Origin of the sequence: Bacillus sp. FDAARGOS_1420 (assembly GCF_019344915.1) — a bacterium.
Lineage (GTDB): Bacteria > Bacillota > Bacilli > Bacillales > Bacillaceae_G > Bacillus_A > Bacillus_A mycoides.
This window is the reverse complement of sequence record NZ_JAHWJB010000002.1, coordinates 922,745-980,415: the sequence shown is the minus strand read 5'-3', so window position 1 is coordinate 980,415 and position 57,671 is coordinate 922,745. Positions and strand designations below refer to the sequence as shown.

The window sequence follows — 57,671 nt, the reverse complement described above, 5'->3', positions numbered from 1 at the left end:
CACTTTCACTCATAATGTCTAAAATCTCTTTTTCCTTTTTCTCATCACGATTAAAAACAGATGGCTGCCCATCCTCTTCTAACGGATTAATCACGACGTTTCCATAATGAAATTCGAGACCTGCTAACAAACGATTTTTCACTCGATCTAAATACAATTTTGCTTTTAGCGAAGGCGTTTCAACACGATCTGATATTACTTCATCAATTCGCACAGTACCAAGCTTCATTAACCCTGGTACAACTTTTGCTACAAAGTGTTCCATCTTATCTGCTGGAATATACAATTGGTTACTACTAGAACGATTCATCATTTTTTGTAATTCGATAAGCCGCTTACAATCCTCAGCGTTCAACTGATACAGTTTCCCTCCAAATAGAGCATAACTATACGTATCCATTACTTCTACTTGTTGTAAGCCGTCAATATAAAGTGTAAACCCACCGTTACTCCCTTTATTAAACTCAAAATGTAAAGGAAGTAGCCCTTTTGAAATTTGTAAACCGTGAAAAGATTTTCCATCTTGATTAAGTCCCACAAACTCAACTTTAGAAAGTAAAGAAAGCATATCCTTCCATGAAGCTGGCGGTATTAAAATCATACTATCATCTTGTTTTGCATGTACTTCCAGTGTATCCTCATACATTTTTTCATTATGATAAATTTTAATGAGCTGCTGAATAATCGCATCCGTTTCTTGCTTAAAGCTATGTACATCCGGTGTATATGTAAATTCATTCGAACAATTATAGGACTCTCTTTTCTCCACATTGGAAAGAAATTCTCTAATATGATTTACAAAATACATCTTGGCGAGTTTAAACTGAATACCTAGCAGTGCCCCACCATTTTTCGTAACTACTGGCGTACATATAAATTCAACATGAAGTATTTCACGTGTATCAAAACGGTGTTGTTTACTTTTTGGTCTTAATGATTTTTCTGCAAATAAATGAAACATCCCGCTTGTTAATTGATCATTTCCACTCATATTCCCGCTACTAATAGGCACCATTCCACCGGTTTGCTGATTATAATTTATTTGTATCAATACTGCCGCAACATGTTGACAGTATGTTTGAAAAGATGCTAACGAAGGACAACTACATTTCGCAACAACATCACCTTTTTTAGCTTTTTCTACTGTAACATGAAAATCTTCGTTCCCTTTTACCGTCGCTTCGCAAATTTCTTTATTTTCATCATAATGATTTATTATTACTTTATTTGATTTATAATAAGCTTCGCCTCTTTTATATGAGGTTTCTCCGCATACTTCTTTAATAATCGATTTATTTAATGTAAAACCCATTGTTTTGACACTTCCTTACTTTAAAACCAGTTTCTCTTAACTAACATTTTACATGCTCCAAGAGAAAATATAAAATGTAGATTTAATAAAAAAAGATGCTTGTATATAAGCACCTTTTTTCACTCTATCTCCATCAACCGTTTCGCCTCAAAATACAACACTTGAATAAATTTCTTCGTATTAATTCGTATATGGCCAGAAGTTGCTACTTCATCCTTTGTCATTTCTGTCATTCGTTTTCTAACTACAGTGAAATCAAAAAATTTCGGAGCATAGCTTTCAAATTTCGGATTTGAAAAGTCTGTTAATCCAAGGGAAGCTAAGTGATTTAACGATTGATAAATCGCTCTACGTACCCTTTGTTCAGATGCTTTTCTCTCCTTATCTATATCTGCATCTGAAGCTATATTCTCTAATTTTCTTATAGTTATATGGTGAAAGATATCTTTTAGCGCAGGAAATCCAAATTCAAACGTTTGCTCTTTTTCTTGTCCATATAAATATTCCAACATACTAAGTAAATCTTTACTTCCATTCTCTCCCGCAATACCGAGTTCTGATAATAAATAGCGCCCTAAATCTGCTATTCTTTTTCCTTCTTGCATTGGCTCATTTCGAACTTGCGGCTGTTCCCACTTAAAAACGTTATTCAATGATTTTTGAATATCATGTATAGAGCGCTCTAAACGAATACGTTCCATTACTTTACGTACAACAGACATAACCTCAATTTTATTCAATGGTTTTGTAATATAATATTCAACACCAAGTGTATACGCCTCACCAATAAGCTGTTTCGATTCAACTTGAGAAATCATAATGATTTTCCCTGTAAAGGAGGACGCAATATGGCGAACTGTTTCAATCCCATCTCGCATTGGCATTAATAAATCAATAAATAAAATATCTACTTTTTTAAAATTTAGTTGATCTGCTTCAATAAAAGCTCCATCTTCCGACTCTCCAATTACTTCCCCAAGATCGCCATCTTCAATAATTTGTGAAAGCATGGAGCGGAAAACTTCATCATCATCTACGATATAATAAAACAACTTCATTCTCCTTCCCGCTTTAAACTGCACTCCGGTAAACAAACGATAAACTTACACCCTCCGCCAGTTTCTCGGTCTTCTAATCTCACTTCTCCACCTAGCTCTGTTACCATTTCGTTTATGTAAGAAAGTCCAATACCTGTTGAAGGTGTTCCCGTTTGATCATACTTTGAAGTAAATCCTGGCTTAAATACTAATTTTTTATACTTCTGTGCAATACCAGGACCATCGTCAATTACTTCAAAGAATATATGTTTATCTCGTTTATATAGCTTAATAATAATGAGACCTCTACCCTCAATTGCTTCAACTGCATTTGCAACTAAGTTATTAAAAATCGATAAGACCGTGTACACATGATATTCTGCATGCTCACCTTCTATATGTTCCGAAAAACGTATATCTTTTTCTAACATTTCAGCGTACTTCTCATTAATTCTTACAATCATTTCCGCTAATTCATGTCCTTCTACATACTCAGCCACATTTTTATCTAATAACAGTTTAGATAGTCCTGCAAAAATTCTTTGATTATCCTTTTTGATTTCGTGCACTTCTCCTGCTATTTTTAATGCTGTTTTGCTATTTAAATCATCGTTCGCTTGTAAGTTTCGATATAGTTGATATGCTTCTTGTGTAATTAACTCGGCATTTTGTAACGTTTTTTTCAAATGGACAGATTCCACATATAAATTAGAGAGGTACATTAACATATTTTCATTTTCTTTTCGAACTTGTGATTCTTTCAATTTTGTTTCATATAAATTCATCATATTTAAAAAACCAAGTGCAAAGAAACTACGGAAAATAGCAATAATAATTAGTTTATTCACTTCAGAAACTGTTATCGTTGTCCCCAGTACTAACATATGATAAAACGCAAGTTCAGACATACTTGCGATAATTTCAATTGTAATTCCAAGACATCCTATCACAATTGGCTTCTGATGAAACTTATTCACCCTACAAAGCGAAAAAAGACTTCCATAAATAAAATAATAAAAGAACACAGGATAACGCAAATAAAATGATTCTGTCATATGAAATGACCCTTGCAATACCCAGTCAAGACATACACGAAATAAGACTACAGATATACCTACAAGAATACCTGCAGCTGCTGCTGGCACTCTTCTTAAAAATAGTAATAAAAAGAAGAAAAGCGGTGTCCCGAAACTAACGCGAAACATATCATTAAAAGGATGAAAATTCAGCTCTCCAGCAATCGGAACAACAACCATTAATATAATTAAAAGATACATATCTTTCTTCCATAATTGATTCCAATTCAAAGGTGCCACTTCCTATGCTTTTTTTCAATTGTAAAAGTGAAAGCCCGCTTATAATTATAAACGGGCTTTATTTCTATATTTTAACCTTTTCTACCGCTTTTATTTGACGATACTCAGGCTTCCACATTGATTCTTTTACTGCAATCTTAATATCGTCATCACTTAAGTTCTCTCTAGCAACACCTTCTGCAACTGCAACTTTCGCTACTTCAATCGCAACCAGTTCAGAGATATTACGTAACTCTTCAACTTCTGGCAAAATAGGCGCTCCTGGCTGACTTGTATCTACCATACTTGCAACTGCTTCTGCTGCTGCTGCGAACATTCCATCCGTCATGACGCTTGCACGAACAACAATTGTACCAAGACCTAGTCCTGGGAAAATAAGTGCGTTATTTGACTGTCCAATCACATACGTTACACCGTTATATGTAACCGGTTCAAACGGACTTCCTGTTGCAACTAATGCTTTTCCTTCTGTCCACTCGATTAAATCTGCTGGTTTCGCTTCAGCAAGTGGCGTTGGATTCGACATTGGTAAAATGATTGGTCTTTCTACGTGAGAAGCCATTTCTTTAATAATTCCCTCTTTAAATGCGCCTGCAACAGTAGATGTACCAATTAAAATTGTCGGTTTTACATGTTTCACAACTTCAGCAAGTCCGATAGCATCATTTTGTTTCCAATCACTTACTTCAGCTTCTTTTCTTGCATATGGAATTTGGAAATCAAGAAGATCTTCCATATTATCTGTAACCAACCCATTACGGTCAATACACCAGAAACGATTATGTGATTCTTCGTCTGATAAGCCGACACGAACCATTGCATCTCTTACTTGATCTGCGATACCGATTCCAGCCGTACCAGCGCCAAACACAACTACTCGGTGTTCACTTAACGGTACACCAGAAGCTTTTACTGCCGATAATACAGCAGCAAGTGAAACTGCCCCTGTACCTTGAATATCATCATTAAATGTACAAACGTCATGACGATATTTATCTAAAATTTTTCGTGCATTTCGAGAACTGAAGTCTTCCCAATGTAGAAGCACTTTCGGGAATTGTTTATTTACCGCTTGAACAAACGTATCAATAAATTCATCGTAAGCTTCACCTATTATACGAGGGTGACGATTTCCAATATAAAATGGATTGTTTAATAATCCCTCACGATTTGTACCTACATCTAAAATTACCGGTAATACACGGCTAGGATCGATTCCAACTGCGGCCGTATATACAGCTAATTTCCCGATTGCGATGTTAATTCCACCAACACCCCAATCACCAATTCCTAATATACCTTCTCCATCCGTTACAACGACTAAATCAATATTTTCAGCTGTTGCACCGATATTTGCAAATGCATCTTCAATACCTGATGGATCGTTAATTGATAAATAAATGCCACGTGGTTTACGGTATTCATGACTATATCTTTGAATTGCTACACCAACAGTAGGTGTATATACAATCGGTAACATTTCACGTAAATGCTCTGTTAAAATACGATAAAATAACACTTCATTTCGATCATGTAACGCTGTTAAGTATACATTCTTTAATAAATCATCCGGCTGAGAACTAAATTGTTCATACGCTCGGCGTGCTTGTTCTTCTAACGTTAAAACCGCTGGCGGTAATAACCCTTTTAAACCTAACTCTTCTCTTTCCTCTTGTGTGAAAGCTACCCCTTTATTTAAAAGTGGTGTTGATAATACTTCTGCTCCTCTTAATGTTGTTTCTAATGCACCATTAGAAGCCACTGTAAACTTACTCATAACATCCCTACCTCTATTCATATATAGCATTTCTATATTGTAAACAAAAAAGAGGGGATTGTCCCCCTCTTCTTTTAATTTTTCTTTAAAAGAGTTGCTCCTGCAATCCCTGGGTGTGTCATTTCGAATGGATCTAGAATTAACTCTAATTCTTCTTGTGACAATACACCATTTTTCACACATAGTTCTCGAACGGATTGCCCTGTCGCAATTGCTTCTTTCGCAACGCGAGCTGCTGCTTCATAGCCGATATGAGGGTTCACGGCTGTAATAATTCCTACACTCTTCTCAACGTACTCTTTTAAGCGATCTTCATTCGCTTCAATTCCTTTTAGGCAATTATCTGTAAAGGCACGGAAACCGTTATTCATAATGCTAATAGATTGAAGTAAGTTGAAAACAAGTACTGGTTCCATAACATTTAATTCTAATTGTCCTGCTTCTGAAGCAAGGCAAATTGTATGGTCGTTACCAATTACTTGGAACGCAATTTGATTAATTACTTCTGGCATAACAGGGTTTACTTTACCTGGCATAATAGATGAACCTGGTTGACGAGCTGGTAGCATAATTTCCGCTAATCCAACGCGTGGACCTGATGCCATTAGACGAAGGTCGTTCGCAATTTTAGACATGTTCATCATACATACTTTAAGTGCTGCAGATACTTCAGTGTACGCATCCGTATTTTGCGTTGCATCTACTAAATCTTCTGCACCAACAAGTGGTAGTTCACTAATTGTAGCTAAATGTTTTACAACTGCTTCAATATATTCTGGATCTGCATTTAAGCCTGTACCAACTGCAGTTGCTCCCATATTTACTTCATATAAATGTTGACGTGATTGCTTGATACGTTTCATGTCACGTTCAAGTACGCGGGAGTATGCTTTAAATTCTTGTCCAAGACGAATTGGCACAGCATCTTGTAAATGTGTACGACCCATTTTAATAACATGATCGAACTGTTCTGCTTTTAATTCAAATACATCATGCATATAACCCATTGTTTGTAATAAGCCTTCTAATGCATTTAATGTTGCAATATGAATCGCTGTTGGGAATGCATCGTTTGTTGATTGTGCCATATTTACATGACTGTTTGGACTAATATAATCATAGTCTCCCTTTTCCATTCCTAATAATTCAAGAGCACGATTGGCAATGACTTCATTTGCGTTCATATTCATTGAAGTTCCTGCACCACCTTGAATTGGATCAACGATGAAATGATCATGCCATTTCCCCTCAAGGATTTCTTGTGATGCTTCTGCGATAGCACCACCCTTTTTCAATTCCAATCTTCCTACATCTGCATTAGCAAGTGCTGCCGCTTTTTTTACAATTGCTAACGCTTTAATTAAACCTTCATGGACTTTGTATCCTGTAATCGGGAAATTCTCCACTGCACGCATTGTTTGTACACCGTAGTACGCATAATTTGGTACTTCTTTTTCACCTAAAAAATCTTTTTCAATTCGTACTCCATTTTTAACTTCAGTTAATGTTGCCATGATTACTCACTCCTTAACAATCTCTTACGCTGCTTTTGTTTGTTTGACCGTTTCTACATATTGTTTTGCTTTCTCATCATCGAATTCGCCTTCCCACTTCGACATAACAATGGCAGCTAATGCATTTCCTAATACATTGACAGCTGAGCGAATCATATCTAAAATGCGGTCAATTCCCGCAATTAATGCGATGCCTTCTAGCGGTAAGCCCATTGATCCTAACGTCGCTAATACAACAACGAATGATGCACCCGGAACTCCCGCCATACCTTTGGATGTTAACATGAGAACGAATAATAGCATTATTTGCTCCGTCAGTGACATGTGTACACCGTACATTTGTGCAACAAACAATGCCGCTAACGCTTGATAAATAGCCGATCCAGTCAAGTTAAATGTATAACCTGTCGGAATTACGAAAGAGGCAACTGCCTTTGGACAACCGAACTCTTCCATTTTTCTCATTATATTAGGTAAAACAGCTTCTGAACTTGCTGTCGTAAATGAAAGAATAAGTTCTTCTTTTAAAATTTTCATTAATGTAAAAATGTTTACTCCAACCATTCGTGCATTAATACCTAATACAATCACAACGAATAGTATAACAGTTACGTATACAGCTAGCACTAGTTTTCCTAAAGGAAGTAGTGTTGCTACACCAAATTTCGCAACCGTAACAGCAATTAATGCGAACACACCAAATGGTGCGAATTTCATCACTTGATTTGTAACCCAAAACATCGCTTCGAGTACACCTTCAAAAAAGTTAAAAACAGGCTTTCCCTTTTCACCGATTGCTGCAACTCCTAAACCGAATAGTACTGAGAAGAATATAATCGGTAATAAGTCACCTTGTGTAATAGACTCAAATATATTTTTCGGTACAATATGAACAATCGTTTCTGCAAAGCCTTTCTTCTCTGTTGCATCTGCTGTTTGTTTATAAGAAGAAATATCACTTTGCTGTAAATTACTCATATCAACGCCAGTACCTGGTTGGAATATATTCGCTGCAAGTAATCCCATTAAAATAGCAATCGTCGTAATAATTTCGAAATAAAGAATTGTCTTACCGCCCAGTTTCCCAAGCTTTTTCATATCGCCTACACCAGCTACCGCAACAATTAATGCTGAAATAACAATTGGTACTACAATCATCTTAATTAAGTGAATAAATATATCCCCAATTGGTGTGATATAAGAAATCGCCGTTTTATTGCCATAAAAGACTGCCCCTACTACAATCCCTAAAACAAGCGCGACAAAAATTTGTGTTGCCAATCCGAATTTTTTCATTTATGTTCATCCCCTTCATGCGAACGCTTTCAATTTGAATTTATAAAAGCTACTCACACATCATATAATCGAACCTACAAAATCATACAAAAACCTACAAGTTCGTCACAAAAAATTCAAATTTATTTCTTATAATATTCATTGACACTTTTTTATAAAAAAGAAATAAAATAACCTTGATAAAACATCAGATTATTTCGTATAATCTAAAAGATATACGTATTCTAAATAAATGGGGATGAAAAGGAGTGGATGTTATGAAAAATCACGTGAAGAAGTTCATCATATCTATTTCTTTTCTATTTCATTTTCTTACGAAGGAACAAAGGCATTCGCCTTTGTTCCTTTTTTATTGCAATCTATATAGGGGGAATTGTTATGAAACCATATAAACGCGTCTTAATTAAACTAAGTGGCGGCGCACTTGCTGATCAATCTGGAAATAGCTTTAACTCCAAACGATTAGAACATATCGCGAACGAAATAATATCCATTATTGACCTAGATATCGAAGTATCCATTGTCATCGGCGGCGGTAACATTTTCAGAGGTCATCTAGCTGAAGAATGGGGAATTGATCGTGTAGAAGCTGATAATATCGGTACGCTAGGTACGATTATTAACAGCTTAATGCTTCGCGGCGTTTTAACAAGTAAAACAGATAGAGAAGTACGCGTTATGACTTCCATCCCTTTTAATGCAGTAGCTGAACCATATATTCGCCTACGTGCAGTACATCATTTAGATAATGGTTATGTTGTCATATTCGGTGGTGGTAACGGGCAACCATTCGTTACAACAGATTACCAAAGTGTACAAAGAGCCATTGAAATGAATAGCGACGCCATTTTAGTCGCAAAACAAGGAGTAGACGGTGTCTTTACAAGTGATCCGAAACATAACAAATCAGCGAAAATGTACAGTAAACTGAACTATAACGATATTGTTAGGCAAAACATACAAGTAATGGATCAAGCCGCTTTATTACTTGCTCGAGATTATAATTTACCGGCACACGTCTTTAACTTTGATGAGCCTGGCGTTATGAAAAGAATTTGTTTAGGTGAACATGTTGGGACGTTGATTAATGATGATGTTTCGATGCTTGTGCATGAAAAATAATTTTCTCGTTACAAAAAGAACTTTTATAGGCCCCTCCTTTCGCGAAGTGCTTTGAGTCACTATTATGTTGATAAAACACACTTAAATAAAGTGAAACTTTAATCAGTGGAGGCTTTGTCCATCCCCACTGATTATTAGCCTAGACCAATCGGGCTTTTACGAGCAGTTGATCTCCCACCTAACTTCTTTGGTTCAGCCGAATTTTGTGGTGGGAATTTTACTGCTCGTTAATGCTGGATTAGTAGTCCCCTACTTTGTATAACAAGGGGACTTAAGTTTTTATCGTAAACTTATCAGGGCCATTTATAATTTTAGAATTTATTTACATGAGCTCTTCTGAATCCCACACTTCAATAAATTCAAAACCTTTTAAATCACTTTGTTCAATAAGAACCTTCAATTCATCTGAAATAAAAACAGCCGTGGGATGAATTTTCCCATTTATATAAACCTTAAAAATCATTTCATTTTGAACAGTATTATTATCAAATGCAAATTTTTCGCATCCTATTATTAAACCTGTAATCAGTTTTTTTAAAGTTGCTTTATCACTATCAATCGCATCTAGTACATTCAATACATGAACTAAATAATATATCTCACTATTTGAGTTACGTATAAGGGGTAAGAATTCCACATCAGCACCTACTATAGATTCTAATAATTCCTTTGCCTTTTCACTGACCATTAGGGCACCAATTTCTCCCCAGAAATGTGGAAAGTCACTGGCCTTTCCTTCCTCTAAACATTCAACAGGTAACTTTCTCCATGAATCTACTAGTTTTATTATAGAGTTAAACTTCCCTTCAAAAAAATTTTTATCCTCTTTAAAATTTAATAATTGAAAAGACTCATAGTTATCTAACCCACTCTTTAACTCCCATATTTTCATACTTATTCTCCTTAACTATTTCTTTTATCTTCTAAAGTAAATAGATTATTACGTAACAAAAAATCGTTTACTTCTATTTACTTTGTAATCCTAAAATATATATTGAATATTAATTACCATCCCTTTCTACACTTATTCATAATAAAAAGCTTATACAAATGCATAAGCTTTTTATTTTTTACTCTCTTAGATATGGGGTTCCATCAATAATCTAATTAAATTAGATTTCTTTACGCATCCTTTACTGAATCCCACACTTCAATAAATTCAAAACCTTTTAAATCACTTTGTTCAATTAAAACCTTCAATTCATCCGAAATAAAAACAGCCGTAGGATGAATTTTTCCATTTATGTAAACCTTAAATATCATTTCATTTTGAACTATATTAAAATCAAATGCGAACTTTTCACAACCTACTATAAGGCCTGTAATCAGTTTTTTAAAGATTGCTTTATCTCCATCAATCGCATCTAGTACATTCAACACATGGACCAAGTAATATACCTCACTAGTTGAATTGCGTAAAATTGGTAAGAATTCAACATTATCGCCTATTAAAGGTTCAAGTACTTGCTTGGCTTTTTCACTAATCATTGGTGCACCAGTTCCTCCCCAAAATTTAGGGAAATCACTATAATTATCTCCTTCAATACACTCTATATATATATTGCCCCATGAATTTGCTAAATGAGTTATCGAATTTATTTTTCCATCAATATATTTTTTGTGGTCTTCTTCAAAATTTAATAACTGGAAAGACTCATAGTTATTAAACTTACTTTTTAATTGCCAAATCTTCATATTTTCCCTCCTACATGCTCTGTTACTTACTCAAGTTTCATTACTTTGGTTGATTTAGTTTTATACTGCCATCTAATAATCCTTCTCTGATTGTCTGGAGTGCTGCAACAGCATCAGCTTGAGTACCACCAAACTCTTTAATCTCTGTCAGTGTATCATATACTAATTCTATATACTCTGGTCCATGATTACCTATATGCATTGCCTCCGTAGTTACATATTTACTATCTATTGCTCGATATCCAGGTAAAAATACTCCGTTAACAGCAGAGTTAGGGTCTATTTCAAACTCTTTCATTAATTTTTGTATTTCCACAGCCCTACCATCGTTCCACGGTACAATATGATGTGCTGCATTATGGTATGGAGGCGGATCAATCCCAGCGTCTTTTAGTTCTTCACGTAACACTCGGGATGCCGTATAAGAATCAGGATATTCCTTTTCTACAGTTACCCTATCAAGTACTTTATCTGCATAATCCTTAATTACCTCTTGTACATCCTTAACTCTACTTTTTCTACCAGTCGTAGAAAACATAAATGTTTCACGAGCTTTTTGTAAAACTTCAAAAGTTTTTATTTGATTGCTTCCAAATCCACTTGCACCTGCAAATGCCAACCGATCCGTCAGTGGCAATTCATTTGCGAAAGAAGACATTCCTGTAGAGAATTTTGCACCTTTTGCTAATGTAGTGACTTTACTTATCCCCTTATCACCAATAAGTCCAAGTCCAATTTGTGTAAAAGCATAACTTCCCCACTTAGCACGACTTTCAGCGTCTCCATTTATTACATCATTAATAAACGAATCTGACAATGTGTTCCACATAGCAGGTAAGGTTTCATCTAAATGAGTAACAACGTACCCCATGTTCTCCCACGTTTCCCATTTACCAAGTGCCACAACACCATCTATTGTATCTTCAACAGCTTGACCCGTACCTTCTAAAATACCATCTATAATTTTTTCGGATGTAGATTTTTCGGGAGGTTTCTTGCACACCGCTCCCTCTTCCATTGATCTCTCCTTTAAAAGATTATCAACTTGACGTTTTCTTTCATCAGCAATTTCTTGAATCGAAACGGTCCAATCCATATTTAATCCTTGTGTACTAAACGTACCACTTACAGGACTAAATCCTTTCCCGCTTTGAACTTCAGCAAGGCCGGCAGTAATGCTAGCCACTAGTTGAAGAGCTGTGTTGTAGTTATTACTAGACGTATAGTTAAATTCATATAGATGTTCTAATTTTTCTTGCAGTTTTTTTCTCATCTCCACTAAAACAATAACCATAGCATCTATTCCAGGCAATACTGTAGCAATACTAATAGCTTCTATACTTGCGACCATTCGATTAATTTCTTGAATTTGCTCTCTTATTTCTTGTTCGATGACATCTGTGGAAGCAACTTGTGATTGAAAATCGCTTGGGAATGCATCATTTTGACGAATTAATTCTTCACATAAATAAATGATACCTTGCGCTAAAGGACGAAAGGTTTGAACAAAAAACATTTTTGCACTACTATATGTTTGTCCTTGCAAAACCGTATCAGTTGCAAAAGCATCAATTGATTGAATCGTTTGTTCCATACCTTGAATGGTAGCAACACATACAGCATTCATGCTCTGAGCCTGATTTTGCACTTCCCCTACATACATATTTAAACTCATGCTTCGTCCTCCCCTTTTAATTGTTGCCGCTGATAGGTAAGGTTGTTTTCTAAATCACTAAGATCGCGTCTTTCTTTAAATAATTTTTCTTTTTGATTTTCCAATTCAAATATTAATTTGCGCTCAATATGTTGCGATTCTTGAAGCTTATTTATAAAAAAATTAGAAACTTCTTTATCACCATGCCATGTTTCTAAAACTCTATTAAATAAACGGTTATTTCGACTTCTCAATTCATAAAAGTCCATTTCTGTTTGTCTCTGGATTTGAATCGTAGCTTGATTTCGATCTTGTTTCTCGAATACTATCCGTAATTCTTGATTTAATTGATCTACTTGCTTTTCAATGTCTTGACTCATCTTATTTTCCCTACCCTTCTCCCTTTACCGTAGGTTGCCGCATTAGCGAAATGTCTTTTGTAGTTCGTTATCCATTCTTTCAAAATCCTTAGCTGCTAAATGAATATTATCAACTGCTTGTTGAAAGGCCCCACAAAATTGTCTAGTCAAATCTAGCATTTGTTGATTCGCTTCTTGCGCCTGGGCATTTACAGATAGTGTAGTACGGCTCGCCTTTGTTATAGAACGATTTGTCGCACTTTGAATTGTATCCGATGCATTTTTCATTTGTGTAGCAATTTGTGTAGCCGTTTGAAAATTACTTTGAAAGTTCCCCATCATTTAAACCCCTTCTAGTTTCAAAATTATTAATAAAATTATATCACGTTAATCATTTTGATTTACCGGAAATTTCAGTTATAAAACTACAGTTTTTTTAAGCATTCAACTAGAACTCACTTAGAACCCTTAATCAAAATAGAGACATTAGCTTAACTTTATTTTAACTACATATTGAATTTTTTACCGAAGCGCAAATGAAGACGGAGGGGCACCCGCCAGACCAGACTATTTTTTAACTACCAATAATAAATTATAAAATAAGAAAGAACCTTCTGTTTTTGAAGGTTCTTTCTTACTTCTCAACTTTTTGAATAAACAATACAGCTTTCTATTTACTATATTCTACATTTCCAGTATTCCAGTTAAATCATCACAAATAAAAATCAACCAATCCCGCAAATTTCTCCTTACAACGCTCCCAAAAAGATAACTTCTCAAAAAACTCTTTCGTCATTTCTTTCGAGTCATGAAAATCTTCTGTTAACGCCTCATTCACTTGCGCTATGATAGGTCCACCATGAATATACAAATTCATCTCATCATTTATATAGAAACTTCGTGCAGTTATGTTCGTTGTACCGATAACAGTTAGTTCATTATCAATCAGCATTAACTTTCCATGAAACATCCCTTTTTTATAACCATATACCGTAATCCCGTTATTAACAGCTTGACGAATATAAGGATACGCTGCCTCTTTAATAAGAGGAATATCTGGTTTATATGACCATAGTATTTTTACTGTAACACCACGTTTTTGCGCTCCAATTAAAGCATTCATTAATTCTTTATTTTTCGCTATAAAATAAGGTGTTGTAATTACAATTGAATGTTTCGCTTGTTTTATTAACCTTATATATTTTTCAGCGACATGATGTCCATTGTAGCTAACCATCGTATGTAATGTATTCCCTTTACTCGCTTTATTCGTACTTCTTTTTATATGTTCTTTCGTATCTCGTTTCCAATCTAAAGCGAATTGCTCTTCCAAATCTTTTGCTCCTTCTCCTCTAAGCCGCACATGATAGTCACGCCAATCTCCAAATCGCTTATCTTTCCCTAAGTACTCATCCCCCATATTAAAGCCACCCGTATAGCCAATCTCCCCATCAATCGTCGTAATACGACGATGATTACGATGGTGAAGTGAATAAAATCCGAATGGCAATTCAGGTTTTCTACTATATGTAAAATGTACACCACTTTCCCGCAATTCATTTTTCATCTTTCTTTCAAATGATAAATCATTAATGCGATCAACTGATAAATAGACGTTTACTCCTTCTTTCGCCTTCTCCTTTAATAAGTTTAAAAAAGTATGGCTACTTTTATCATCCGATAAAATATAAAAATAAGTGTAAATAGATTGCTTTGCTTCACTTATATCAGTAAATAACTGTTTATAAAACGACTTCCCTTCTACATATAATTGAAAGTCACTATAATGAGGTGCATACTCTGTCGGCATATTTTTCCCGGCTTCCATTTTCCTTCCGAGCGTAACGTCAATATGCATCCAAATTAAAATAACAACGAAAATAGCAATAATAATAGAAGTGACTCGCAATATTTTTTTAATCATTTTGATTTCCTTCCACTCATATTACTTACTATTTCGTAGTGTTTCATTAAAATAAATTTTCATTCAAAATGCATTTCCTACTTTTTGGATGTTACAAAGTTAAAGGAGAGCAGAATATGAAAATAAGAAAAACTCCTATTATTTTTATCCCAGGTCTTTTCGGTTCAATGAGTAATATTATTATTCCTGGTACCGGTAATTGGAACTTTGGGCTTTCTTCGTTTATTTATGAACCACTCATTATAATGTTAGAAAGTATCGGCTATGAACGAAATAAAAACTTGTTTATCTGTTTTTATGACTGGCGTCAGCGTATTGCTTTTTCCACTCAAAAATATTTATTAAAAACAATTGCCTATGTTAAAAAATTTACAGGGTGCGACAAACTAAATTTAGTTTGTCATAGTATGGGTGGACTTCTTGCACGTTCTTACGTTCAAAGTGAAGAATATGAAAATGATGTGGAGCAACTTATTATACTCTGTACACCAAACGCTGGATCTCCCCCCAATTATAGTTATTGGACTGGAGGTGCTCTCCCAGTACATACATCTTCTAAAATAAATATCGTTCATTTTTATATGGAACAGTACATTCACTACGTAAGCACCTTACACAAAATGAATAAAGTTGAAGCGATACACCGTTACTTTCCAGGATTACAAGATGTTATTCCTTGTAAAGATTACGGAAATTATTTATTTATAAGATCCGGCTCTGCTATTACATTTCTTCCTTATAGTAAGATGAAAACGAAAAATCCATTCCTCGATACATTAAATGCAAATAGATTTATTATAGAGAAAAGAAATATTGAAACTACACTCATTGCAGGAGATGGAGTAGAAACGATTCAATATCTACAAGTCGTCCCTTCACATTCAAAACTGGAATGGACAGACGGAAAAGTCGTCGGTGATATACTTACAAAATATGGTGATGGTAACGCTGTTCTGCATAGCGTTTTTCTTCTAGAGGGAAATAAATATGTTGTGCATGCTTCACATAACGAAGTGCTCTACAAAAGCATTCCTATATTACAAAAGATACTTTAAATTACGAATACAAAAAAGGTGTGGCATTGCGCCACACCTTTTCATTAAATGAAGTTCCTTGCATCATTATTTCTTCCAAACTTATAAATCGCAATTAAGAAGAACGCTATCGCAAAGGCGAATAAGATTAGAATATTTAAATACAACTCTGAAAACGGAATTCCTTGCTGCAACTTCGAAATCGTGTCCATTAGCCAGCGTTGCGGTAAAAAATCAGCTATTTTTTGTACTGTTTTCGGCATAATATCATATGGAAAATAACATCCCGCTAATAAACATGTCGGTACAATAACAACATTTTGCATCGCATTTGAAGCAGTTGAACTTTTTGAAAAAGACACAATGACTAATGATAAACCAATTGCGATTAAAGCAAATATCATGAGTACACCAATCATAACTGTGAAAGGCATATTTATATTCGTATGAAAAACATTCGTCATAAATAATACTGCAATTACAATTTGTAATGTTAATATAATCATATTCACCGCGACATTAGATAATATAAATTTCTTTCCATCTATCGGCGTCGATAATAACCTAAAATACGTTCTGTTCTCTTTTTCTTTTAATATAAATCCTGATAAGTTCATCGCTGAAAATAGCATAAACATAATAAGATAACCAATCGTTTGATTTGTCATATCCTTATTTTTCGAAGTATCTTCAAGTGTCTCAGCCTTTACTTTAAATGAACTTTTTTGATAACCAGCGTACATACTATTAAACGTACTTTGATCGGCCCCTGCCACTTTACTAATCGCAGCGATGTTATCAACATAGTTATATAAATACGATTTTATAAATCCTGTTACTTGATCGCCTTTAATCGATGAAATCTCAATATGACTCGGTTTCCCTTCTCGAACACTTTCAGAAAAACCAGACTGTAATGTAATAACACCATCAAGTTTTTTTGAAGTGAGTTTATCTTCCACTTCAGATTCCTTAATTTTACTAACATTTACATGATTGAGTCCTTCTAAAAATTTCACTGTATCATTTGCGATAGGTTGATTTTCTTTATTTATAACCCCAATATTTAACGTTCCTTGCCCTACATTCCCATATATCGAAAAGGAAATGAGCGTTCCTATTATCGGCAAGCTAATAATAATGAGTAACCCCTTTTTATTTTTCAGAAGCACAGATAACGTTTTTTGTATGAGCCATAAAATATCTTTCATACTATAGCCCCTCCCGTCTACGTAATGCAATAATTGCAATTAATAAAAAGATTGCTGAAATCCCAAGATTTAAAAATATTACCGGCAGTGCCGCTCCTACATCATTTGCATAAATAATTTTCATAATAGCTGTGTTTGCCCACGTTAATGGTGATAAATTCGTAACGGAATTTTCTTCCACTACGAAATAAGCACCACCAAAAATAGACGCTAATTGCACAACAACCATAATAATCGCTCTAGATGCCTCACCTGTTTTTGTAATATATCCGATTCCTAAACCAAAGCTAATTGCTAAAAAGACTTCTGTTAGTAAAATAATAAATATGATTCCAAGATGGTCGCCCCAATTCGCTTGAAAAACAAATTTACTAAATAAAACGACAAGTAATAGACAAAGTGCATTCGCTACGAGACTACCGAGCACTTTCCCAATGAAAATTTCAGCCTTACTTATAGGTGCTGCAATTAAGCGATCTCCTGTTTTACGTATTCGTTCTCCTCGAATTAAAAAACTCGCCCCCATTGCAGCGTACAGTGCAATCATCGTCGTCATTACAACCGCATAGTAATCCATAGAACCTGGTTTTTTAGCAGCTTGTAAAGATGTTTCTTTAATATAATCATTATGATTTCCGTTTGAAATAACTGCGCTAACCTTACTCGGATCTACTTTTGCAACTTCGGCCACTACGTTGTACTTATCAACAAATGTTGTAAGCTTGCCTTCCACAATACTTCCCTCAATACTACTTTTGTCACTTCCGTAAAATTTTGCACCATCTTTATTTAACTCTACATAAGCAGCATATTTATTTTGCTTCACTTCTTCTTTCCCATCTATACCTTCGGAAACTTTTTTAAAATGAATACCTGATTTATCGACTTCTTTCGTAAACGCTTCAAACGATTGAGAAAACGTGCTACTCGCTTCATCTTTATATAGCACTTGTATATCCTTAATCGCTTGACTATCGCTATTAACTGCGTTACTTAACGCAGTTCCTAATACAAGCATAAGCACAATCGGAAATGCTAACATGAAAACTAAAGTTCTTACGTCCCTGAAATCTCTTTTAATGTGCATCACTGCAATGTTAAAGATGTTCAATTGATGAACCTCCCTTTACCTTTTCTTCATTTACCTTTTATTTATCTCGTAAGTTTCTCCCAGTCAACGTAAGGAATACCGTTTCTAAATTCGGAGCCTGCTCCTCTAACGAACGAATTTCAATGTCATGATTAATGAAATGCTGAATAATTTTATTTAAATTATTTAATCCTGCATCCGAGTTTACCTTGATTACGTTCTCTTCAATTTGAACAGCTTTCACACCATTTATCTCTTTTAAATTTTCTACATCTAAATTTTCTACTGACTTTACTTCAATCCAAATATCTTTCGTATCTGTAATAATCGCTTTTAACTGTTCTTTCGTTCCTTCTGCAATTACTTTACCGTGATCGACAATTGCTATTTTCGTACAAATCTCTTCTACTTCTTCCATGTAGTGACTCGTATAAATAATCGTACTTCCCATTTCATTTAATTTTCGGACAGACTGAAGAATGTAGTTCCTTGACTGCGGATCAATTCCAACTGTCGGTTCATCCATAATAATTAACTTCGGTCTATGAGCGATTGCACAAGCGATATTCAGTCTTCGTTTCATCCCGCCAGAAAAGTTTTTCGGATAACTTTTATGTTTATCACTAAGGCCTACAAATTGAAGTGCTTCCTCTACTCTCGCTTTTAGCTCGGCTCCTCGTAATCCATACAATCCAGCAAAGAATTTCACATTTTCATAGGCAGTTAACTCTTCATAAATCGCAATATCTTGCGGAACGATACCAATATTCATTTTCGCAAATCGATTATGTTTCTTTATATTTTTTCCTAGTATGCTAATTTCACCTTCATTACTTCTTAACAAACCAGCAATCATATTAATCGTTGTACTCTTACCAGCACCATTCGAACCTAAAAAGCCAAATATTTCTCCTTCTTTAATAGATAAAGACATATTATCTACCGCGATGAAATCACCAAATTTTTTCGTTAAATTTTTAATTTCCAATGTGTTCATCATTTCACCCCTATTTCGGTTTCTCTGCTTTTATCCCGCATCAACGGTCAGTAAGACTCCCACCTCAAAATTCAGCTGGTGCAATGAAGTTAGGTGGGAGATCAACTGCCCGTAAAAATGCCCGATTGGTTCAACTAACAATCAGCAGGGAAAAACACCCCCCACTGATTGAAGTTTCACTTTATTATAAACAAAAAGAATGAACCTGCTCAGTGCAGAAGTTCACTCTTTTCACATGAGATTATTCACTTTTTTCATATGAGATGATTCATCCTCGTCTCATCCTCTTATATCGGCAATAACATTGTTACTGAAAAACCACTTGTTCCATCTACAATAATTTTTCCGTTTACTGATGCTGTTCGCTCCTCCATCCCCATAATACCGAGGCCTTTCTTAACAAGAGCTGCACCTTTACCATTATCCTTCACTTGTACTTTCACCATCTTGTTCAGTACATGAATATCTATTGAAATGACTGTCGCATCAGCATATTTCATCGCGTTTGTTAGTGCCTCCATAACATTTTCACCAATAATCTTCCACTGAATTGGTGAAATCATATCTAAGTTCCCTTTATATACGAATGGAATATTTATATCATGCTTACCAGCAAATTCCTCTATGAATAATTTCATACGATGAATACCAATTTGCTCAGTTGGTGGCTTCATATTTTTTAATGTAATCCGAATGCTTTCAATTCCATCTTTTGAAATATGAATGGCATTTTGTAATAATTCCGCAGATTTTTCTTTATCTATTTCCATTAATCTCTTTGCTGCTTCCATTTGAATTAGTGCACCTGTCATTGAGTGACCAATTTTATCATGAATTTCTTGAGATAGTCGATTTCTTTCCTCTAATTTAAATGTGTATTCAGATTGCCTTATGTAATCTTTATTTTCATTTAAGCTTTTCGTAAGTCTTTGTATGTCTTTTCTCATTTTATCATTTTGCATTTCTAGTTTTAATAATCGTGCTATATAGCGATGAGCTATCGTTAAGGAAAAAAAACAAAATGCACTAATAAGTCCATACGTCATTTGAATACCTTCACCTATAAAAATAATAGGAAGAATCATAATGAAAAAGATTAACCATTTCTTTTTTATGTAATAATTTGCAATTTCATATAAGTTCAAAGGTAAAAATAAAATAAAAAACGGATGAACCTTCCATGTAAATAACATAACTACGCCAATTGACACACAAGTTAATATGTTTTTGTACGTATCTTTTTTAAATATAGAGATCAACACATTGACAGAAAGATATAAAAGCAAAGTAAATATAATCCACGGTAAGTTCGTAACATTTAAATGAATGTAGCTAAACACTATATATAAAAAGACAATAAGTTTACTTACAGTTAACCAAAATTCCATAACATTAATCTACTTTCCCTGTTAAGTAATAAATCGCAATTTGTGTGCGATGTTCTAGTCCAGTTTTCCCTAAAACTGATGTAATATAATTTGCAATCGTTCCTTCAGATATGAAAAGTTGCTTCGAAATTTCTTTATTTGAGAAACCTTTCGCAATTAATGCGATAATACTAAGCTCTCTTTCTGTGAAAAGGCTCTTATCAATTTTAGATTCTTCCTCTTTACTTTCCATTAAATTAGACTTAATTTTATCAAGCACTACATCTTGCATAACAGTTTGACCGTTATAAACTCCTTTTATCGCATCACGAATACGCTCCGGATCATTATTTTTTAATAAATAACCTTTCGCTCCGTTTTTTACTGCGTCCAAAATATATTCATCATCATCAAATGTCGTTAAAATGAGAGGCTTCGTTTTTGTCTCTTCACAAATTAACTTCGTCGCCTCTACCCCGTTCATGTTTGGCATACGAACATCTAAAAGCGCAATATCAACTTCATATTTTTTACAATACGCTACAGCTTCTTTTCCATCATTTACGGTATCTAATACTTCAAACTCTTCATATGTATTTAAAATAATTTTCATGCCTTCTCTTATAAAAGAATTATCATCGGCTATTAATATTTTAATTTTCATGTTTGTTAGTATGGACCTTATCCTACTAACATTCACATCCTTTCTCCATGTAGCATTTCCTCTTTGCTCATTATATACTTCTCTTTACCATTTTTTCACACCTTTTTCATATAGCCCTCCTGCTAAAAATATATTATTCTTTTTTTATAACATGTGTAGGGTGACTTATCATTTCTTACGTCTATATAATAGAATGCGTCAAAAAGGAGGGAGAGACCGATTGAGGAAAAACAATTAGTTGCAAAAGCACAACAAGGAAGCGAACATGCTTTTCGTATCCTTGTACAAACATATCGTCATTATATTTTTCAAGTTATCTTTTCTATTTTAAGACATGAAGAAGATGCTAAAGATGTTACACAAGAAGTATTCGTAAAAATTCACGCCTCTCTCCCAAATTATCAATTTCGCGGATTAAAAACGTGGATGGCACGTATTGCCACCAATCACGCTATTGATTATAAGAGAAAAAAAGCTAGAGAAAACGAAGAACTCTCTTTATGTAAAGAAACTGCGGAAAATATAAAATCCTCTCATAATATTGAGGCTTTATTATTGACGAAAGAGCAAAAATTACTCATTGCTCAAAAACTGAGAGAACTTCCCGACAATTACCGTGACGTCGTTCTCGCACATTACTTAGAAGAAAAAAGTTATCAAGAAATTGCTTTGCAAGAAAATATTGAAGTGAAAACAGTCGAAATGAAACTGTATCGGGCAAGAAAATGGATTAAAAAACATTGGAAGGAGGAAGAGTTTCTATGATGCATTATTCAAAAGAAGATTGGCGCAATTATACATTAGATGTTATATCAAACAATGAACGTGAATCTATGGAAGAACATCTTTATGAATGTGATCATTGTTTAGCACTTTATATGGAAAGTATTGATGAACAACATGAAAACCTTCCAATGATAAATGATGATTCATTTACGAACGAAGTTATGACGCAAATTAATTTTGAAACACTACAATCTAATGAAAATATAAAAACAAACTCACTAAAGCGCACAATTATTCACTACATAATTGCGACTGCGGCTACAATTATTTTTATGGTAAGTGGTTTATTCCAGTATATTTTCACAGCGACATCAAATTTCGAGAAATCTTCAAAACATAACGAGTCTTCTATCTCACAACAAATTGTAAACAAATCGGTAGACACATCAAAAAAGGACGGAGGTTCAAAGCATGAATAAAAATCCCTTTTTAGCACTTGTGTTAGGGCTAATTCCTGGGCTTGGACATTTATATTTAAAGAAATTTGGACGATTTATTTTATATAGCGGCGGGGCTTTATTTCTATTTATCTTTGCAGCATTTTGTACAATAGCATTAGGAGCGCGTGATATTGCTTTTCTTTCTCTATTTTTACTAGTCGTGTTATGGGCGATCAATTTATTAGACTTAGTTATCACTATTATTAATCAATCGAAAAAACAAGCAGCCGGAGAATTTATAGAGTCCTCTAAAGAAAGCGAACGATTTTATATCATTCTTCTATCAATCATTCCTGGGCTTGGTCATTTTCAATTAGGACTTATGCAACGCGGACTTACATTTTTAGTCGCTTGCACAGGAATCGGAAGTATGATTATATTCGTTGCACTCTTAACATCTCAAGGAAGTTTCCTTATCTTTCTTATTACATTACCTGTTTTATGGATTTATAATTTCTTCGATGTTGTTCAACAACTACAGAAAAAAGAACGCGGCGAGCAATTAGTGGATCGTACTATTTTTGAAGAATTTGAAGAGCACCGAGAACAAGGAAAGAAAAATAAAACATTCGCTTCCATTTTAGCAATGTTTCCTGGAGCAGGACATATGTATTTAGGCTTACAGCGCCGTGGCCTTCAGCTTATGGCAGCCTTTTTACTATCTATTTATTTGCTCGACTTATTAAGACTTTCTGCGTTTTTATTTTTAGTACCAATCATTTGGTTCTATAGCTTTTTTGATGCGTTACAGCAAACTGCAAAATACGGAAAAGAACGTGTAAATGACGAACCTATCATTGACTATTTTATCAATCATCAAAGATGGATCGGTATTGGGTTAATTACACTCGGTGGTTATTATTTATTAGATCAAACAGTCCTTCCTATTTTGAATGACTATTTTGCAACTATATTTAATATTCATCTTAGCGAACTATATTATCGCTATTTCCAAACATCTATCGTTGCTCTCCTTTTAATTGGTGGCGGCTTTAAATTGTTACTTGGAAATAAAGAAAACAAAGGTGGTACAAACGAATGAGAACATGGCGCGTTGGAACATTCTCAATGGGGCTCTCCATTATTACATTAGGTTTCTTTTTACTATTTTCAGTCGTAAAAGGAGTTCAAGCATTAGATACATTAACAGCCTGGTGGCCTGTTTTACTTATCATACTTGGCGCTGAAATTTTACTATACCTTCTATTTTCTAAGAAGGAACATTCATTTATTAAATATGATATTTTTAGTATTTTCTTTATCGGAGTTTTAGGAAGTGTTGGAATTGCTTTTTACTGCTTATTATCAACTGGATTGCTAGAAGAAGTTCGTCATTCTATTAACACAACTAGACAAACGAGTAATATTCCAGACGGACAACTTGATATACCTGAATCTATCAAAAAAATCGTAGTGGATGCGGGGCATCACCCTCTAACGATAGAGGGTGATAATACAAATCAAATTCATCTTTTTGGAACATATGAAATGACGACAAAAACAAATGAAAAACCTAATTTAAAAAGAGATGATTTCCTTTCAGTTCAAACGGCTGGAGAAACGATGTATATAACGTTAAAACCATTACCGGTTCAGCATACGTTTTTTAACTTCGCACCACAGGTGAAACAAACACTCGTTCTTCCGCAAAATAAAAATGTAGAGATCCGCGCTTCGAATAACGAACTATCTCTTTATCCAGGTCAATTACAAAATAATTGGTTTGTACAAAACAGTTCAAACGTATCTGTTCATTTAACTAAAGAAAGTGATGTTTCTTTAACAGCCGTAACAAATCAAAAAGAAACTCACGGAAACACACCTTGGGAACAAGTAGAAGATTTAGCGAAAAAAGAAAATAATTCTTCAGAAGAAAATCCAGAATTAAATGGGCAAGAACATTGGTATAAAAACTCGATAAAAACAGGAAATGGAACGTACAAATTAAATATTGAGAAAGCTTATAATTTAAATATGAGCGTTATCGAAAAATAAGAAACCTTCCACAATTGTGGAAGGTTTTTCTCATATAATCGCTTTTATTCCTTCTAAAATTAATCCAATCATAAAACCACAAACAGCCCCGTTCACACGAATCCACTGCAAATCTTTACCGACATTATTTTCAATCATTTCGATTAATGTTTTATCATCTAACTTATCAAGGTTTTCTTGCACAAGCTTTCCAATTTTCGAATGATTCTTTTCAACAATAGTAACAACTTGTTTTTGTAACCAATCTTCTATTTTTTGAACAGTCAATTCGTCTTCTTTTATTTTATTCATTTGTGTTTGTAAGAATGGAACAACATATTTATCAGCAAATTCTTCATTCTTCACAAAAGTAACTGCCCTACTCTGTACTTGCTCTAGCATTTCTTTTATTTTGTCTGTAGCATCCCAATTTGCAATCCATTTTTCTTTCCAATTCTCTAATTCCTGTAATAAAGATTCATTTTCTTTTACATTTATAATCTCTTGACGAATTTTCGCTAATATAAGTTGTCTTGTGCTATTATCTGCATCTTGTAAGCTGTTAATATTGCTAATGATAAACTTCTGCAAAATGCCGCCGATTTTATCCTCATCAACAATATTCATAAACGATTTCAAAGTAAACTGTAGGAATCCATCTACTTTTATGTTTTCCATCGCCTTCATGCCTAAGCTTCCGAGCTGATAACGTGCTTCATCTTGAGCTGTCCAATCTTTCACTTTTACTAATATGTAATCAAGTGTTTTTTCATCATATTCTTGCACTACTAATTGATCCACGAGAACTTGTAATATGTTACTTGTGTTAATTGTATGCAAATACGTTTTTAATTCTTTTTCAATAATAACTGCTAATTTTTCCGTATCTATTTGAAGAATCGCTTTCTCAGCAATTGTTACAATTCCTTTTTTCACAGCGTCAGACTGTAACTCTTTCTCAGCAATTTGCAGTACCATTTGTGCTAGCTGCATTTCTTTTACTTTACTTGTAATACTTTCTTTCGTCAGCCATTCATTTTCTAACGTAGAAACGAGTCCCTTTGTTACCCGTTTCCGATTTTTAGGTAATAATGCTGTATGTGGAATTGGAATTCCCAACGGATGACGGAATAAAGCTGTAACCGCAAACCAATCCGCAAGTCCACCAACTAACCCAGCTTCAAATCCCCCTTGTATAATCTCCCCAGCTACCGTTCCTTGAAAAGGGATTGAAGCCGCAAAACCTACGCCCATAACCCCAAGCGAAATACCCGCTATATATTTAGTCTGTAATGACATCGTATACACATCCTCTTATTATGTAAAATAAAGCTGTTTTGTTATATTTAATCGATATGAATAATCCTTTATAACTATACTATAAAGAACTAATGTGAAAATAACAAAGATTTTTATGTACATGAAAAAATGAGGCTTTAAATCGCCTCATTCTTCCTTACTCTGCTTTCGTTAATTCCGAACCTTTTTTATAATAACCACTCATCACGTCTTCCGGAACCATACTCCCACCAGTTCCCCACACAATATGAGTACCTTTCTTCACCTTCTCTGTTAACTGTTGTTTTTGTAAATACTCATTTTCAGCTTTACATACATTCAACGGCCCTATCATACCCGCTAATGCAGAAGGCTCTAAATAAATATTTTCAGTATCAGCCAGTTCTTTTAATAATCTATATAACTCCTCATCACTTACTGTGTAATTTCCACTCAAAAATGGTTCCATCGTTTTACCGACAAATCCAGATGGTCTTCCTACTGCAAGCCCATCCGCATCAGTTACATTGTCAATCCCGATATCTTGAACGGCAATTTTATCGTGAAGCCCTGTCATTAAACCGAGTAACATACACGGAGAGTGCGTAGGCTCCGCAAAGAAACAGTGCACATTGTCTTTGTACAATAACTTTAAACCAAATGCTACTCCGCCAGGTCCGCCACCTACCCCGCACGGAAGATAAACGAATAAAGGGTGCTCTTCATCTACTACAATTTCTAACTCTTCTAATTGTTTTTGTAAACGTGACGCTGCTACTGCGTATCCTAAAAATAAATCATGTGAGTTTTCATCATCAACAAAATAACAGCTAGGATCTGCATCTGCTTGCAGTCTTCCTTCTTCTACTGCTTTACTATAATCAGCTTCATATTCAATAACGTTTACACCTTTACTTCTTAATAAATCTTTTTTCCATTGTTTTGCGTCTGCTGACATATGGACTGTCACATTGAAACCTAATTTCGCACTCATAATACCGATGCTAAGCCCTAAATTTCCAGTAGAACCTACTGCAATTGAATGCTTCGCAAAAAAACCTCTAAATCTATCATTATCTAAAATTGAATAATCATCTTTCTCTGTTAACATTCCATGCTGAAGTGCCAGTCGCTCTGCATGTTTCAGCACTTCGTATATTCCGCCTCTAGCTTTTATTGATCCTGATATCGGAAGCCCACTATCACATTTTAATAGTAATTCCCCTAAAATAGGTTGCCCATAACTTTTCTCTAAAGATTGTTTCATAGAAGAGATTTTCACTAAAGGTGATTCTATAATACCGCCTGTTTCTTTCGTTTCAGGAAATACTTTCGCAATATATGGTGCAAAACGCTTTAATCTCTCTTCCGCTTCTTTTACATGTTCTTCATTAAGTGGCGAATTTTTTATTGCTGTTTCATACTTTTCCATATTCGGGTTTATCCAAAATACTTCTTCTGTTGCGATTAAGTTATTTACTAGTGGATATTGCTCTTTTAATGCCTCTATCTCCTTCATTCCTCTTCCTCCTCATATCCTTGTAGCTAGCCATATAATAAATTATAATTAAATTAATTTTAATATAGTTTAACATAAATAATTCATTTTAGTTAATTTCAATTTAATTTATTTAAATATAATTTAATAATTATTAAGGAGCATTTATTATGGAAAATATAGATATTGGTAAAAAGATTGAAAAACAAAGAAAAGAAAAAGGATTAACTAGTAAAGAATTAGCAAAGATGGCCGAAATCACACCATCAATGCTTAGTCAAATTGAACGTGGTTCTGCTAACCCTTCTATTCAAACATTAAAGGTACTTGCAAAAGCTCTTGATGTTCCAACATTTAGTTTTTTACTTGAAGAAAATAATACAGACGATTTAATTGTACGTTCTCATAAAAGAAAAAAAATGATTATCGATAATTTATCATATGAATTGTTATCACCTGATTTCACAGGAAATTTAGCAACAGCAATTATGACTATCCCACCAAATACTGCTTCATCAGAAAATGTTCTAGAGCATAAAGGTGAAGAATTAGCATTTGTATTAGACGGAAAAATCACATTGCACTTAAATGAAGAAGAATACACATTAGAAACTGGTGATAGCGTAAAAATACCAGCTTATTTAAAACATAAATGGGTAAATCAATTCGAGAAAAATGCGATTGTTTTATTTTCTGTTACTCCGCCGATTTTTTAATTCATATGATGATACAAAAATAGCCATGCTCTCCGTGCATGGCTACTTTTATTTTTTTGGTACTAACAAAATCCCTAAACTAATAACAAAAAAACTGAGTATTTGCTGTATTGAAAGACCAAATAGAACTGAATTTTGTTCACTAATAAGTGAAATAATGATATGAGCAATTCCCTCGCAAATTAGAAAAAAGCTTATATTCTTTCCATTCCCTACTCTTTCATTTTTAATCCATAACGAGCCAATTATACCGAGTGCGAGTATAATCTCATACATGAAAATAGGATGATACAAAAATTTTGATTCATATATTTTCATCCCCCACGGCAGTGTCGTTTGTGCACCTACTTCTTGATGGAATATAAAATAAAAGATTATACTCACGCAAAATCCAAAAGGTAATGTATCAAGTAAAATCCGAAGAGAAAATTGCTCTTTTTTACTTTTCCAAACAATATATATACTCGCAATTACGCATCCTACTATAATATGTTGCATACTCCCTACAGCTAATAATGCTTGCAACGGCGATCCAAAAGCCCATACTGGATTTAATATTGCCGGTGCAAATTTCCATACTAATACAATGATGAGAAAGCCATTCGTTACTGCATCCATCATTTTTTCATATTGAATATTTTGCTTTTTCATCCTTAGTTTCATTAGAGTAAATCCAAATAAACTTCCTATTATAAGAGAAACGGGTTGTAACCTCACCATCCACTCCATCACTATGAAATCCCCTCTTAATTCTCAATTATTTTCTTAAACTTCTCTTCTAATTGATCTGGAGGTAATACACCTCGTGCATGATCTACAATAATTCCATCTTTATTAACAAAAAATGTCGTTGGTAAAGAAAATACTTTATAATCTATTCCAGCTACTCCGTCCATATCTAATAGAACAGGAAATTTAAATCCGTGACGATCTGCAAATGCGCTCGCTTCTTGTACTGGATCCCCGATTGTTGCATTTACCGCAAAGATTTCAACATCCTCCTTATATTTATCATACAAACGAACTAGATCAGGAGCCTCCATTTCACATGGACCACACCATGATGCCCAAAAATTAATAACATATGGTTTTCCCTTTGCATCATTTAACGAATAAAGCTTCCCATCTAATCCTTTTAATGTTATGTTCGGCGCTTTAAATCCCACTTGTGGTAATACTTCCTTCTCTTGTAACTCCGCTTGTTTCGCTTTTCTTTCTTTTTCTTCTTTCTTAGTATTATAAAAGTTAACTCCGGCCCAAATTAGTGCCCCAGCTAGTATAATAGCAATTAGTTTCTTCACTTTTCTTCCTCCTCATTTCTAAAATCCCGTAAATCCGCCGAATAGACGAATAAAGAACGCTGTAATTTTCGTCATTTGATTTGTATATAATAAAACCCCTGTTAAAATCATCATTCCACCGCCGATTTTCATCATGACATTGGCATAAGTAACAATCCATCTTACCTTTCCAATAAAAAATGCCATCACGAAAAACGGAACTGCAAAGCCAAGAGTATATGCCGTAATATAAAGAAGCGCACTTTCAGGATTGGTCGCCCCGAGCATAAGCACTGCAGAAAATATCGGACCAACACACGGTGTCCATCCTGCTGCATATGTCATGCCGACCAAAATTGAGCGAATATATCCTGTCGATTTACTTCTATACTGCACTTTTTTCTCTGCCATAAGCCACTTAGGCTGAAACAATCCAGTCATAAATAACCCCATCAAAACAATAAAAACCCCACCAATTTGCTGAATCAATCTTTGATTAGATGAAAAAGTAATCCCAATCCAACTCACCGATAAACCTAACGCATAAAATATAACCGAGAAACCGATCATAAAAAATACTGTATGTATAATCGCTGACTTTTGCATAATCCCACGATTTTCTTTTAAATCTTGAATAGACACACCTGTAATATATGATAAATAAGATGGATATAGCGGTAAAGAGCATGGTGATATAAATGAAAGTATCCCAGCCCCTACTACTAGCCAAATTGTTAAATCCGCCGCATTCATTTTATCCCTCCTAAACACACTACAATGCGTAGTGTTAATTATTAAAAAAAGAGGCTATATGCACTCTCCGACAATAAGTACAATCGACATACAAAATAGCCCTAACGTTACATATACTGAATTTGTATGTAATGGCATATTCAGCTTAACAACTTTCTCATTCAACACTTGCTCAATTCGTAAATTAATTGCGGTTTTCGCAAACGACGCTGTAATACATTGATTTTCCATCGTCTTTATTTTAATTAACTTTAATAATGCACTACCTAGCTCAAATGAAGATTTCATTTTTTGCATCGCATATTTATCTGCTGATAGCTCTTGATATACATGATAACGCTGCAACATCCCTTTTAATATAGGAATATACATCATTCCCTCAGCTAACAATGTAAAGAAAAATAACTTTAATGGATCTCGATTTTTTTGATGATATTCCTCATGTAATACAATCGCATCAATTTCTTCCTCAGAAAATGCCTGAAACATTCCTTCTGAAATGACAATTTTCGGTCGAAATAATCCAATTGTAAATGCCGTAATCTGTAACGTTGATAATACGTACACTTGCTTTCCTTTTCTAGTAATAGACACGAGATTTCTTTTCAATCTTTTACTATAAAAAAATTGCTTCCAAATTCTTTTACTCATAATGATTACAGTAAATAACAGTAATCCGGCTATCATTATACGAAGTATTGATAGTTCCCTCATATGTTTTTGTAATTCAAATAAACAAAATTGAGAAAGGAAAAATGCTTTATTTTGAAAAAGAAATGGGTATGTAACGTAGTATACTAACATGCTTAAAAAAAGCACACTAATAGTCACTGCTAACAAAACGATTTTACGCATTTGCCACTTCATTTTATCGGTCCTCTTTTTTTAGCCGACTTAATTTCTCTTCTAATTTTTTTATTAAAGATGGATCAGCTTGTTCTAACTCATCTATCATATGGTTCACAACAAGATCTCCAAATTCACCCATTAATTCCTGTGTCATTTTCTTCGTTTGATTAGATAAAAATTCTTCCTTCGTTTGTGTAGTACGATACATACCACTTCTTTTCACAATATGCTTTTCTAAATGTGCTTTCTCTACTAATCTGTTCATAACTGTCATTACAGTATTAAAATTCACCGGGGATTCTTCACTTAATTTCTGTTGCACATCTTTAATGGTAATACCCTCAGTAGCCCAAACAATCTCCATTATTTTCGCTTCAAGCGGTCCGAAAAAGTGATTTAACCCTTGCTCATTTAACTTGTAGTTTTGAGTAAACATCGTATGCCCCTTTCACACTACAGATTGTAGTATAAAATGTATAGAAGGTCAAACATAAATGATATTAGCTGATACTTAAATGAATCCTAATCTCCACTAATTAGTTATCTGTACCACGTTCGATTCATTGTAAACCTAACTTCTCTCCAAATGTATCATAGAGATAATATTCTAATATTTGCACACTAAATTTCTCATTACGCCCAAGTGCAAATAATTCCCGATCTTTTGCTACGATAGTATCTAATGGAATCACCACCTTATCCACTATTTTTGTAATTTCAATTACATTACTTTCTACGTTTACTTCTGTTTTAAATTCAATATTTTCTAATACTATATGTGAACGTCTTCCTGATGCAAAAAAAGTAAAGTTAGGATTTTTAAAAATTCCAATTTCACTCTCTAACGGATATAAATATTTATAAATTATATCTCTATGTCCATCTTTTATTATTTTTTCATCTTTTTCATCGTCTAAATATTCTTTCACCTTCACTGCGAACTCAAATCGAAAATCCACTCTTTCACGCTCCCTCTTTTCAGTTTACGCTAATAAATATATCGATATAATTTTACCATATTATAGAATAAGTTCCTATAAAAAGTAAAAAACATTTTTGTAAAACTTCTGGTATTCCCCGTACTTTTTAATATAAATACTCTTTCAATATTCATTAGTACGTCGTTATATTCATTTAAACATATTGTTTCCATACTTTGAAACAATATTATCCAGTATTATATATCAATAAAGTGAAACTTTAATCAGTGGGGGTTTTGTTCATTCCCCACTGATTATTAGCCTTCACCAATCGGGCGTTTACGGGCAGCAGGGCTCCCACCTAACTGCTTTGCTCCAGTTGAATTTTGAGGCGGGAGTTTACTAGCGGGATAAACTATCCACAGCTATCGACTCCTTATGCTATTTCAATATATTGTTCACTTTATTTCCCCTTATTCATTAAATCACAGAAGGAATGTAACTCCCCACTATCGAATTTTTACATAACAAATATTATTAGGTGGTGCTTTACTATGAAATTAGCTGTCATTGGTGGCGGTGATTTACAAGATCCAAATCACTTGCATATTAATGAACGACTTATAGAATTAACGAATAAACAATACCCAAAAGTATTATTCATTCCTACAGCTAGTCGTGATGATGAAGGATATATAAAGTTATTTTTAGAAACATTTGAAAAGCAATTACATTGTGAGGTTCAAATTTTACGCATTTCAACCGAAACACCTACTAAATATGAAATAGATGAGATGATTCATTCTGCCGATTTAATTTACCTTGGCGGTGGAAATTACGTTCACATGCTTGAACAATGGAAAGAACATAAACTAGATGAAAAGTTACTATTTGCTTTAAAACGTGGAACACTTATTGCAGGATATAGTGCCGGTGCTATGTGCTGGTTCACATCTAGCATTCGTTCAGATTATGAAGGTTCCGGTTATATAGAAAGTAGTGGCTGGGGTATTGTTAACAAAAGATTTTGCCCCCATTACAATCAATTAAATAGAATGAATGCCTTCCATACGTTTTTACAAACTCACCAAGGTAATATAGAAGGTATTGCATTAGAAGATAATTGCGCTTTATATATTACAGAAGGTTCATTTGAAATTATCGGTGAGCCAGATACAGCTTGGGAGTTTTATATGAATAATGGAGAACTCATTAGACAACATTTTGACATAACTTTAAAAAGTTATTTATAAGCATTCATAAAAAAATGTCCCTAAGTATAATGACTTAGGGACATTTTCATCTTTTAACTCACTAATCGTGTAATTCGTTTCTTCTGCCATGAAAGCTTATAATATGCATACTGTAATATTAAGCTGACGATGAATGCAGCTGGATACCCAATCCATATCCCTTCTATTCCAAGGCTCGTATGATAAGAAAGATAATACGCCACAGGTACTTCAACAAGCCAAATTGATACAACACTGATTACAGTTGGCCATAGTACAGTACCACTTGCTCGCATTGTCGCACTAATAATTTGTGCATGACCGAAAATTAAGTAGCTCCATAATGTAATCATGATTAGACTATGAGCAATGTCAATTGTATTTTGACTTGTTAAAAATAGTGCTAAAATATCTCTTGAGAACAAGTAAATAAGAGATATTAATACACCACCAATGATATAATTCATAATAATTCCGGCCTTAACAACTTTCTGCAATCGATCAAATTGGTTCGCGCCAATTGATTGCGCTGCAAAAATTGATACTGTAATACCGAGGCTAACCGCTGGCATTTGTACATAACTTGCAACTTGGTTCACAACGCCATACGCCGCTGTTGCATCTGATCCATAGCGATTCACAAATGCGATTACCGCAATTTCTGATAATGAAACTAATATCATATTAATACTCGCCGGAATACCAAGTCGTAATAATAACTTTAATAACTCCCAGTCCATACGAAGATATTTTCTTACTGTCCCGTCTAATTGCAGTGGGTGATTTTTCTTCTTTAAATACACTAGCATGACAATAAACGTAATAACTGTAGATATAACTGAAGCATAGGCTGCTCCGTAAACATCTAATTTCGGAGCTCCTAACCAGCCAAAAATAAGAATTGGTAATAAGATCATATTTAGCGCTGTACTTACGATTAAAAAGTAAAATGGCGTTTTTGAATCTCCTGTACCTCTCATAAATGTTGTATATGCAAAATATAAGAATAATACTGGCATAGATATAAATAAAATTCTTGCGTAATGCACACTTATTTCAATAATATTTTCTGGCGTTCCCATAAGACGCATAATATCCATCGCAAAAATACTACCTATTATCGCCAACACGACTCCGATAATAAAAGTAAACGTAAGCGTCGTACCAACGATAGCTTTTAAGCGCTCCTCATTTTTAGCACCAAATGCCTGACCAATTAAAATTGAACTACCAGAACCAATTCCAATTACAAATGAAACGAGTAGGAAAAATAACGGAAAAAATGCCGATATAGCTGCTAGATCATTTACGCCAAGCCATCTTCCTACTACTACCATTCCAAATAACTGTCCAACTGATTGTAATACATTACTTAAAAGTAACGGCACTAAAAACATGGACATCGATTTCCATATCGGCTTATGTTCCGTTTCTGACTTCTGTGACTCTACACCTTCTTTATTGTTATCTGTAGGTGGTTTCAAATTTCATTTCTCCTTTTACTAAAAATCTGTTTTTCAACTTCTATCTCTTTGTATAGTTGTTATAACGATGTGCTTCCATTCATTTTCTTTTCCGTATTATTATAACTTCACCCAATATTGGCTTCCATCAGCTGTTCTATCTAAAAACCCATATTCGATTAAATATCTTCTTAAAGTTACAAAATCCGGGTATACACTTTCTATGACAGTATTTACTTCTTTTTCATTGTACTTTTTATTACTATCAAACTTCGTCACTAAATGGCGTAATATAATTAATTTACGCTTTTGCTTCTTCGGAAATTTAGAAAGCGGTCCATCTAATCCTTCTGTAAAATGTGCTTTTAATACTTCCTCATTTTCTTCTTCCGTAATATTGTAGCGATCATCCACCATCGTTGCTGTTCTATGAATGGGTACAAATTTCGTTTGTACTTTTGATTTTTTTTCTGACAGTTCCATTAACGCTAAAAACACTTTCGCTTGCTTCATTTTTTCTCGAAGTGTAAATCGATGATTACGAATGGTTGATGTACTTCCGCCATCCATCTCTTTTACAATCTCTTTATCATTTAGCCCCATATGGAAAAACTGAACCATTTTCTTTTGCAAATCCGTTAAACCCGTATACTTCTTATCAAGATTTAATAAATAATCAAACATAGACGTATGTTCATTTTGCACATGCAATTGCACAAACTTCTCTGCTTCATACAAAACTTGATTATCTTGATAAATAACCCCCTTAATAAACGCTTCTCCACAAGCTAAACAAATATATTCCTCTGCTTCCGCTTCAAACACATACCCTTTCTTCAATTCCTCAACCGATGCATCCCAAAACTTCTCTGAAATATCACTCACACTAAACACTCCTTCAAAACGTTTATTCAAAAACTAAACAAATCACAATAACGTTTATTACCACTTCACCATCTTAACATAACACAAACAAACATTTCAACGTTCCGTTTACCCATTTTATAAACTTTTATAAAAAAATCTATTAAACAAATTAAAAAAGGACTTAAAGCAACGAAAAGCGAATGTGTTTAATAAATGAATTTAGGATGTGAAACAAAACATGACTATTCTGCACGACCCTTGGTTTACTGTTAAACAAATCGCTCGAAATACATATGCGATTAGTGAATATGGACATTGGGAGAAAGTACATTCCTTCTTACTTGTAGGCGATACCACCGCACTCCTTATCGATACTGGACTAGGTATCGATAAGATGAAACGTATAACGGACCAACTAACAAACTTACCAATTACAGTTGTCACAACACACGTTCATTGGGATCATATCGGTAGTCACTCACAATATGAAGAAATCTATGTACATGCTTTAGAAGAAGATTGGCTCATTAACGGCATAAAAGGACTTCCTATTACTCAAATTAGGCACGACATCGCTCGTGACATTACTAAACCTACACCTAAAACATTTCAACCTGAAACATTCAATCCATTTCAAGGAACACCAACAAAATTACTACAGGATGGAGACATTATTGATATCGGAAATAGGAAAATTCAAATTATACATACTCCAGTTCACTCACCAGGATATATTTGTATATACGATTATGAAACTGCGTTTTTATTCACAGGAGATTTACTTTATGAAGGCACGATTTTTGCGTTTTATCCATCGACAAATCCTGTAGACTTAGTTCAGTCTCTAAACAAAATTACAAACTTCTCTCCTATTAAACAAATTTACGGTTCACATCATACACTTGGTCTTTCTCCTACTATATTGAAAGAAGTAAAATACGCTATTCAATATTTAAGTGATAACAACCTCGTTCAACATGGAACCAACATTCACACATTCCAAAACTTCAGTATTCAATTTTAACTACAAAAAAGGTGTTTCCACATATAGAAACACCCTTTTTACCCTTTATACATTTTATAAACAACTTCCACTAAAACTTTACTCGCTTGTACAAATACATGTTTTCGCTTTCCATCCTCAGCGAATCTATTTGAGCAGCCATTCATAATCATCATACAACTAATTATGACTAGCACTACACTTCTATTCTTGTTAGTCACTTTATACCACTCCACTATTAAAAACTTCATTTAAATTTATCCTATCAAAAAATTTTACACGAATAATAAACCGAAAGAATATGTAATTCTGCATATTCTTTCGGTTTATTACGATGTTGTGATTTAATTTAGTTAAATAACACGTATAACGAGGTGACTAACTTGAAGTTTAAAGCGAAAAAAAATCCATTTCACGTCATTTTTATTACATTATTTATAATTATTTTTTTCATTTCGCTATTCTTCCAAAACGAAAATTCTATTTTTTTCACTCTTATGATGCTGTTAAATATCGTGAATCTCTCTTCATTCTATTTCTCTCACTACAACATAACGGAATCTTCTCTTATTGTAAAACACGGTTTCATATTACGTACTGAAATTCCATTTGAAGATATTCGTCACATTAAATACTCTGGCAAAACACTCCGTTCAGAAAAATGGACTAGGCAGCAATTAGAAATTGATTATAATTTATTTGACTCTGTGACAACTTTCGTACCACAAGAAGAAGAAAAATTCATTTCACTCTTAAAAGAGAACTGCCCACATATGAAAGTAATGAATACGTCTTCTAACAAATAATATCTTTTGGAGCTTGCAGTAGTACAAGTGGCGGAAACATAAAATAAATATCAAAAAAAGCCAAGATTCTAAACTAAGAACCTTTGCTTTTTCTATTACTCTTTCGGAGCAATCATTTTTTTCGGATCTACAATTTCATCAAATTGCTCTTCTGTTAATAGGCCCGATTGCAATGCTGCTTCTTTTAAAGTTAACCCCTCTTTATGAGCATGCTTCGCAATTTTCGCTGCATTTTCATATCCTATATGCGGGTTTAATGCAGTAACAAGCATTAATGAACGATTCACATTCTCTTTAATTACTTCTTCATCCGCTTCAATGCCAACTGCACAATTATCATTAAATGAAACAATTGCATCTGCTAATAAGTGAGCGGATTGTAAGAAGTTATATGCAATAACTGGTTTAAATACGTTTAGCTCAAAATTACCTTGGCTCGCAGCAAATCCGATTGTTGTGTCATTCCCCATAACTTGTGCTACAACCATCGTTAACGCTTCACTTTGCGTTGGATTTACTTTACCTGGCATAATAGAGCTTCCTGGCTCATTTGCCGGAATAATAATTTCTCCTAGACCACTACGTGGACCACTTGCCAGCCAGCGTACATCGTTAGCGATCTTCATTAAATCAGCTGCTAATGCCTTTAATGCACCATGCGTATATACAACTTCATCATGGCTCGTTAATGCGTGGAACTTATTTGGTGCAGAAATAAATTGCTTACCTGTAAATTGGCTAATTTCCTCTGACACCATCTCACCAAATTTAGGATGAGCATTAATACCTGTTCCAACTGCAGTACCACCAATTGCAAGCTCTTTCATATATGTATTGCTCTCTGCAATCATACGCTCTGTTTTTTCAAGCATACGGTGCCATCCGCTAATTTCTTGTCCTAATGTTAACGGTGTTGCATCTTGTAAGTGTGTACGACCAATTTTTATAATATGTTCAAATGCAGTTACTTTTTCTGCTAAAGTTTCTTTTAATTTCGTAATTGCCGGTAATACGTGATTTTCTACTGCAATTACACATGCTACATGAAGCGCTGTTGGAAATGTATCATTTGAACTTTGAGACATGTTCACGTCATCATTCGGATGAATATGTACGTCAGATCCCTTATCTTTCAAAATTTGATTCCCTCGATTTGCAATTACTTCATTCACATTCATGTTTGACTGTGTACCGCTACCCGTTTGCCATACAACAAGCGGAAAATGTTCATTCCATTTCCCTGCAATTACTTCGTCAGCTGCTGCCACAATTGTTTCTGCTTTTTCTTCTGATAACTTTCCTAATTTTTGATTGCTAAGCGCTGCACTCTTCTTTAAAATGGCAAATGCTTTTACAATTTCAAGCGGCATTTGCTCTGTTCCAATCGGGAAGTTTTCTTTACTACGTTGTGTTTGTGCTGCCCATAATTTATCAGCTGGAACTTTTATTTCTCCTAATGTATCTCTTTCAATTCTGTACTCCATTTTTTCATCCCCTTGAAAATATAATACCTACATCTCTTATATTAACAGACTTTTAATCAAATGATAAGAATTCTCACTCGTATATACAAATATTCAATATTTTTTTCATAAATTCCTCTTGACCTAAACTTAGGTTTAGGCTGTATCCTTTCCATTGTAACCTACTATAACGACACTGGAGGAATTCAAAATGAAAAAATATGCTTTCATAACAGGTGCGAATAAAGGGATCGGATATGAATTGGTTCGTCAATTAGCAGAAAAAGACTATCACGTATTTTTAGGTGCTCGTAATAAACAACTTGGACAACAAGCCGTAGAATCTTTAAATGTTTCAAACGTTTCCTATATTCAAGTAGACATTTCTAGTGCTCAATCCATTCAAGAAGCAATCAAAAAAATCCATGAAACGACTGACCACTTAGATTTATTAATCAATAATGCAGGCATAGCACTCGACTTCCATACGCTACCTAGTGAATTAAATATTGAAACTTTACGCCAAGGATTTGAAGTTAACTTTTTTGGAACATTCCAAATGGTGCAAGCCTTTTTACCATTATTAAAGAAATCAAGCAACAGTAAAATTATAAATGTAACAACTGACATGGCCTCACTAACAATGTTTGCTAGCGGTGAAACACACCCAATTAATACATTAGGATACAATTCTTCAAAAACAGCTATTAATGCTTTAACATTAGCATTTAGCAAAGAATTTGGTACTAACGGTCCAGCAATTTTCGGAGTAACCCCTGGTTTTACAACTACTGACCTAAATGGAAATTCCCCAGGTGGCCATACGACCAATGAAAGTGCTAAAATTATTATTAAATATGCATTAAGTGAAACAAACTATAATGGTAAAATACTAAATAAAGACGGCATTATACCTTGGTAATAAAGGGATGAATGATATGTATTATACAATTGGGCAAGTCGCCAAAATGCACCACTTAACTATTTCTCAAATACGTTATTACGATAAACAAGGACTGTTCCCTTTTCTTAAAAGAAATGAAAAAGGAGATCGCGTTTTTGATGAAGAAGCACTGAAATATTTAGAGATGATTTTATGTTTAAAAAACACCAGTATGCCAATTCAAAAAATAAAAAAATTTATCGACTGGTCTATGGTGGGGGAATCTACCAGCCTTCAACGGTTGGAATTAATGAAACAACAGGAGACCAATGTCTTACAGCTCATTCAAGACACTGAAAAAAACTTAAAAAAGATACAACAAAAAATTGCTAAATATGAGGACGAAATAACTTCTTCAACTCCTATTATAAAATAAAAAATCTCCTTCTACATATTGTAGAAGGTGATTTTTTATTTTATGATGCTTGCTTTCCTTTATCCGCATCATCTACATACCAAATGAACTTGCCTGTATATCCATAAATAACTGCTAAAATGAGTGATACGAAGCTTAGCCACATAAATGGAACGTATGATAATGTTGATACACCTAAAATACCAGCCATAAAAATACCATTATCAGACCATGGAACCATACCAGAAGTCAAAGTTCCACCTACTTCTGAGTTACGTGCTAATACGCGGCGATCTATTTTTAATTTATCATAGCTTTCTTCCATAATTTTTGGTGTTAAAATAAGTGATACGTACATCGCACAACCAAATATGTTAGCTAAAAACGCAACGATTAATGTAGACAATGTTACATTACCTGCAGAATTTAATTTCTTCTCAAATTTCGATACGATTACCTTTAGAACACCTAACTTTTCAAGTAATCCACCAAAACCTAAGCCGAAAATAATAACGGCTACTGAACCAAGCATACCATTAATTCCACCACGGTTTAATAACTTATCGACAAACTCGACACCAGATTGAATTGAGAATCCGTTATATGCTGTTCCAATTGCCTCTCCAAAGTGCATTCCTTGGAAAAGTGTTGCCCAAATTGCACCAATTAAAGCTCCCATAGCAATTGTTGGCATAGATGGTTTCTTCATCGCCAATAGCACAATAACGATTACCGCTGGAACAAGCATCCATATTTTAATATCAAAGTGCTTTAATAAAGATTCTTTTAAAAACTCAACTCTATTTAAATCTACATTATCCCCGCCATACATCCATCCAGCAACAGTAAACATAATGCTGGTAATAATATAAGCTGGAACGTCTAATACGAGCATAGCTCGAACGTGAGCAATAACATCTACTTTCGCCATAGAAGCTGCAAGAACTGTACTATCAGAAAGTGGTGATAATTTGTCTCCGAAATAAGCTCCTGAAAGGACTGCACCCGCAACAAGCGGAAGTGGTAATCCAAGCCCTTCACCTATCGCCATCATAGCAATACCTGCAGTTCCAACTGTTCCCCATGATGTTCCTGTCGCGATAGAAGTGATTGAACAAATAATTAAAGTTGCCAATAAGAATATGCTAGGGTGAATGAATTCTAATCCATAATAAATTAATGTAGGTACAACCCCACCAGCAATCCACGTTCCAATTAAAGCCCCAACTGCAACTAAAATAAGAATTGCTTCTAATCCATTAGAAATCCCTTTCGTAATTGCATCTTGCAATTCTTGATAACGAAATCCTAATCTTAATCCAAGCGCAATAACTAAAAACCATGAAATAAATAGCGCTAATTGAATTGGGAGATCAAAAATCGTTTGGAAGGAAAAGACGACAGCAAGAAATAGGCATAAAAGAATAATAATTTCTAGCATCGATGGTAATCTTACACTTTTCATTTTTTTCTCTCCTTACAAGTCGATAACATGATGTATGTAGTCTTACGTGTATGTAGTATACAATTAGCGAAGACAAAACAAAATTTTCATATTATTTCGATTTATTTTTTCAGTATAATATATTCACAACCCTTTCTATTGTAAAAGTAGATTGCGCTTTTCGCAATGAAAAATATAAAAAATGTTGTATTTTTATTTATTTAGATAAAAACACCTAATGAAATAAAACTTTAATCAATGAGGGTTTTATCCATCCCCACTAATTATTAACTCATAATAACCTTTTTAATATTTGCCTCAACAAAACTTTTTACTACCGCTTTCACCTCATATGTAATAATATATTTCCACATAAAAAAAGAGCACACATCATTTAATCGATGCATGCCCCTCTTTTATTTATACATATTTTGTATCTCTTCTTTATTTTTAAGTATTTCCGAAAACTTATCGCTACAACCTTTCGGAAATAAAACTCCAAGTCCATATGAATGCCCAAACTGAAAATGAGGGTATTTCACCTTGACCTCATCCCAAAACTTATACACACCGAAATCACCGTTTTTAACTTCAATATCATGAAATAATACAATACCGTTTTTCGCAACTTTAGGTAACCATGTTTTATAATCATGAGAAACAGCTTCATACGTATGATAGCCATCAATATGCAAAAGATTTATCGTTTCATCTTGAAACTCATCCAGAGCATCATCAAAAGTAGACCGAATTAAATTCCCTATATTCAGGTAGTTATCCCTCACCACTTTTTCTACTATTTGAAAAACCCCTTCTCCATATGGACCTGTATGCCCATCTCCAGCCCAAGTATCTACAGCAAAACATTTTGTGGCTAACCCACCATCTTTTACCCCCTGGCAAAAACTAAAAAAGGAAGCACCTAAATGCGTACCTAACTCAACTAAAGTTGCTGGTTCTTCAAATCTTACTAAATCATATGCGAAATCTAAATGCCCACTCCACGCAGATTGTGACCGAATAATAGGACTAAATTTTTCAAATTCAAACGATGGTTTATGAGTAACCCAGTTCATCGCGTATCTCCTTATACACATATTTTTAACAAACCAAATTACTCTTATCTTTATTTTTTTGGCGTCGCAATTATGATTATATTTCATAAAAAGATGAAGAATTACCCCATTCTTATTGGGGTAAAGCATCATATACATATGGATTTGCTGGCTTCTTAATCTTCTCTACTTTACTTATTTTCACAAGTGGAAATAGCATTCCTTAGAACCAGAAGCATTGAAAAACTTAGATGAACGATATGGAGATCAAATAACTGAACTTGTATTTATCGGCATCGATATGAATCGTTCTATTAACAGAAAAAGAAATGAACCAAAACCGGAATACATTTGTTGATCCTATTCCCGCTTTTACTTACACTTCATAACAAAAAATAAAAAGGCTTCCGTAGCATAGAGCCTTTTTCACTTTGTAGTACTCTTATTTAACCGACTTGCTTTAATAAGAAACACAATTGTACCTAAAACAATTAAGATAGCATATACGATACCAACTACATCACCTATTTTTTCTAAGCCAAACGGTAATAGTATAGTAGCAACTCCGACTATATAGGAAAACACACCTGAAAGCTTCGCTAATTTATTTTTATCTCCAACAAACGTTTCTTCCTGATAGCCTGCCAACAAAAACAATCTCTTTTTCACATGTATTTGATAGCCTAAAAAAATGATAAGTAATCCAACAAATAAACAAACCAAAAATCCTGCTAGCATTTTAATACCACCCTCTCTACAATATTTTACCACGCACAAAAAAATTTTCGTCTTCACCATAAATATTTTTCATCTAATTAGAAATTTCAGTTTATTACTATTCCTTTTTGTGATATATTGCATATTGTATCCAATATATATTTTGGAAAGGAGGACTATATGTCTTATGGATCCAAATCGATTAAAAGGAATTATAATGGTCATAATCGGTGCTTGTTTATGGGGCTTATCCGGAACAGCTGCGCAACAACTATTTCAATATGAAAATGTTTCTACTGAATGGTTAGTTACAATCCGTTTACTTATATCCGGTGCTATTTTGCTCATTATGTCATCATTCGGAGCGAACAAAAAAGAAATATTTGGAATTTGGAAACAAAAGTCTGATGCAAATAAGATAATTTTGTTCGGTCTTTTAGGCATGCTTGCTGTACAGTACACGTACTTCGCTTCTATTAAAGAAGGAAACGCTGCTGTTGCAACTTTGTTACAATATTTAGCCCCTATATTTATCACTATATACTTACTGTTCAAATGGAACGTCCGTCCATCAAAAATTGATTTTATTTCAATTGCACTCTCATTAGTAGGGACTTTTCTCTTACTAACAAACGGGTCTGTTCAAAACTTAGCTGTTTCCACACCAGCTATCATTTGGGGCATTTTATCTGGATTATCACTCGCATTTTATAGTTTGTATTCAAAAGAATTGTTAGAAAGATGGTCTTCATCTGTTATCGTTGGATGGGGAATGATTATTGGGGGTATTGGTGTAACGATTTTACACTTTATTTCTACAAACGAATTCATTTTATTATCAACTATGAAATATGTAAAACTAAGTACCCTCCCGCTCATTACATTTGTCGTCATTTTCGGGACACTCATCGCATTTTATTTATACTTAGATAGCATAAGATACCTTACGCCTAAAGAAACAACATTATTTGGCTGTACAGAACCACTCGCAGCTATTATTTCTTCCGTACTTATTTTGCACGTACCGTTTCAATCTTTTCAATTATTAGGTGCTTTTTGTGTCATTGTAATGGTGCTCATATTAGGCCAAAAACCAGATGAAGAAAAACCAAAATTAAAGCTTGTTAATACGAAAAAGAAACATATACAATGAAAGGATTGAATTCACTATGCCTGTCCCTCAAAATTATAAAAAACCAGGAAGAGTTTCAGCAAAGTCACTCGTTTTAAATCAACTGCAAGATTGGATTATAGAAGGTGTTTTACGACCTGATGAAAAAATAAATGATGGGGAATTGGCAGAAGCACTAGGAGTAAGCAGAACACCTGTTAGAGAAGCTTTACAAATTTTAGAGCTTTCTGGATTAGTTGAAATGGTACCTGGGCAAAAAACGAAAATCGCGCCTATTAAGTTAGACGACGTATCTATCATTTATGAGACGATAGCTGGTCTTCACTCAATTATAGGAAAGCAAGCACTTCAAAAAGTTACAGACGCTGATATTAAACTACTTTCCGAGATAAATGATGCTTTTCAACAATCTATACATGAAAAAGATTCAAAAAAAGCTTTAGAACTAGATATACGATTTCACAATACAATTACTTCTATTGCTAAAAACCGATATATTGAACCTTTTCTAGAAAATATGCAACTTCACATTTTACGCCTTGAATATTTATTTTTCCAAAACTTCGTACCTGCAAGTCAATCTATTAAAGAACATCACTCTATAATTCAAGCACTACAAAAGCAGGATGAAAAACGAATGGAACAAATGATGTCTCAAAACTGGCTCCGTCCAATGAAAGAAATACAAAAAATAATTTCTATGAAATAATAAAGCTGGTTACACAAAAGTGTAACCAGCTCCTTCTTTAATAATCTATATGCTATGCCTGAATATTTGCGTAATCTTCAATATGCTCGTACTCTTTTTCCAATTCCTCTAAAGACAGCTCGTATAATTGTCGGTCGCGAATCTTAAACACCCCTGCTCCAATTAACTCATCAATTAAATGTCTCTTACGATTTTCAACAGCAAAACGGAGTTGACTACTCATCTTTTAAAAAACTCCTTTCTACGATCATTGAAAATGATAATCTTTATCAATTACCACTTTTGATTATAAAAGATGATTCTTAATAAGTAAAGTAATCTTATGAAATATTTACCTTACAAAGTATTTGTGGCCACATTATATATATGTATGCCACGCGAAAAATGTTATGACACTTTTTCATACCCTTTTTCTTTCATACTTTGCAAGTTGTCTCATTATGGTTAAATTCACCTTCTATTTCAACTTGAATGGTGACATGTTCTACATGAAATTTCCCTTTTAATACATCCGTTGCTTCTTTTAATACGCTTTGCGTTTCATTACCTTCGATAATAAGATGGCAAGTTAATACTTGAAAATCTGATGTTACAGACCATATATGTAAATCATGAACTTCTTTTACAATAGTAATATTTAATAATGTATTTTTCACCTCTTCAGCATCTATGTGCTGCGGTGCACCTTCCATTAATATATGAACTGTATCACGTGTTACACGCCATCCACTTATAATGACTAAAATAGACACAAGAATACTAGCAACCGCATCTGCAGCAGTCCATCCAAAAAATTTAATAAGTAACGCAGCAATAATCGCTCCAACTGAACCTAATAAATCGCCTAGTACATGTAAGAACGCACTTCTTAAATTTAAATTACCTTTCACATCTCCGCCTCTCATTAATATCCAAGCTGATACAATATTAATAAGCAGACCAAGCACAGCAATAATGAGCATTCCATTACTAGCGATTTCAACTGGTTCCTTAAAACGACGAATTGCTTCAATAAAAATATATACTGAAATGACAATAAGAACGACACCATTACATAATGCCGCTAACATTTCGACTCGCTTATACCCATACGTTTTCGCGGCCGTTGCCGTTTTTTCCCCAAGCTTGAACGCAAGTAAACTTAAAGCTAAGGATACTGCATCACTTAACATATGCCCTGCGTCAGACAATAGTGCTAAGCTATTTGTCACAAATCCGCCAATAACTTCAGCAATCATAAAGCTTGTTGTTAATAAGAAGGCAATTAATAACGCTTTTTTATTTTTTGAATGACCGTGATCATGTGAGTGTCCCATACAAATGCTCCTTTAAGTGCAATATCTGTATGTTAGTATGAAACACATTCCCTATCTTTATCCCCCATTAACGCCCGATAGTGAATGCTACTAATCCGTAGAAGATGAACAATACCCCACTGATTAAAGTTTCACTTTATCCCGCTTCCTCTGTATACAAACTTCGCTACTTTTCAAACAAGTCCTTTTTCTCAACTAAAAACAAGACTACTTCTTTTTTATTTTCATATTGTTTACTAATGAAAGAATTTTTAAGGGGGTTACAAAATTGAAACGACTATTTCTTTGCATGGAGCGTGAACTTGTTGTAGTAAAAGAACAATATGGTAACTATGAAACCACATATCATTTACAAAATATGCAACCTACCTGTATTGTGGTTGATCCATTCCAAACAAATCGTGTATATTGCGGCACATTTGGACGAGGTTTATGGCTAAGTGACGATGGCGGGGATTCATGGAGACCAATTGGAGATTCATATCGTTACTTTGATTTCCCTAAAGAGGATGGTATTTTACACTCTTCTATTACTTCTATAACGATAAGCTCAAATGAACAAGTTAACGGCTACGGCGTCGTTTATGTCGGCACAGAGCCGAGTGCTTTATTCCGTTCAGAAAATGGTGGTGAAACGTGGACTGAACTTAAAAATATGAAATCATTATTATCTTCCTATACGTGGGCTTTCCCACCTAGACCTTTTACACATCACGTACGCTGGATTACAGTCGATCCAAACGATCCAAATACACTCCATGTTTCAATCGAAGCTGGTGCTGTTATTCAAAGTAATGATAAAGGGCATACATGGATTGATAAAAAATTCGGTGCTCCTATCGATGCTCATCAATTACTCATGCACCCTGAAGCCCCAAATCGCCTTTATGCATCATGTGGTGACGGATTTATGGGCGGACCTGATCGCGCATATCTTGAAAGTTATAACAGTGGAAACAGCTGGATCTCATGTAGTGACGGACTTGAGCATCATTATTTATACAGTATGGCTATCGATCCAGCTGATTGTAATACAATTCTCGTTTCTGCCGCACCAAGTGCCGACCTTGCTCATCACCGTATTCCTTATGAATCTTATATTTATCGGAAAACGAAAGATACTCCGTTCGAGCAAGTGCAGCAAGGACTACCATCTGCAATTGGTACAGTCATTTCAATGTTTGCAACAAATCCAGCAGAACCACATACGTTTTACACTTTAAATAATAATGGCGTCTTTCAATCCAATGATAGCGGCGAATCGTGGGAACAACTAAATATTCCGTGGAAAGATGAGTATAAAACGCAGCATCCGCATGCGTTACTCGTAACTAGTTTTTAACGAAAAAGAGACTGCCTAATGTTTTTAGGCAGTCTCTCTTTTATTTCTTTAAATCAATTACGATATCATCTAGAACAATATCTTTACTCTTCGCTTCTTTTTTCGGCACTTCAATTTTCTTCTCTTTCCCATTCACATACTCCACTCCACCATGATTTTCAGGTGTATGAACTCGCAAGTGCACACGAGGTGTAACGATAAGCTTTGTTGCATTTTCGTTCAGCTTTTGGAATGTAGCACTCCAACTACTTTTATGTGGCTCTGCTACTGTACTAGTTCCGCCATTTCCTTCACCTGCATATTTATTTCCTAAATCATCTTTTATTTCTAATTCCACATCAGCGCTATCCCATATACTTCGTAATGCCTTAGATTCTTCCTGATTGTAAAAAACGATAAAGGACATCGGGGTTACTTCCATTTTATCTATGTTTACTTTTATTCCTTCTTTTTCAGAAATTCCTTGAAGCTTAATTTCTTTACTATCCATTCCCTTAACAGTAAGGGCAAAATTCCAATTCCCTTTTATAGATTTCTTTTCCTCATACATATTTATTGCCTCTATATCCCACCAAACATTTGCAACATCTAACCTTTCACTACCATGACCACTCATCGTAGTCATACCTACATATTTTCCCTCTCCAACTTTTGTCACGTCCGAACTACCTCCTCCACCATTAAAGCCCATCACTTGCGGACTTCCAAATGGGAACGGTTTCTCTCCTAAATCTTTTTCGCTTTCAATAGAATATGTGATTGTAATTGTTCTACCATCGAACACAGCATCATTAATTGTAACTTTAACCCCATTACTCTCTTTCGTCATATTCAATTCAGTCGAAAACTCTTTATAATTTTCATGTACCCCTGTTCTACCATTATCTAAAAATCGGAATATGTCACCTACAATTGGCAATCCCCCGGCATATGTAGGGAACCCAATACCAAGCGTTGCAACTGATAACCCTACTAAAATAGATGCAGCAGCGACACCCTTTTTCCAACTTTTCATCTTTTTCTTCGTACGTATCGATTGTTTTACATTGCGTTTTACTTTTTCTTTTTCAATTTCAGAAGCCTCAATTTCCTCAAGTTCTTTTTCCTCTATATCAATGTCATTTAATAGTTCATAAATGTCTTTCATATTGCACTACCTCCAAAACTAATATTCGTAGCATTTTGTTGTAGTTTCTTTTTTCCCCGGTACACACGATTATCTATCGCTGCCCTGGTTAACCCTAATTTGTCCCCGATTTCCTCTGTCTTCATGCCGAGGAGATATTTCATAACGAACACCTTTTGATCTAACGGTTCTAATTGATTAATAAGCTTCAATAACTCTTCCCTATCTTCCATAACGATTAATTCATCTTCTGCCGATTTTTCTGTACTAATATGAAACTCATCTGAAATAATTTCTACTGTTCTAGTCGCTTTCCGGTAATAATCAATCGCCTTAAACTTTGCAATCGCTGCAATCCATTTTTTAAAATCACTCGGCTCTCCATGAAACTTATTTGCGTTATTCCAAATGGAAAGAAATATATCATTTACACATTCCTCTATCAATCCATCATTTTGAACTGGAAGAAGTACTTTGTGCGTAATTCCTTTTATGAGTGGTAAGTATGTATCGACAACAAATTCTAGCGCATCTTCTTTTTGCCGCTGTAATCTTTTTATAAAATTTTTCTCATTTGATTTCATGTAGCGATTCCCCTTATTTTTTTGTAAAAGCTTTTACACCCTATATAACGTTTTGGAAATTTTTTTCTCTCATCTTTTTTTATTTTTTGTATGTAATGGAATACTTTTCCTTAGCCATTGTCTCATATAAATATAAGCTTGAAGAAAATTTTCTCAAGTCTGTAATTCAATTAGTGTAGTACACTATTTATGCAGACACTCTTTAACCTAGTGTACATTTCATTTAATTAATCTACTTTTATAATTTTAAATTAGGAGATGAGATTTGTATGTGTGGAATTACAGGTTGGGTAGATTGGAAGAAAGATCTTTCAAATGAACATGTTATTTTAGAAAAGATGGCGAATAGTATTCAGCATCGCGGTCCTGATGCTGAAGGATTTTGGTTTTCACCTCATGCGGCTTTTGCACACCGACGTTTAATTGTTATTGACCCAGAAGGCGGGACGCAGCCAAAAACATTCCGTGCCGGTGATTATACGTATGCTCTTACTTATAATGGAGAAATTTATAATTTTCGTGAGCTGAGAGAACAGCTTCAAAAATGTGGGCATGCATTTGAAACTCATTCAGATACAGAAGTGTTACTACATGCTTATTTAGAATGGAAAGAAGACTGCGTACAACATTTAAACGGAATTTTCGCTTTCGCCTTATGGGATGATCAGAAGCAACAACTGTTTTTAGCACGTGATCATTTAGGCGTAAAGCCACTCTTTTATACGGAAAGAAATGACAGTATTATTTTCGGATCTGAAATAAAAGCGTTATTAGCTCATCCATCTGTTCCCGCTGAAATTGATGCGGATGGAATAAATGAAATATTTGGATTAGGCTTATTTCGAACTCCAGGATGTGGCGTCTTTAAACATATTCAAGAAGTTCGTGCTGGACATTCTATAACATTCACACGTGATAAAAAAGTAGTTAAGAAGTATTGGAATTTAGAAAGTAAGATCCATACAGACTCTATCCAAGACACATCTTCTCATATTCTATCTATCTTACAAGATACAGTAAAAAGACAATTAATTGCCGATGTTCCCCTCGTCTGTATGTTATCAGGAGGATTAGATTCTAGCGGTATTACTGCACTAGCGGGGAAAGAATTTGCAGCGGAAAATAAAACACTTCATACGTATTCCGTTGACTTTGTAAATAGCGCCAAAGATTTCGAGCTGACATTTGCTCGTACTGGTTTAGATGCTCCTTGGGTAAAACGCGTTTCTGAACATGTAGGGACATCGCATCATGACATTATTGTGAATGCTGAAGAGTTAGCAAATCACTTATTCGTTCCCCTTCACGCGAAAGATTTACCCAGTGCTGGCGAAATGGAAACTTCACTTTATTTACTATTTTGCGAGATGAAAAAAGATGCAACCGTAGCTTTATCTGGAGAATCTGCTGATGAAGTATTCGGGGGATATCCTTGGTTTCATCAAGAAGAACTATTATATGTAGATAAGTTTCCGTGGTTAACAAACTGGAAAAACACATCTTCTTTATTATTAAACGACGTAACAACTCAATGTAATCCTGAGCAGTATATTAATAAACGATTCCATGAAGCTGCTCTTGAAGTACCTACTCTTGAAGGTGAAAGTAAAAAATCCGCGAAACAACGTCAAATGTTTTATTTATTTTTAACACGATTCCTTCCGTTCTTACTCGACCGTAAAGACCGTATGAGTATGGCTGTCGGGTTTGAAGTTCGTGTACCGTTTTGCGATTATAGACTAGTTGAATATTTATGGAATGTTCCTTTCAATATTAAAAGTATTGATAATATCGAAAAGGGAATTTTACGTAGAGCGCTGAAACCGGCTTTACCTGATGATGTGCGAAATAGAAGAAAAAGCGCTTACCCTACTTCACAGGATCCACACTATTTACAAACAATCCGCAATTTAACGCTTGATATGTGCAGCAATAAAAACAATCCTGTTTTCTCACTCATTAACCATTCCATATTACTTGCAATTGCTGATCAAAGTAACAAAGAGATTACCAATTTTGAAGCAAGAAGTGCTATGGAGTATATGCTACAAGTAAATGAATGGTTAAAAACGTATCATATTCATATTGCTTAACAAAAAAGAGTTCAAGGACAAAAAACCTTGAACTCTCTTTCATTTATTAATTGGCACATTGTCTATTTTCAGTATCGATGGACCATCCAATAATAGTGGCACAATCTCTACCTTTCCACTGAAGTACATTTGTTAATACAGGCTCAATCTGTAAACAAGATCCGTCGTGTAATATTTCTACTAAAGATTGATCATCATCAAACTTTAGTTTATCACACTCTAAAATACCATCCGTTGCCATTACAATGTGATTCTGACCTTTTTCTAATCCCCTTACCCCTGATGTAAAACAAGGTGTATTCGCTGCAAAAACATTTTTTCTTCCTATATACTCATAGTTCTTACGCTTATTTAGCCTACCTTTTCCATTTTTCGTTTGCTCTGAATGGAATAAGTACGCGAAGCAATCACCAACTGATAGCCAATATAAGAACTCGCCTTTTCGTAAACAAATTAAACATGCAAGTTCCTCATCATCTTGGTCACATTTCTCGATAAAGAGCTCATCTGTAAATAACGCTAATAAATACATATGTGTATGATGAAAAGCTAAATGGATTGGGTATGAAAATAACTCTTTTAGTTTTTCTTCTCTTTCTGAAATCGCTTCTATTATATAATGTATATTTTTCGTTTTATGATGTGTATCAAAAATCATAACAAATTCAAATTCTAATTTCGGATCCCACCAAGCTAGCACTGCATCTCCTCTTTCATATGCATCACTCTCTTGATTTCCTCCATATACGCCGACTGAAAGAGGACCACATTTTTCAACATGTATTTGATCTACATACATCTTTTCATGACTAATCCATTTAAATGTATTCACAGCTATCATCCTCTCTCTTGCTAAATGTATACCTTTACACATAGATTACCTTATATTTCAATAAAAATAAACTTTTTCAACATTTTTAATGAAAATAAAAGGATTTTATTTCTTAATCAACGAATATATCTTACTATACGATATAAAAATAGGAGGATTTATCATTATGAAAAACATTAATCAACATTGGGAAAGTATTTATTATCACTTACGATATGAATATGAAGACAACCTTTCTCACCAAGCTATTCGTATTTTACAAATCGTTTCTCGTGAGAAAGATATAACAATTGGAAAAGTTGCTACTGAGCTTAGTCTCTCTCATAACACATCATCTGAACACGTAAAGCGTCTTATTCAAAAAGGATTTATTATAAAAGAAAGAAACAAGCACGATGAAAGAGTTGTAAACCTTACTTTAACGAAAGAAGGCATTGAAGTATTAGAAAAGCATACTTTACTAGATAAAGAAAAGATAAAAATATTAGAATCACAGTTATCAAAAGAAGAACAACAATTAATTGAAAAAGCCTTTTCGTTATTAGCTAAGGAGGCAAAATATGCATTTCCTCGTTAAGGTCATCGTCTCCGCCCTCATTATTGGGGCTGTAACCGAATTTGCCAAATATTTTAGTACGCTTGGTGGCTTTATCGCAGCCCTTCCTCTTATTAGTTTACTTAGTTTATTTTGGATTTCTTTCGAAGGTGGGAGTAAACAAGAATTAAGTCAATTCGCTTTAGGCGTATTATATGGATTTCCTGCATCTGCACTACTATTATTTATTGTTTATATCGGTTTAAAGAACTCCTTTTCACTTAGTACATCTATACTCTTCGGCATATGTGCCTGGTGTATCGTCTTTACTTGCCAAAAAATATTTCAAGCTTAGGGGGAATTACTATTAATAGATCAGTAGAGATATTTGGACAAACTGTAGAAGTATATATAAGAGGTAACAGTAAACAAACTGTAGTCATTCAAACAGGAATGACTTGCTCATTTTATGATTGGCTCCCTATTATAGAAGAGCTTTCACAATACTTTACAGTTGTTTCATACCATCGCCCAGGTTACGGAAAAAGTGCGCTAGGAAATACTCCACGTACAGCAAGGCAAGTTACAAAGGAACTACATATGTTACTAAACAAACTCCATATTCACGAGCCAATCATTCTAATCGGCCATTCCTATGGAGGGTTATGTGCACAACATTTTGCAATGTTACATGAAGATAGGCTGCAAGCACTTCTTTTAGTTGATTCTACTTCCATGAACTTACACCGATTAGATGAGCTTCATTTACCAGTTTCTGATCAAACTGATTCTGATGATATGTGGCTACAAAAATATCATACTTACTCCAACATGGATGCAGACGCACTTTATAATGAACTAAAATCTATGCTCGTCAATACAACAAAACAGCATATCAAATTTTCTACCTCTCCTTCATTATATAAAGCGACAGCTTCTGAACTGTCCGAGTGGAAAAATTGTGCTCGCTCAATAAAAAAACAACATAAAACATTAGAAATACCATTAATTGTTATCGGTAGAGAGCCTCAATATTCTATTGCTCAATTAATTGAGGGTGGTATGCCAAAAGAAGAAGCTACACAACTTGAAGATATGTGGCAAGAACTTATTCGTGAACAATTAAATCTCTCAATAAACAGCCAATACATTTTGGCTGAACATGCTAGTCATGGGATAGAAAACGATCGTCCAGATGCTATCATTGAAGCCATTCACTTATTGTAAATAAAAAAAGGAAGCAACTAAAGCTGCTTCCTTACTTATCTATTCATAGTCTTCTTCATCATCGACTTCTTCATAATACGAACTCCCATTGCTTACATATATAGGACCGTTCGCAACATCAATACGTAGTACCCATGCCCATGGCACAGCTAAACGTTTATGTATTGCTCTCCAAAAGTTCATTGATTTTCTTTCGTACTCCTGGAACTCCTGAAGTAACTCTTTATAGGAGGAACCGTCTAACTGAATATTTGCTTCTAATAAACGAGAATGGGCATAGTACTGTAACTCTAGTTCAGCAGCAATCTCCATTTCTTCTTCCGTTGCCATACCTATAATTGCTCCATCTGCTGGTGCGATTTCATATACGTTGTGAACTTCAATAAGCCCTTCTTTCTCTTTCTCAAACATGTAAACAGCCTCCTTTAACCAATATTTTTTATGTTACAAAGTCATACTTCTACAATACCTTCTCCCTTTCCTCTTTTTTTGATAAACTTTTACAAATTATTTATCTGATAATCTGTAGACTGTATTCTTTCAGCAGAACTGAAACAATTATTATCAAAAGTTAATTTATACACATCAGGCATATGAAGGGTTTTCCAAAACTGAAAACCATATTTCGAATCAAAATAATTCATTAGTAATACCATAATATTCCCATGAGTACCTATTACAATATTCTTACCTTTATATTTTTTTAATATACTTTGCATACATATTACAGCGCGTCTTTGCGCTACATCATTTGATTCTCCGCCTTCGTATGCAAAAGTCCAGTCTTCCCATACCTTCTGAATAGCATCGTTAAAATCTGTTACTGGCTCTTTACTTAATAACCTTTCCCGTAAATCTTCTTCCAGTTGTATTGATAAATTATATGTATTCGCAATTCCTTGCACGGTTTGAATCGCCCTTTTATACGGGCTAGAAATAACAACATCAATTTTTTTATCCTTTAACAAACTTGTTACATTACCTGCATCAATCTCTCCTTCTTCAGATAAGGGACGTTCCCTTTCTTCCTTTGTATATGTAGAGTGAGCGTGGCGAACGAAATATACTGTAGTCATTATTCAACTTCCTTTCTTAGTTTCAATCTACATTCAATGAAGCAAATAAGAAATCCTGTATTATAAAAAGAAAAAGGACGCTTTCTAAAAAACGCCCTTGTTTACATAATAAAATTATTTCATTATAATTCCCTACTAAACTCTTCATCTGTTATAGCATCTTGAATAAAATAATCTATATTATTTCTCAGCTTTTGATATGCAACTTGATCTTCTATATCGTTAAACATAATTACAACTTCTACCTTATTCCCTTTCTTATCTGTAGTATACAAACTTTTTGTCAATACGAATGCGGTAGAACCACCTTTTTGACCAGCATATTCCAACTTACTATTTTCAACTGTTCCTTTAAAAACATTATCAATTTCATCTTGCATTGATTTTGGAAAATAATTTCTACTATTTATCTTTTCCATTAAACTCAGATAATCTTTAGCATTTGCACTCACTAATCGATCTGACCAAATACGCTGGAATTCCATATCTATTTTTAATGGTATATCACGTTTCTTCCATTCACTTTCATCTTTCATCCATTCATGTATTTGTAACACGTGTTTATTATATTCATCATTAGACATGTTACGTATCATTTCTAACGATTGATTTTCTGGCTCATTAAGCTCTTTTTCTACATACCCTCTCATATATAGTGAAGCAGTATACGAAGAGAACTTGTCATGACTAGTAAGTTCTAACTCTTTTAAACTATCATTTACTCTTTCTATTCCAAGCTTATCTAGCAAATATGTTGTATTCGCATTAGAACTATAATGAATCATCCCTTTAGCCACTTCTTCTAAAGCAATCTGTCCATTTTGCACTAACTCTCTCACTTTTGAATCTTCTAACCAGTCAGGATGCGCTCCACCATCAGTGTTTTTAACGTAATATTTTTCTAACTCCTGCAATGAAATTTGTTCATCTCGACTTATTTTTCCTTCTGACACTTGCTTAGCAAATTCAACTGCTATGACGATTTTTGCCGTACTCGCTAATGGCAATTTTTTATTTTCATTTATAGATGTTACTACTTCACCGTTTTTTCTAATAAGTAATGAACATGTTTCATCATCTTTATGTTCTTTTATGTACTTTAATACGTAATGAGGATCTTCTTTTGACAAATAATATTTCATAAATGCAAAGAAAGCTATAACGGCTACTATAATGACTCCTGCAACAATTCCTATAATCTTTAATATGTTCACAATATGCCCCCTCTATAAATTCCCTTCTATATAATAATTATAACGAATAAAAATACAAAATTATACAAAACAGAGTAACTCTTCCTAAAAAAAGAAAGAGTTACTCTATTTCACATGATGTTATTTGTCCATTTAACGTAACGATTATATTTGAGTCGTCACTTTCTTTAACGCTATTTAGTCGATTTGAGTTAGTAGGACCAATTACAACCGACTCCTTAATTGGCGAAAGGTCCTTTCCTAATTTTTCTGCACTTACACCGTATGCAGCTTGAAATACTTCTGGCGGTGTTAATCTAAGTATGTCTGATCCTTCTGCTGTTTCAAACTGATCGTTATTGAAAAACAAATGTAATTGTACTTCTTCTGTTACCGCTGTAATCCAATGCCACCATCCCATTGGAATAAAGACCGTTTGCCCCGCTTTCACATGATAATTTTGCAATTGATTCGTTTCGGGATTTAAAATGGATGTAACTGCTTCTCCTGATACAACAACATCTAATTCCCACGCATTCGGATGCCAATGTGGTTCCCGCATATGCCCTTTCGTCATAAATAAATCAACAAACGCCCCTCCTATCATCGCAGGTAACTGCGTTGAGGTAACTTCATATGCAACGTTTTTCTCATCTCTTTTAAAAAAGACATTTTTTCTCGAATCAAAGAAAAGGTTTGGAGTTCCTGAGCTTTTCTTTAAATTTTTATTACCTGGAACATAACCTGAACTACTCATTTTATCCCTCTTTTCCACTCCGAACATTTCCATCTGCACACTGTATCGTATGGAAAAAATGTATGTATGTGCCTAATCATTCACATAACAAAAAAACATGCCTTCATGATGAGAGCATGTTTTGTGATTTTTTTCACATTATTTAGTTAAAAAATAAACTTTTTACTTACCATGATGTAACATTAAATCACTAAGTTCTTCTTCAATGTGATTTAATTTCGCAACTCCTTCTTTCCACTTATGAATATAACGCGATACCCCGACAATAAATAAAACAATAATTGTAGAAAGAATAATACCATATACGATTGTTACAGTACTCATAGTTACACTTCCTTATAATTAGTAATGTTGTTATTAGTTATATTTTTATTATAAACCTTTTTCTTTTAAAATACTTCGATTTCAACTTTTTGTAACAAAATTGATTTTTCTAATATTTCGTTCGTAAAAATGGAATATTTTTCACAAATTATACAAAACTTCACCATATGTACTATTGCCACATGAGTTATATTGTTAAATAGGATAAAGTGAA

Annotated in this window: 62 protein-coding genes and 1 pseudogene (1 of these 63 cut by a window edge); 19 read left to right on the top strand and 44 right to left on the bottom strand. The window is 34.2% G+C overall.

Annotated elements, in window-relative coordinates; all coding sequences use genetic code 11:
• The 6 genes from I6L50_RS15425 to I6L50_RS15400 all read right to left on the bottom strand — a co-directional run.
• On the bottom strand, positions 1-1,312 hold the start of the coding sequence (locus I6L50_RS15425; RefSeq protein ID WP_219301967.1) for a DEAD/DEAH box helicase. Its footprint begins 1,895 nt before the window's first position; the window shows 1,312 of its 3,207 coding nt (coding positions 1-1,312); the start codon lies at positions 1,310-1,312; its stop codon lies off the left edge, out of view.
• 119 nt (positions 1,313-1,431) lie between these two features.
• Positions 1,432-2,364: a response regulator gene (locus I6L50_RS15420; protein WP_219303707.1), complete on the bottom strand. Its 933-nt coding sequence runs from the start codon at positions 2,362-2,364 to the stop codon at positions 1,432-1,434.
• 2 nt (positions 2,365-2,366) lie between these two features.
• Entirely contained in the window at positions 2,367-3,665 is a 1,299-nt protein-coding gene (locus tag I6L50_RS15415) for a sensor histidine kinase (protein WP_087946990.1), read from the bottom strand.
• 64 nt (positions 3,666-3,729) lie between these two features.
• Positions 3,730-5,442, bottom strand: coding sequence for an oxaloacetate-decarboxylating malate dehydrogenase (gene malS, locus I6L50_RS15410; protein ID WP_219301966.1), 1,713 nt, complete (start codon positions 5,440-5,442; stop codon positions 3,730-3,732).
• A gap of 74 nt (positions 5,443-5,516) precedes the next feature.
• A complete protein-coding gene (gene aspA / locus I6L50_RS15405) occupies positions 5,517-6,956 on the bottom strand; it encodes an aspartate ammonia-lyase (protein WP_002012229.1) in 1,440 nt (479 codons plus the stop codon).
• Positions 6,957-6,980: 24 nt separating this feature from the next.
• A complete protein-coding gene (locus I6L50_RS15400; protein WP_219301965.1) occupies positions 6,981-8,252 on the bottom strand; it encodes a cation:dicarboxylate symporter family transporter in 1,272 nt (423 codons plus the stop codon).
• 378 nt (positions 8,253-8,630) lie between these two features.
• Here I6L50_RS15400 and pyrH point away from each other — a divergent pair, with 378 nt between their 5' ends.
• Complete coding sequence (pyrH, locus tag I6L50_RS15395) at positions 8,631-9,374, top strand: UMP kinase (RefSeq protein ID WP_219301964.1); 744 nt, start codon at positions 8,631-8,633, stop codon at positions 9,372-9,374.
• Between the two features lie 322 nt (positions 9,375-9,696).
• Here pyrH and I6L50_RS15390 read toward each other — a convergent pair whose 3' ends face one another.
• The 6 genes from I6L50_RS15390 to I6L50_RS15365 form a co-directional block, all read right to left on the bottom strand.
• Complete coding sequence (locus I6L50_RS15390) at positions 9,697-10,266, bottom strand: imm11 family protein (RefSeq protein WP_219301963.1); 570 nt, start codon at positions 10,264-10,266, stop codon at positions 9,697-9,699.
• Between the two features lie 230 nt (positions 10,267-10,496).
• The gene (locus I6L50_RS15385; RefSeq protein ID WP_219301962.1) at positions 10,497-11,069 is read right to left on the bottom strand and encodes an imm11 family protein; all 573 of its coding nucleotides are present in this window, start codon (positions 11,067-11,069) and stop codon (positions 10,497-10,499) included.
• A gap of 40 nt (positions 11,070-11,109) precedes the next feature.
• Positions 11,110-12,744: an AHH domain-containing protein gene (locus I6L50_RS15380; protein ID WP_219301961.1), complete on the bottom strand. Its 1,635-nt coding sequence runs from the start codon at positions 12,742-12,744 to the stop codon at positions 11,110-11,112.
• Entirely contained in the window at positions 12,741-13,103 is a 363-nt protein-coding gene (locus I6L50_RS15375) for a DUF3958 family protein (RefSeq protein ID WP_219301960.1), read from the bottom strand. Before I6L50_RS15375 ends, I6L50_RS15380 begins: the two co-directional genes overlap by 4 nt.
• A 42-nt stretch (positions 13,104-13,145) precedes the next feature.
• The gene (locus I6L50_RS15370; protein WP_219301959.1) at positions 13,146-13,424 is read right to left on the bottom strand and encodes a TIGR04197 family type VII secretion effector; all 279 of its coding nucleotides are present in this window, start codon (positions 13,422-13,424) and stop codon (positions 13,146-13,148) included.
• 370 nt (positions 13,425-13,794) lie between these two features.
• A complete protein-coding gene (locus tag I6L50_RS15365) occupies positions 13,795-15,006 on the bottom strand; it encodes a phospholipase D-like domain-containing protein (RefSeq protein WP_219301958.1) in 1,212 nt (403 codons plus the stop codon).
• 116 nt (positions 15,007-15,122) lie between these two features.
• Between I6L50_RS15365 and I6L50_RS15360 the strand changes: the two genes are divergently transcribed.
• Positions 15,123-16,061, top strand: coding sequence for an esterase/lipase family protein (locus I6L50_RS15360; RefSeq protein WP_219301957.1), 939 nt, complete (start codon positions 15,123-15,125; stop codon positions 16,059-16,061).
• 44 nt (positions 16,062-16,105) lie between these two features.
• On the opposite strand, the gene I6L50_RS15355 is transcribed toward I6L50_RS15360, so the two are convergent.
• The 5 genes from I6L50_RS15355 to I6L50_RS15335 form a co-directional block, all read right to left on the bottom strand.
• The gene (locus I6L50_RS15355; protein WP_113938075.1) at positions 16,106-17,251 is read right to left on the bottom strand and encodes an ABC transporter permease; all 1,146 of its coding nucleotides are present in this window, start codon (positions 17,249-17,251) and stop codon (positions 16,106-16,108) included.
• Between the two features lies 1 nt (position 17,252).
• Complete coding sequence (locus I6L50_RS15350) at positions 17,253-18,362, bottom strand: ABC transporter permease (protein WP_219301956.1); 1,110 nt, start codon at positions 18,360-18,362, stop codon at positions 17,253-17,255.
• A 37-nt stretch (positions 18,363-18,399) separates the two neighbouring features.
• Complete coding sequence (locus tag I6L50_RS15345; RefSeq protein ID WP_002086377.1) at positions 18,400-19,338, bottom strand: ABC transporter ATP-binding protein; 939 nt, start codon at positions 19,336-19,338, stop codon at positions 18,400-18,402.
• Between the two features lie 287 nt (positions 19,339-19,625).
• A complete protein-coding gene (locus I6L50_RS15340; protein ID WP_219301955.1) occupies positions 19,626-20,726 on the bottom strand; it encodes a sensor histidine kinase in 1,101 nt (366 codons plus the stop codon).
• Positions 20,727-20,730: 4 nt separating this feature from the next.
• On the bottom strand, positions 20,731-21,369 hold the full coding sequence (locus I6L50_RS15335) for a response regulator transcription factor (RefSeq protein ID WP_002012250.1): 639 nt from the start codon (positions 21,367-21,369) through the stop codon (positions 20,731-20,733).
• A gap of 219 nt (positions 21,370-21,588) precedes the next feature.
• Between I6L50_RS15335 and I6L50_RS15330 the strand changes: the two genes are divergently transcribed.
• The 4 genes from I6L50_RS15330 to exsE are packed head-to-tail and all read left to right on the top strand — an operon-like array spanning position 21,589 to position 24,590.
• Positions 21,589-22,134, top strand: coding sequence for an RNA polymerase sigma factor (locus I6L50_RS15330; protein WP_307897080.1), 546 nt, complete (start codon positions 21,589-21,591; stop codon positions 22,132-22,134).
• The gene (locus I6L50_RS15325; RefSeq protein ID WP_002086380.1) at positions 22,131-22,574 is read left to right on the top strand and encodes a hypothetical protein; all 444 of its coding nucleotides are present in this window, start codon (positions 22,131-22,133) and stop codon (positions 22,572-22,574) included. Before I6L50_RS15330 ends, I6L50_RS15325 begins: the two co-directional genes overlap by 4 nt.
• Positions 22,567-23,637: a hypothetical protein gene (locus I6L50_RS15320; RefSeq protein WP_219301954.1), complete on the top strand. Its 1,071-nt coding sequence runs from the start codon at positions 22,567-22,569 to the stop codon at positions 23,635-23,637. The genes I6L50_RS15325 and I6L50_RS15320 overlap by 8 nt, the downstream gene beginning before the upstream one ends.
• The gene (gene exsE, locus I6L50_RS15315) at positions 23,634-24,590 is read left to right on the top strand and encodes an exosporium protein ExsE (protein ID WP_219301953.1); all 957 of its coding nucleotides are present in this window, start codon (positions 23,634-23,636) and stop codon (positions 24,588-24,590) included. Before I6L50_RS15320 ends, exsE begins: the two co-directional genes overlap by 4 nt.
• Positions 24,591-24,620: 30 nt before the next feature.
• Here exsE and I6L50_RS15310 read toward each other — a convergent pair whose 3' ends face one another.
• Both I6L50_RS15310 and I6L50_RS15305 read right to left on the bottom strand, forming a co-directional pair.
• Positions 24,621-25,868: a DUF445 domain-containing protein gene (locus tag I6L50_RS15310; protein WP_219301952.1), complete on the bottom strand. Its 1,248-nt coding sequence runs from the start codon at positions 25,866-25,868 to the stop codon at positions 24,621-24,623.
• Positions 25,869-26,025: 157 nt separating this feature from the next.
• A complete protein-coding gene (locus tag I6L50_RS15305) occupies positions 26,026-27,366 on the bottom strand; it encodes a D-serine ammonia-lyase (RefSeq protein ID WP_219301951.1) in 1,341 nt (446 codons plus the stop codon).
• 149 nt (positions 27,367-27,515) lie between these two features.
• Here I6L50_RS15305 and I6L50_RS15300 point away from each other — a divergent pair, with 149 nt between their 5' ends.
• The gene (locus I6L50_RS15300; RefSeq protein ID WP_002012259.1) at positions 27,516-28,061 is read left to right on the top strand and encodes a helix-turn-helix domain-containing protein; all 546 of its coding nucleotides are present in this window, start codon (positions 27,516-27,518) and stop codon (positions 28,059-28,061) included.
• Between the two features lie 48 nt (positions 28,062-28,109).
• On the opposite strand, the gene I6L50_RS15295 is transcribed toward I6L50_RS15300, so the two are convergent.
• From I6L50_RS15295 to I6L50_RS15270, 6 genes are all read right to left on the bottom strand, one after another.
• Positions 28,110-28,793, bottom strand: a complete 684-nt coding sequence (locus tag I6L50_RS15295; RefSeq protein ID WP_219301950.1) for a prolipoprotein diacylglyceryl transferase family protein — start codon at positions 28,791-28,793, stop codon at positions 28,110-28,112.
• A 14-nt stretch (positions 28,794-28,807) separates the two neighbouring features.
• Positions 28,808-29,362: a TlpA family protein disulfide reductase gene (locus I6L50_RS15290; protein ID WP_002031090.1), complete on the bottom strand. Its 555-nt coding sequence runs from the start codon at positions 29,360-29,362 to the stop codon at positions 28,808-28,810.
• Positions 29,363-29,380: 18 nt separating this feature from the next.
• Positions 29,381-30,094, bottom strand: a complete 714-nt coding sequence (ccdA, locus tag I6L50_RS15285; RefSeq protein ID WP_002012263.1) for a cytochrome c-type biogenesis protein CcdA — start codon at positions 30,092-30,094, stop codon at positions 29,381-29,383.
• A gap of 54 nt (positions 30,095-30,148) precedes the next feature.
• Positions 30,149-30,961, bottom strand: a complete 813-nt coding sequence (locus I6L50_RS15280; protein ID WP_002012264.1) for a M56 family metallopeptidase — start codon at positions 30,959-30,961, stop codon at positions 30,149-30,151.
• Between the two features lies 1 nt (position 30,962).
• Complete coding sequence (locus I6L50_RS15275; RefSeq protein WP_002135483.1) at positions 30,963-31,379, bottom strand: BlaI/MecI/CopY family transcriptional regulator; 417 nt, start codon at positions 31,377-31,379, stop codon at positions 30,963-30,965.
• A 124-nt stretch (positions 31,380-31,503) separates the two neighbouring features.
• Positions 31,504-31,902: a DUF3942 family protein gene (locus tag I6L50_RS15270; RefSeq protein WP_219301949.1), complete on the bottom strand. Its 399-nt coding sequence runs from the start codon at positions 31,900-31,902 to the stop codon at positions 31,504-31,506.
• A 515-nt stretch (positions 31,903-32,417) separates the two neighbouring features.
• Here I6L50_RS15270 and I6L50_RS15265 point away from each other — a divergent pair.
• Positions 32,418-33,116 (top strand): peptidase E, encoded by a 699-nt coding sequence (locus I6L50_RS15265; protein ID WP_002064712.1) that lies wholly within the window; start codon positions 32,418-32,420, stop codon positions 33,114-33,116.
• 53 nt (positions 33,117-33,169) lie between these two features.
• Here the strand turns inward: I6L50_RS15265 and I6L50_RS15260 are convergent, their stop codons facing one another.
• Positions 33,170-34,579 carry an MATE family efflux transporter gene (locus I6L50_RS15260; RefSeq protein WP_002086395.1) on the bottom strand — a complete coding sequence of 470 codons (1,410 nt, stop codon included), beginning with the start codon at positions 34,577-34,579 and terminating at the stop codon, positions 33,170-33,172.
• Positions 34,580-34,678: 99 nt separating this feature from the next.
• The gene (locus I6L50_RS15255) at positions 34,679-35,443 is read right to left on the bottom strand and encodes a DUF2087 domain-containing protein (RefSeq protein ID WP_002141210.1); all 765 of its coding nucleotides are present in this window, start codon (positions 35,441-35,443) and stop codon (positions 34,679-34,681) included.
• A 220-nt stretch (positions 35,444-35,663) separates the two neighbouring features.
• Between I6L50_RS15255 and I6L50_RS15250 the strand changes: the two genes are divergently transcribed.
• Entirely contained in the window at positions 35,664-36,449 is a 786-nt protein-coding gene (locus tag I6L50_RS15250) for an MBL fold metallo-hydrolase (protein ID WP_219301948.1), read from the top strand.
• 38 nt (positions 36,450-36,487) lie between these two features.
• Here I6L50_RS15250 and I6L50_RS15245 read toward each other — a convergent pair whose 3' ends face one another.
• Positions 36,488-36,679 (bottom strand): hypothetical protein, encoded by a 192-nt coding sequence (locus I6L50_RS15245; protein ID WP_219301947.1) that lies wholly within the window; start codon positions 36,677-36,679, stop codon positions 36,488-36,490.
• A 132-nt stretch (positions 36,680-36,811) separates the two neighbouring features.
• Here I6L50_RS15245 and I6L50_RS15240 point away from each other — a divergent pair, with 132 nt between their 5' ends.
• On the top strand, positions 36,812-37,234 hold the full coding sequence (locus I6L50_RS15240) for a PH domain-containing protein (protein WP_044441536.1): 423 nt from the start codon (positions 36,812-36,814) through the stop codon (positions 37,232-37,234).
• Between the two features lie 95 nt (positions 37,235-37,329).
• Here I6L50_RS15240 and fumC read toward each other — a convergent pair whose 3' ends face one another.
• The gene (gene fumC / locus I6L50_RS15235) at positions 37,330-38,718 is read right to left on the bottom strand and encodes a class II fumarate hydratase (RefSeq protein ID WP_219301946.1); all 1,389 of its coding nucleotides are present in this window, start codon (positions 38,716-38,718) and stop codon (positions 37,330-37,332) included.
• A 190-nt stretch (positions 38,719-38,908) separates the two neighbouring features.
• On the opposite strand from fumC, the gene I6L50_RS15230 reads away from it, so the two are divergent.
• Complete coding sequence (locus tag I6L50_RS15230; protein ID WP_088039152.1) at positions 38,909-39,619, top strand: SDR family NAD(P)-dependent oxidoreductase; 711 nt, start codon at positions 38,909-38,911, stop codon at positions 39,617-39,619.
• Between the two features lie 7 nt (positions 39,620-39,626).
• Positions 39,627-40,016, top strand: coding sequence for a MerR family transcriptional regulator (locus I6L50_RS15225; protein ID WP_219301945.1), 390 nt, complete (start codon positions 39,627-39,629; stop codon positions 40,014-40,016).
• 40 nt (positions 40,017-40,056) lie between these two features.
• Here the strand turns inward: I6L50_RS15225 and nhaC are convergent, their stop codons facing one another.
• The 4 genes and pseudogenes from nhaC to I6L50_RS15205 form a co-directional block, all read right to left on the bottom strand.
• Entirely contained in the window at positions 40,057-41,460 is a 1,404-nt protein-coding gene (nhaC, locus tag I6L50_RS15220) for a Na+/H+ antiporter NhaC (protein ID WP_002086402.1), read from the bottom strand.
• 395 nt (positions 41,461-41,855) lie between these two features.
• Positions 41,856-42,515 (bottom strand): class I SAM-dependent methyltransferase, encoded by a 660-nt coding sequence (locus I6L50_RS15215; RefSeq protein WP_002168696.1) that lies wholly within the window; start codon positions 42,513-42,515, stop codon positions 41,856-41,858.
• A 112-nt stretch (positions 42,516-42,627) separates the two neighbouring features.
• Positions 42,628-42,717 (bottom strand): annotated as a pseudogene (locus I6L50_RS34855) (TIGR03943 family putative permease subunit); the annotation flags it as partial.
• Between the two features lie 203 nt (positions 42,718-42,920).
• Complete coding sequence (locus I6L50_RS15205) at positions 42,921-43,232, bottom strand: DUF3784 domain-containing protein (protein WP_113938062.1); 312 nt, start codon at positions 43,230-43,232, stop codon at positions 42,921-42,923.
• A gap of 166 nt (positions 43,233-43,398) precedes the next feature.
• Here I6L50_RS15205 and I6L50_RS15200 point away from each other — a divergent pair, with 166 nt between their 5' ends.
• Both I6L50_RS15200 and I6L50_RS15195 read left to right on the top strand, forming a co-directional pair.
• On the top strand, positions 43,399-44,364 hold the full coding sequence (locus I6L50_RS15200) for a DMT family transporter (protein WP_219301944.1): 966 nt from the start codon (positions 43,399-43,401) through the stop codon (positions 44,362-44,364).
• A gap of 16 nt (positions 44,365-44,380) precedes the next feature.
• Positions 44,381-45,052, top strand: coding sequence for a GntR family transcriptional regulator (locus I6L50_RS15195; RefSeq protein WP_002030983.1), 672 nt, complete (start codon positions 44,381-44,383; stop codon positions 45,050-45,052).
• A gap of 52 nt (positions 45,053-45,104) precedes the next feature.
• On the opposite strand, the gene fbpA is transcribed toward I6L50_RS15195, so the two are convergent.
• A complete protein-coding gene (fbpA, locus tag I6L50_RS15190; RefSeq protein WP_002012091.1) occupies positions 45,105-45,275 on the bottom strand; it encodes a Fur-regulated basic protein FbpA in 171 nt (56 codons plus the stop codon).
• 193 nt (positions 45,276-45,468) lie between these two features.
• Positions 45,469-46,368, bottom strand: coding sequence for a cation diffusion facilitator family transporter (locus tag I6L50_RS15185; RefSeq protein ID WP_002012090.1), 900 nt, complete (start codon positions 46,366-46,368; stop codon positions 45,469-45,471).
• A 268-nt stretch (positions 46,369-46,636) separates the two neighbouring features.
• On the opposite strand from I6L50_RS15185, the gene I6L50_RS15180 reads away from it, so the two are divergent.
• Positions 46,637-47,710: a WD40/YVTN/BNR-like repeat-containing protein gene (locus I6L50_RS15180; protein ID WP_219301943.1), complete on the top strand. Its 1,074-nt coding sequence runs from the start codon at positions 46,637-46,639 to the stop codon at positions 47,708-47,710.
• A 40-nt stretch (positions 47,711-47,750) separates the two neighbouring features.
• Here I6L50_RS15180 and I6L50_RS15175 read toward each other — a convergent pair whose 3' ends face one another.
• The gene (locus I6L50_RS15175) at positions 47,751-48,857 is read right to left on the bottom strand and encodes a DUF4179 domain-containing protein (protein WP_219301942.1); all 1,107 of its coding nucleotides are present in this window, start codon (positions 48,855-48,857) and stop codon (positions 47,751-47,753) included.
• A complete protein-coding gene (locus I6L50_RS15170; protein WP_002086408.1) occupies positions 48,854-49,420 on the bottom strand; it encodes a sigma-70 family RNA polymerase sigma factor in 567 nt (188 codons plus the stop codon). Before I6L50_RS15170 ends, I6L50_RS15175 begins: the two co-directional genes overlap by 4 nt.
• A gap of 269 nt (positions 49,421-49,689) precedes the next feature.
• Here I6L50_RS15170 and asnB point away from each other — a divergent pair, with 269 nt between their 5' ends.
• Positions 49,690-51,513 carry an asparagine synthase (glutamine-hydrolyzing) gene (gene asnB, locus I6L50_RS15165; protein ID WP_219301941.1) on the top strand — a complete coding sequence of 608 codons (1,824 nt, stop codon included), beginning with the start codon at positions 49,690-49,692 and terminating at the stop codon, positions 51,511-51,513.
• A 46-nt stretch (positions 51,514-51,559) separates the two neighbouring features.
• On the opposite strand, the gene I6L50_RS15160 is transcribed toward asnB, so the two are convergent.
• Positions 51,560-52,387, bottom strand: a complete 828-nt coding sequence (locus I6L50_RS15160; protein ID WP_002012083.1) for a PP2C family serine/threonine-protein phosphatase — start codon at positions 52,385-52,387, stop codon at positions 51,560-51,562.
• Positions 52,388-52,511: 124 nt separating this feature from the next.
• Here I6L50_RS15160 and I6L50_RS15155 point away from each other — a divergent pair, with 124 nt between their 5' ends.
• Genes I6L50_RS15155 through I6L50_RS15145 form a run of 3 tightly spaced genes read left to right on the top strand, consistent with a single transcriptional unit; the run spans position 52,512 to position 54,107 of the window.
• Positions 52,512-52,922 (top strand): MarR family winged helix-turn-helix transcriptional regulator, encoded by a 411-nt coding sequence (locus I6L50_RS15155; RefSeq protein ID WP_219301940.1) that lies wholly within the window; start codon positions 52,512-52,514, stop codon positions 52,920-52,922.
• Positions 52,906-53,235, top strand: coding sequence for a DUF3147 family protein (locus I6L50_RS15150; RefSeq protein WP_113938054.1), 330 nt, complete (start codon positions 52,906-52,908; stop codon positions 53,233-53,235). The genes I6L50_RS15155 and I6L50_RS15150 overlap by 17 nt, the downstream gene beginning before the upstream one ends.
• Complete coding sequence (locus I6L50_RS15145) at positions 53,187-54,107, top strand: alpha/beta fold hydrolase (protein ID WP_219301939.1); 921 nt, start codon at positions 53,187-53,189, stop codon at positions 54,105-54,107. Before I6L50_RS15150 ends, I6L50_RS15145 begins: the two co-directional genes overlap by 49 nt.
• A 39-nt stretch (positions 54,108-54,146) precedes the next feature.
• On the opposite strand, the gene I6L50_RS15140 is transcribed toward I6L50_RS15145, so the two are convergent.
• The 6 genes from I6L50_RS15140 to I6L50_RS15115 form a co-directional block, all read right to left on the bottom strand.
• Positions 54,147-54,518, bottom strand: a complete 372-nt coding sequence (locus I6L50_RS15140) for a hypothetical protein (RefSeq protein ID WP_000461762.1) — start codon at positions 54,516-54,518, stop codon at positions 54,147-54,149.
• An 89-nt stretch (positions 54,519-54,607) separates the two neighbouring features.
• Positions 54,608-55,183, bottom strand: a complete 576-nt coding sequence (locus I6L50_RS15135; RefSeq protein ID WP_201032893.1) for a histidine phosphatase family protein — start codon at positions 55,181-55,183, stop codon at positions 54,608-54,610.
• A 122-nt stretch (positions 55,184-55,305) separates the two neighbouring features.
• Positions 55,306-56,397, bottom strand: a complete 1,092-nt coding sequence (locus I6L50_RS15130; RefSeq protein WP_219301938.1) for a serine hydrolase — start codon at positions 56,395-56,397, stop codon at positions 55,306-55,308.
• A 100-nt stretch (positions 56,398-56,497) separates the two neighbouring features.
• Positions 56,498-57,133, bottom strand: a complete 636-nt coding sequence (locus tag I6L50_RS15125) for a cupin domain-containing protein (RefSeq protein WP_219301937.1) — start codon at positions 57,131-57,133, stop codon at positions 56,498-56,500.
• A gap of 162 nt (positions 57,134-57,295) precedes the next feature.
• Positions 57,296-57,457 (bottom strand): hypothetical protein, encoded by a 162-nt coding sequence (locus I6L50_RS15120; protein WP_000109008.1) that lies wholly within the window; start codon positions 57,455-57,457, stop codon positions 57,296-57,298.
• A gap of 65 nt (positions 57,458-57,522) precedes the next feature.
• The gene (locus I6L50_RS15115) at positions 57,523-57,639 is read right to left on the bottom strand and encodes a multidrug transporter MatE (protein WP_080118797.1); all 117 of its coding nucleotides are present in this window, start codon (positions 57,637-57,639) and stop codon (positions 57,523-57,525) included.
• Positions 57,640-57,671: the final 32 nt, after the last annotated feature.

Excerpts from the sequence above, each read along its gene's own strand:
- I6L50_RS15400 (WP_219301965.1), bottom strand. The coding sequence starts at position 8,252 with ATGAAAAAATTCGGATTGGCAACACAAATTTTTGTCGCGCTTGTTTTA.
- I6L50_RS15250 (WP_219301948.1), top strand. The coding sequence starts at position 35,664 with ATGACTATTCTGCACGACCCTTGGTTTACTGTTAAACAAATCGCTCGA.
- I6L50_RS15145 (WP_219301939.1), top strand. The coding sequence starts at position 53,187 with ATGTGCCTGGTGTATCGTCTTTACTTGCCAAAAAATATTTCAAGCTTA.
- I6L50_RS15155 (WP_219301940.1), top strand. The coding sequence starts at position 52,512 with ATGAAAAACATTAATCAACATTGGGAAAGTATTTATTATCACTTACGA.
- I6L50_RS15125 (WP_219301937.1), bottom strand. The coding sequence starts at position 57,133 with ATGAGTAGTTCAGGTTATGTTCCAGGTAATAAAAATTTAAAGAAAAGC.
- nhaC (WP_002086402.1), bottom strand. The coding sequence starts at position 41,460 with ATGAAAAGTGTAAGATTACCATCGATGCTAGAAATTATTATTCTTTTA.
- I6L50_RS15205 (WP_113938062.1), bottom strand. The coding sequence starts at position 43,232 with ATGCTAGCAGGATTTTTGGTTTGTTTATTTGTTGGATTACTTATCATT.
- I6L50_RS15340 (WP_219301955.1), bottom strand. The coding sequence starts at position 20,726 with ATGGAATTTTGGTTAACTGTAAGTAAACTTATTGTCTTTTTATATATA.
- I6L50_RS15370 (WP_219301959.1), bottom strand. The coding sequence starts at position 13,424 with ATGATGGGGAACTTTCAAAGTAATTTTCAAACGGCTACACAAATTGCT.
- I6L50_RS15245 (WP_219301947.1), bottom strand. The coding sequence starts at position 36,679 with ATGAAGTTTTTAATAGTGGAGTGGTATAAAGTGACTAACAAGAATAGA.
- I6L50_RS15380 (WP_219301961.1), bottom strand. The coding sequence starts at position 12,744 with ATGAGTTTAAATATGTATGTAGGGGAAGTGCAAAATCAGGCTCAGAGC.
- malS (WP_219301966.1), bottom strand. The coding sequence starts at position 5,442 with ATGAGTAAGTTTACAGTGGCTTCTAATGGTGCATTAGAAACAACATTA.
- I6L50_RS15300 (WP_002012259.1), top strand. The coding sequence starts at position 27,516 with ATGGAAAATATAGATATTGGTAAAAAGATTGAAAAACAAAGAAAAGAA.
- I6L50_RS15135 (WP_201032893.1), bottom strand. The coding sequence starts at position 55,183 with ATGACTACAGTATATTTCGTTCGCCACGCTCACTCTACATATACAAAG.
- I6L50_RS15195 (WP_002030983.1), top strand. The coding sequence starts at position 44,381 with ATGCCTGTCCCTCAAAATTATAAAAAACCAGGAAGAGTTTCAGCAAAG.
- I6L50_RS15385 (WP_219301962.1), bottom strand. The coding sequence starts at position 11,069 with ATGAAGATTTGGCAATTAAAAAGTAAGTTTAATAACTATGAGTCTTTC.
- fumC (WP_219301946.1), bottom strand. The coding sequence starts at position 38,718 with ATGGAGTACAGAATTGAAAGAGATACATTAGGAGAAATAAAAGTTCCA.
- I6L50_RS15305 (WP_219301951.1), bottom strand. The coding sequence starts at position 27,366 with ATGAAGGAGATAGAGGCATTAAAAGAGCAATATCCACTAGTAAATAAC.
- I6L50_RS15365 (WP_219301958.1), bottom strand. The coding sequence starts at position 15,006 with ATGATTAAAAAAATATTGCGAGTCACTTCTATTATTATTGCTATTTTC.
- I6L50_RS15160 (WP_002012083.1), bottom strand. The coding sequence starts at position 52,387 with ATGTGTAAAGGTATACATTTAGCAAGAGAGAGGATGATAGCTGTGAAT.
- I6L50_RS15140 (WP_000461762.1), bottom strand. The coding sequence starts at position 54,518 with ATGTTTGAGAAAGAGAAAGAAGGGCTTATTGAAGTTCACAACGTATAT.
- I6L50_RS15225 (WP_219301945.1), top strand. The coding sequence starts at position 39,627 with ATGAATGATATGTATTATACAATTGGGCAAGTCGCCAAAATGCACCAC.
- I6L50_RS15390 (WP_219301963.1), bottom strand. The coding sequence starts at position 10,266 with ATGAAAATATGGGAGTTAAAGAGTGGGTTAGATAACTATGAGTCTTTT.
- I6L50_RS15310 (WP_219301952.1), bottom strand. The coding sequence starts at position 25,868 with ATGTCATTACAGACTAAATATATAGCGGGTATTTCGCTTGGGGTTATG.
- I6L50_RS15150 (WP_113938054.1), top strand. The coding sequence starts at position 52,906 with ATGCATTTCCTCGTTAAGGTCATCGTCTCCGCCCTCATTATTGGGGCT.
- I6L50_RS15335 (WP_002012250.1), bottom strand. The coding sequence starts at position 21,369 with ATGAAAATTAAAATATTAATAGCCGATGATAATTCTTTTATAAGAGAA.
- I6L50_RS15265 (WP_002064712.1), top strand. The coding sequence starts at position 32,418 with ATGAAATTAGCTGTCATTGGTGGCGGTGATTTACAAGATCCAAATCAC.
- I6L50_RS15175 (WP_219301942.1), bottom strand. The coding sequence starts at position 48,857 with ATGAAAGACATTTATGAACTATTAAATGACATTGATATAGAGGAAAAA.
- I6L50_RS15320 (WP_219301954.1), top strand. The coding sequence starts at position 22,567 with ATGAATAAAAATCCCTTTTTAGCACTTGTGTTAGGGCTAATTCCTGGG.
- I6L50_RS15375 (WP_219301960.1), bottom strand. The coding sequence starts at position 13,103 with ATGAGTCAAGACATTGAAAAGCAAGTAGATCAATTAAATCAAGAATTA.
- I6L50_RS15280 (WP_002012264.1), bottom strand. The coding sequence starts at position 30,961 with ATGAAGTGGCAAATGCGTAAAATCGTTTTGTTAGCAGTGACTATTAGT.
- I6L50_RS15355 (WP_113938075.1), bottom strand. The coding sequence starts at position 17,251 with ATGAAAGATATTTTATGGCTCATACAAAAAACGTTATCTGTGCTTCTG.
- asnB (WP_219301941.1), top strand. The coding sequence starts at position 49,690 with ATGTGTGGAATTACAGGTTGGGTAGATTGGAAGAAAGATCTTTCAAAT.
- I6L50_RS15170 (WP_002086408.1), bottom strand. The coding sequence starts at position 49,420 with ATGAAATCAAATGAGAAAAATTTTATAAAAAGATTACAGCGGCAAAAA.
- I6L50_RS15120 (WP_000109008.1), bottom strand. The coding sequence starts at position 57,457 with ATGAGTACTGTAACAATCGTATATGGTATTATTCTTTCTACAATTATT.
- I6L50_RS15215 (WP_002168696.1), bottom strand. The coding sequence starts at position 42,515 with ATGAACTGGGTTACTCATAAACCATCGTTTGAATTTGAAAAATTTAGT.
- I6L50_RS15185 (WP_002012090.1), bottom strand. The coding sequence starts at position 46,368 with ATGGGACACTCACATGATCACGGTCATTCAAAAAATAAAAAAGCGTTA.
- pyrH (WP_219301964.1), top strand. The coding sequence starts at position 8,631 with ATGAAACCATATAAACGCGTCTTAATTAAACTAAGTGGCGGCGCACTT.
- fbpA (WP_002012091.1), bottom strand. The coding sequence starts at position 45,275 with ATGAGTAGTCAACTCCGTTTTGCTGTTGAAAATCGTAAGAGACATTTA.
- exsE (WP_219301953.1), top strand. The coding sequence starts at position 23,634 with ATGAGAACATGGCGCGTTGGAACATTCTCAATGGGGCTCTCCATTATT.
- I6L50_RS15345 (WP_002086377.1), bottom strand. The coding sequence starts at position 19,338 with ATGAACACATTGGAAATTAAAAATTTAACGAAAAAATTTGGTGATTTC.
- ccdA (WP_002012263.1), bottom strand. The coding sequence starts at position 30,094 with ATGAATGCGGCGGATTTAACAATTTGGCTAGTAGTAGGGGCTGGGATA.
- I6L50_RS15360 (WP_219301957.1), top strand. The coding sequence starts at position 15,123 with ATGAAAATAAGAAAAACTCCTATTATTTTTATCCCAGGTCTTTTCGGT.
- I6L50_RS15200 (WP_219301944.1), top strand. The coding sequence starts at position 43,399 with ATGGATCCAAATCGATTAAAAGGAATTATAATGGTCATAATCGGTGCT.
- I6L50_RS15230 (WP_088039152.1), top strand. The coding sequence starts at position 38,909 with ATGAAAAAATATGCTTTCATAACAGGTGCGAATAAAGGGATCGGATAT.
- I6L50_RS15325 (WP_002086380.1), top strand. The coding sequence starts at position 22,131 with ATGATGCATTATTCAAAAGAAGATTGGCGCAATTATACATTAGATGTT.
- aspA (WP_002012229.1), bottom strand. The coding sequence starts at position 6,956 with ATGGCAACATTAACTGAAGTTAAAAATGGAGTACGAATTGAAAAAGAT.
- I6L50_RS15275 (WP_002135483.1), bottom strand. The coding sequence starts at position 31,379 with ATGTTTACTCAAAACTACAAGTTAAATGAGCAAGGGTTAAATCACTTT.